Annotated in this window: 65 protein-coding genes (1 of these 65 running past the window's edge); 48 read left to right on the top strand and 17 right to left on the bottom strand. The window is 62.8% G+C overall.

Annotation, left to right across the window (positions count from 1 at the left end; genetic code table 11):
* The 24 genes from rplV to V1279_RS19675 form a co-directional block, all read left to right on the top strand.
* Positions 1-282, top strand: partial view of a 50S ribosomal protein L22 gene (gene rplV, locus V1279_RS19790; protein WP_192733864.1) — the 3' portion only. It extends 105 nt beyond the left edge of the window; only the last 282 of its 387 coding nucleotides appear in the window; the start codon falls outside the window, past its left edge; the stop codon is at positions 280-282.
* A 17-nt stretch (positions 283-299) separates the two neighbouring features.
* A complete protein-coding gene (gene rpsC, locus V1279_RS19785; protein WP_108518094.1) occupies positions 300-998 on the top strand; it encodes a 30S ribosomal protein S3 in 699 nt (232 codons plus the stop codon).
* A 32-nt stretch (positions 999-1,030) separates the two neighbouring features.
* Positions 1,031-1,444, top strand: a complete 414-nt coding sequence (gene rplP, locus V1279_RS19780) for a 50S ribosomal protein L16 (RefSeq protein WP_025588649.1) — start codon at positions 1,031-1,033, stop codon at positions 1,442-1,444.
* A 4-nt stretch (positions 1,445-1,448) separates the two neighbouring features.
* Positions 1,449-1,655: a 50S ribosomal protein L29 gene (rpmC, locus tag V1279_RS19775; protein ID WP_334439081.1), complete on the top strand. Its 207-nt coding sequence runs from the start codon at positions 1,449-1,451 to the stop codon at positions 1,653-1,655.
* Between the two features lie 11 nt (positions 1,656-1,666).
* Positions 1,667-1,915 (top strand): 30S ribosomal protein S17, encoded by a 249-nt coding sequence (rpsQ, locus tag V1279_RS19770; RefSeq protein WP_334439079.1) that lies wholly within the window; start codon positions 1,667-1,669, stop codon positions 1,913-1,915.
* An 85-nt stretch (positions 1,916-2,000) separates the two neighbouring features.
* Positions 2,001-2,369, top strand: a complete 369-nt coding sequence (rplN, locus tag V1279_RS19765; protein ID WP_011473865.1) for a 50S ribosomal protein L14 — start codon at positions 2,001-2,003, stop codon at positions 2,367-2,369.
* Positions 2,369-2,683 carry a 50S ribosomal protein L24 gene (rplX, locus tag V1279_RS19760; protein ID WP_334439076.1) on the top strand — a complete coding sequence of 105 codons (315 nt, stop codon included), beginning with the start codon at positions 2,369-2,371 and terminating at the stop codon, positions 2,681-2,683. Before rplN ends, rplX begins: the two co-directional genes overlap by 1 nt.
* Positions 2,676-3,233 (top strand): 50S ribosomal protein L5, encoded by a 558-nt coding sequence (gene rplE / locus V1279_RS19755; protein ID WP_334439074.1) that lies wholly within the window; start codon positions 2,676-2,678, stop codon positions 3,231-3,233. Before rplX ends, rplE begins: the two co-directional genes overlap by 8 nt.
* 44 nt (positions 3,234-3,277) lie before the next feature.
* On the top strand, positions 3,278-3,583 hold the full coding sequence (rpsN, locus tag V1279_RS19750; RefSeq protein WP_108518102.1) for a 30S ribosomal protein S14: 306 nt from the start codon (positions 3,278-3,280) through the stop codon (positions 3,581-3,583).
* Between the two features lie 14 nt (positions 3,584-3,597).
* Entirely contained in the window at positions 3,598-3,996 is a 399-nt protein-coding gene (gene rpsH, locus V1279_RS19745; protein ID WP_334439068.1) for a 30S ribosomal protein S8, read from the top strand.
* 15 nt (positions 3,997-4,011) lie between these two features.
* Positions 4,012-4,545, top strand: coding sequence for a 50S ribosomal protein L6 (gene rplF, locus V1279_RS19740; RefSeq protein ID WP_334439066.1), 534 nt, complete (start codon positions 4,012-4,014; stop codon positions 4,543-4,545).
* 11 nt (positions 4,546-4,556) lie between these two features.
* Positions 4,557-4,916 carry a 50S ribosomal protein L18 gene (rplR, locus tag V1279_RS19735; protein WP_334439065.1) on the top strand — a complete coding sequence of 120 codons (360 nt, stop codon included), beginning with the start codon at positions 4,557-4,559 and terminating at the stop codon, positions 4,914-4,916.
* 62 nt (positions 4,917-4,978) lie between these two features.
* The gene (rpsE, locus tag V1279_RS19730) at positions 4,979-5,554 is read left to right on the top strand and encodes a 30S ribosomal protein S5 (RefSeq protein ID WP_334439063.1); all 576 of its coding nucleotides are present in this window, start codon (positions 4,979-4,981) and stop codon (positions 5,552-5,554) included.
* 37 nt (positions 5,555-5,591) lie between these two features.
* Positions 5,592-5,786, top strand: coding sequence for a 50S ribosomal protein L30 (gene rpmD, locus V1279_RS19725; RefSeq protein ID WP_291860764.1), 195 nt, complete (start codon positions 5,592-5,594; stop codon positions 5,784-5,786).
* 75 nt (positions 5,787-5,861) lie between these two features.
* A complete protein-coding gene (rplO, locus tag V1279_RS19720) occupies positions 5,862-6,350 on the top strand; it encodes a 50S ribosomal protein L15 (protein ID WP_334439059.1) in 489 nt (162 codons plus the stop codon).
* Between the two features lie 146 nt (positions 6,351-6,496).
* Positions 6,497-7,828 (top strand): preprotein translocase subunit SecY, encoded by a 1,332-nt coding sequence (secY, locus tag V1279_RS19715; protein ID WP_057849114.1) that lies wholly within the window; start codon positions 6,497-6,499, stop codon positions 7,826-7,828.
* Between the two features lie 79 nt (positions 7,829-7,907).
* Complete coding sequence (locus tag V1279_RS19710) at positions 7,908-8,789, top strand: adenylate kinase (protein ID WP_334439057.1); 882 nt, start codon at positions 7,908-7,910, stop codon at positions 8,787-8,789.
* 183 nt (positions 8,790-8,972) lie between these two features.
* Complete coding sequence (gene rpsM / locus V1279_RS19705) at positions 8,973-9,341, top strand: 30S ribosomal protein S13 (RefSeq protein ID WP_334439056.1); 369 nt, start codon at positions 8,973-8,975, stop codon at positions 9,339-9,341.
* A gap of 126 nt (positions 9,342-9,467) precedes the next feature.
* Positions 9,468-9,857, top strand: a complete 390-nt coding sequence (rpsK, locus tag V1279_RS19700) for a 30S ribosomal protein S11 (protein WP_006021048.1) — start codon at positions 9,468-9,470, stop codon at positions 9,855-9,857.
* 118 nt (positions 9,858-9,975) lie between these two features.
* The gene (locus V1279_RS19695; RefSeq protein WP_334439054.1) at positions 9,976-11,016 is read left to right on the top strand and encodes a DNA-directed RNA polymerase subunit alpha; all 1,041 of its coding nucleotides are present in this window, start codon (positions 9,976-9,978) and stop codon (positions 11,014-11,016) included.
* A gap of 123 nt (positions 11,017-11,139) precedes the next feature.
* Positions 11,140-11,556, top strand: coding sequence for a 50S ribosomal protein L17 (gene rplQ, locus V1279_RS19690; RefSeq protein ID WP_334439052.1), 417 nt, complete (start codon positions 11,140-11,142; stop codon positions 11,554-11,556).
* A 129-nt stretch (positions 11,557-11,685) separates the two neighbouring features.
* Positions 11,686-12,144 carry a transcription elongation factor GreA gene (gene greA, locus V1279_RS19685; RefSeq protein ID WP_334439050.1) on the top strand — a complete coding sequence of 153 codons (459 nt, stop codon included), beginning with the start codon at positions 11,686-11,688 and terminating at the stop codon, positions 12,142-12,144.
* 23 nt (positions 12,145-12,167) lie between these two features.
* Positions 12,168-12,464 (top strand): DUF1330 domain-containing protein, encoded by a 297-nt coding sequence (locus V1279_RS19680; RefSeq protein WP_334439049.1) that lies wholly within the window; start codon positions 12,168-12,170, stop codon positions 12,462-12,464.
* 148 nt (positions 12,465-12,612) lie between these two features.
* The gene (locus V1279_RS19675) at positions 12,613-12,954 is read left to right on the top strand and encodes a DUF1236 domain-containing protein (RefSeq protein ID WP_334439048.1); all 342 of its coding nucleotides are present in this window, start codon (positions 12,613-12,615) and stop codon (positions 12,952-12,954) included.
* 65 nt (positions 12,955-13,019) lie between these two features.
* Here V1279_RS19675 and V1279_RS19670 read toward each other — a convergent pair whose 3' ends face one another.
* From V1279_RS19670 to V1279_RS19655, 4 genes are all read right to left on the bottom strand, one after another.
* A complete protein-coding gene (locus V1279_RS19670; protein ID WP_334439046.1) occupies positions 13,020-13,388 on the bottom strand; it encodes a hypothetical protein in 369 nt (122 codons plus the stop codon).
* Positions 13,389-13,581: 193 nt separating this feature from the next.
* Entirely contained in the window at positions 13,582-15,075 is a 1,494-nt protein-coding gene (locus V1279_RS19665) for an amidase (RefSeq protein WP_334439045.1), read from the bottom strand.
* Between the two features lie 7 nt (positions 15,076-15,082).
* Positions 15,083-16,060 carry a Bug family tripartite tricarboxylate transporter substrate binding protein gene (locus tag V1279_RS19660; RefSeq protein ID WP_334439043.1) on the bottom strand — a complete coding sequence of 326 codons (978 nt, stop codon included), beginning with the start codon at positions 16,058-16,060 and terminating at the stop codon, positions 15,083-15,085.
* A gap of 129 nt (positions 16,061-16,189) precedes the next feature.
* Positions 16,190-17,203 carry a zinc-binding alcohol dehydrogenase family protein gene (locus V1279_RS19655; RefSeq protein ID WP_334439041.1) on the bottom strand — a complete coding sequence of 338 codons (1,014 nt, stop codon included), beginning with the start codon at positions 17,201-17,203 and terminating at the stop codon, positions 16,190-16,192.
* A gap of 119 nt (positions 17,204-17,322) precedes the next feature.
* On the opposite strand from V1279_RS19655, the gene V1279_RS19650 reads away from it, so the two are divergent.
* From V1279_RS19650 to V1279_RS19635, 4 genes are all read left to right on the top strand, one after another.
* The gene (locus tag V1279_RS19650) at positions 17,323-17,700 is read left to right on the top strand and encodes a winged helix-turn-helix transcriptional regulator (protein WP_334439040.1); all 378 of its coding nucleotides are present in this window, start codon (positions 17,323-17,325) and stop codon (positions 17,698-17,700) included.
* A gap of 194 nt (positions 17,701-17,894) precedes the next feature.
* Complete coding sequence (locus tag V1279_RS19645; RefSeq protein ID WP_334439038.1) at positions 17,895-19,289, top strand: DegQ family serine endoprotease; 1,395 nt, start codon at positions 17,895-17,897, stop codon at positions 19,287-19,289.
* Positions 19,286-20,620, top strand: a complete 1,335-nt coding sequence (locus tag V1279_RS19640) for a replication-associated recombination protein A (RefSeq protein WP_334439036.1) — start codon at positions 19,286-19,288, stop codon at positions 20,618-20,620. The genes V1279_RS19645 and V1279_RS19640 overlap by 4 nt, the downstream gene beginning before the upstream one ends.
* 47 nt (positions 20,621-20,667) lie before the next feature.
* Positions 20,668-21,333: a tetratricopeptide repeat protein gene (locus tag V1279_RS19635; protein WP_334439035.1), complete on the top strand. Its 666-nt coding sequence runs from the start codon at positions 20,668-20,670 to the stop codon at positions 21,331-21,333.
* A 6-nt stretch (positions 21,334-21,339) separates the two neighbouring features.
* On the opposite strand, the gene V1279_RS19630 is transcribed toward V1279_RS19635, so the two are convergent.
* Complete coding sequence (locus tag V1279_RS19630) at positions 21,340-22,278, bottom strand: alpha/beta hydrolase (protein WP_334439034.1); 939 nt, start codon at positions 22,276-22,278, stop codon at positions 21,340-21,342.
* Between the two features lie 132 nt (positions 22,279-22,410).
* Between V1279_RS19630 and V1279_RS19625 the strand changes: the two genes are divergently transcribed.
* The 6 genes from V1279_RS19625 (at position 22,411) to blaOXA (ending at position 28,699) form a co-directional block, all read left to right on the top strand.
* The gene (locus V1279_RS19625) at positions 22,411-23,607 is read left to right on the top strand and encodes an RluA family pseudouridine synthase (protein WP_334439033.1); all 1,197 of its coding nucleotides are present in this window, start codon (positions 22,411-22,413) and stop codon (positions 23,605-23,607) included.
* 97 nt (positions 23,608-23,704) lie between these two features.
* Positions 23,705-24,931: an amidohydrolase family protein gene (locus V1279_RS19620; protein ID WP_334439031.1), complete on the top strand. Its 1,227-nt coding sequence runs from the start codon at positions 23,705-23,707 to the stop codon at positions 24,929-24,931.
* A gap of 146 nt (positions 24,932-25,077) precedes the next feature.
* Positions 25,078-25,851 (top strand): ATP12 family chaperone protein, encoded by a 774-nt coding sequence (locus V1279_RS19615; protein ID WP_334439029.1) that lies wholly within the window; start codon positions 25,078-25,080, stop codon positions 25,849-25,851.
* A 71-nt stretch (positions 25,852-25,922) separates the two neighbouring features.
* Positions 25,923-27,500 (top strand): flagellar hook-length control protein FliK, encoded by a 1,578-nt coding sequence (locus V1279_RS19610; protein WP_334439027.1) that lies wholly within the window; start codon positions 25,923-25,925, stop codon positions 27,498-27,500.
* Positions 27,497-27,763 carry an EscU/YscU/HrcU family type III secretion system export apparatus switch protein gene (locus V1279_RS19605; protein WP_334439026.1) on the top strand — a complete coding sequence of 89 codons (267 nt, stop codon included), beginning with the start codon at positions 27,497-27,499 and terminating at the stop codon, positions 27,761-27,763. The genes V1279_RS19610 and V1279_RS19605 overlap by 4 nt, the downstream gene beginning before the upstream one ends.
* A gap of 117 nt (positions 27,764-27,880) precedes the next feature.
* Positions 27,881-28,699, top strand: a complete 819-nt coding sequence (gene blaOXA / locus V1279_RS19600; RefSeq protein ID WP_334439025.1) for a class D beta-lactamase — start codon at positions 27,881-27,883, stop codon at positions 28,697-28,699.
* A gap of 102 nt (positions 28,700-28,801) precedes the next feature.
* Here the strand turns inward: blaOXA and V1279_RS19595 are convergent, their stop codons facing one another.
* The 3 genes from V1279_RS19595 to V1279_RS19585 all read right to left on the bottom strand — a co-directional run bounded on the left by V1279_RS19595 (position 28,802) and on the right by V1279_RS19585 (position 30,867).
* Positions 28,802-29,305, bottom strand: coding sequence for a hypothetical protein (locus tag V1279_RS19595; RefSeq protein WP_334439024.1), 504 nt, complete (start codon positions 29,303-29,305; stop codon positions 28,802-28,804).
* Between the two features lie 86 nt (positions 29,306-29,391).
* The gene (locus V1279_RS19590; protein WP_334439022.1) at positions 29,392-30,387 is read right to left on the bottom strand and encodes a dienelactone hydrolase family protein; all 996 of its coding nucleotides are present in this window, start codon (positions 30,385-30,387) and stop codon (positions 29,392-29,394) included.
* A gap of 72 nt (positions 30,388-30,459) precedes the next feature.
* The gene (locus V1279_RS19585) at positions 30,460-30,867 is read right to left on the bottom strand and encodes a DUF4260 domain-containing protein (RefSeq protein ID WP_334439020.1); all 408 of its coding nucleotides are present in this window, start codon (positions 30,865-30,867) and stop codon (positions 30,460-30,462) included.
* 135 nt (positions 30,868-31,002) lie between these two features.
* Between V1279_RS19585 and V1279_RS19580 the strand changes: the two genes are divergently transcribed.
* Positions 31,003-32,535, top strand: a complete 1,533-nt coding sequence (locus V1279_RS19580) for an acyl-CoA carboxylase subunit beta (RefSeq protein WP_334439018.1) — start codon at positions 31,003-31,005, stop codon at positions 32,533-32,535.
* A 112-nt stretch (positions 32,536-32,647) separates the two neighbouring features.
* Here V1279_RS19580 and V1279_RS19575 read toward each other — a convergent pair whose 3' ends face one another.
* The 3 genes from V1279_RS19575 to V1279_RS19565 all read right to left on the bottom strand — a co-directional run bounded on the left by V1279_RS19575 (position 32,648) and on the right by V1279_RS19565 (position 34,077).
* Complete coding sequence (locus V1279_RS19575) at positions 32,648-33,109, bottom strand: VOC family protein (RefSeq protein WP_334439016.1); 462 nt, start codon at positions 33,107-33,109, stop codon at positions 32,648-32,650.
* Positions 33,110-33,321: 212 nt separating this feature from the next.
* On the bottom strand, positions 33,322-33,672 hold the full coding sequence (locus V1279_RS19570) for a cupin domain-containing protein (protein ID WP_334439014.1): 351 nt from the start codon (positions 33,670-33,672) through the stop codon (positions 33,322-33,324).
* Between the two features lie 192 nt (positions 33,673-33,864).
* Positions 33,865-34,077, bottom strand: coding sequence for a hypothetical protein (locus V1279_RS19565; RefSeq protein ID WP_334439012.1), 213 nt, complete (start codon positions 34,075-34,077; stop codon positions 33,865-33,867).
* A gap of 242 nt (positions 34,078-34,319) precedes the next feature.
* Here V1279_RS19565 and V1279_RS19560 point away from each other — a divergent pair, with 242 nt between their 5' ends.
* The 5 genes from V1279_RS19560 to V1279_RS19540 all read left to right on the top strand — a co-directional run bounded on the left by V1279_RS19560 (position 34,320) and on the right by V1279_RS19540 (position 38,723).
* Positions 34,320-34,817 (top strand): hypothetical protein, encoded by a 498-nt coding sequence (locus V1279_RS19560; RefSeq protein ID WP_334439010.1) that lies wholly within the window; start codon positions 34,320-34,322, stop codon positions 34,815-34,817.
* A gap of 51 nt (positions 34,818-34,868) precedes the next feature.
* Positions 34,869-36,125 carry a cell division protein FtsZ gene (gene ftsZ, locus V1279_RS19555; protein WP_334439009.1) on the top strand — a complete coding sequence of 419 codons (1,257 nt, stop codon included), beginning with the start codon at positions 34,869-34,871 and terminating at the stop codon, positions 36,123-36,125.
* A 207-nt stretch (positions 36,126-36,332) separates the two neighbouring features.
* The gene (locus V1279_RS19550) at positions 36,333-37,187 is read left to right on the top strand and encodes a hypothetical protein (RefSeq protein ID WP_334439008.1); all 855 of its coding nucleotides are present in this window, start codon (positions 36,333-36,335) and stop codon (positions 37,185-37,187) included.
* Between the two features lie 114 nt (positions 37,188-37,301).
* Positions 37,302-38,051, top strand: a complete 750-nt coding sequence (locus V1279_RS19545) for a protein-L-isoaspartate(D-aspartate) O-methyltransferase (RefSeq protein WP_334439006.1) — start codon at positions 37,302-37,304, stop codon at positions 38,049-38,051.
* Positions 38,052-38,135: 84 nt separating this feature from the next.
* Complete coding sequence (locus tag V1279_RS19540) at positions 38,136-38,723, top strand: GNAT family N-acetyltransferase (protein ID WP_334439005.1); 588 nt, start codon at positions 38,136-38,138, stop codon at positions 38,721-38,723.
* A gap of 93 nt (positions 38,724-38,816) precedes the next feature.
* On the opposite strand, the gene V1279_RS19535 is transcribed toward V1279_RS19540, so the two are convergent.
* Complete coding sequence (locus tag V1279_RS19535) at positions 38,817-39,572, bottom strand: ThuA domain-containing protein (RefSeq protein ID WP_334439003.1); 756 nt, start codon at positions 39,570-39,572, stop codon at positions 38,817-38,819.
* A gap of 339 nt (positions 39,573-39,911) precedes the next feature.
* Here V1279_RS19535 and V1279_RS19530 point away from each other — a divergent pair, with 339 nt between their 5' ends.
* On the top strand, positions 39,912-40,901 hold the full coding sequence (locus tag V1279_RS19530; RefSeq protein ID WP_334439001.1) for a Bug family tripartite tricarboxylate transporter substrate binding protein: 990 nt from the start codon (positions 39,912-39,914) through the stop codon (positions 40,899-40,901).
* 73 nt (positions 40,902-40,974) lie between these two features.
* Positions 40,975-41,325, top strand: a complete 351-nt coding sequence (locus V1279_RS19525; protein ID WP_334446482.1) for a hypothetical protein — start codon at positions 40,975-40,977, stop codon at positions 41,323-41,325.
* Between the two features lie 40 nt (positions 41,326-41,365).
* Here V1279_RS19525 and V1279_RS19520 read toward each other — a convergent pair whose 3' ends face one another.
* Positions 41,366-42,613: a glycerophosphodiester phosphodiesterase family protein gene (locus tag V1279_RS19520; protein WP_442894900.1), complete on the bottom strand. Its 1,248-nt coding sequence runs from the start codon at positions 42,611-42,613 to the stop codon at positions 41,366-41,368.
* Between the two features lie 122 nt (positions 42,614-42,735).
* On the opposite strand from V1279_RS19520, the gene V1279_RS19515 reads away from it, so the two are divergent.
* Together V1279_RS19515 and V1279_RS19510 are read left to right on the top strand one after the other, a co-directional pair.
* On the top strand, positions 42,736-43,053 hold the full coding sequence (locus tag V1279_RS19515; protein WP_334439000.1) for a hypothetical protein: 318 nt from the start codon (positions 42,736-42,738) through the stop codon (positions 43,051-43,053).
* A 201-nt stretch (positions 43,054-43,254) separates the two neighbouring features.
* A complete protein-coding gene (locus V1279_RS19510; RefSeq protein WP_334438999.1) occupies positions 43,255-43,590 on the top strand; it encodes a twin-arginine translocation signal domain-containing protein in 336 nt (111 codons plus the stop codon).
* Between the two features lie 77 nt (positions 43,591-43,667).
* On the opposite strand, the gene V1279_RS19505 is transcribed toward V1279_RS19510, so the two are convergent.
* From V1279_RS19505 to V1279_RS19495, 3 genes are all read right to left on the bottom strand, one after another.
* Entirely contained in the window at positions 43,668-43,925 is a 258-nt protein-coding gene (locus V1279_RS19505; RefSeq protein ID WP_334438998.1) for a GCG_CRPN prefix-to-repeats domain-containing protein, read from the bottom strand.
* Positions 43,926-44,010: 85 nt separating this feature from the next.
* On the bottom strand, positions 44,011-45,021 hold the full coding sequence (locus V1279_RS19500) for an alpha/beta fold hydrolase (protein WP_334446479.1): 1,011 nt from the start codon (positions 45,019-45,021) through the stop codon (positions 44,011-44,013).
* 136 nt (positions 45,022-45,157) lie between these two features.
* Entirely contained in the window at positions 45,158-45,862 is a 705-nt protein-coding gene (locus tag V1279_RS19495) for an ArsR/SmtB family transcription factor (RefSeq protein ID WP_334438997.1), read from the bottom strand.
* Positions 45,863-45,979: 117 nt separating this feature from the next.
* Between V1279_RS19495 and V1279_RS19490 the strand changes: the two genes are divergently transcribed.
* On the top strand, positions 45,980-46,288 hold the full coding sequence (locus V1279_RS19490) for an NIPSNAP family protein (protein WP_334438995.1): 309 nt from the start codon (positions 45,980-45,982) through the stop codon (positions 46,286-46,288).
* 67 nt (positions 46,289-46,355) lie between these two features.
* On the top strand, positions 46,356-47,168 hold the full coding sequence (locus tag V1279_RS19485; RefSeq protein WP_334438994.1) for an isocitrate lyase/PEP mutase family protein: 813 nt from the start codon (positions 46,356-46,358) through the stop codon (positions 47,166-47,168).
* A 233-nt stretch (positions 47,169-47,401) separates the two neighbouring features.
* Here V1279_RS19485 and V1279_RS19480 read toward each other — a convergent pair whose 3' ends face one another.
* Complete coding sequence (locus tag V1279_RS19480; RefSeq protein WP_334438993.1) at positions 47,402-48,271, bottom strand: VOC family protein; 870 nt, start codon at positions 48,269-48,271, stop codon at positions 47,402-47,404.
* 993 nt (positions 48,272-49,264) lie between these two features.
* On the opposite strand from V1279_RS19480, the gene V1279_RS19475 reads away from it, so the two are divergent.
* Together V1279_RS19475 and V1279_RS19470 are read left to right on the top strand one after the other, a co-directional pair.
* Entirely contained in the window at positions 49,265-51,511 is a 2,247-nt protein-coding gene (locus tag V1279_RS19475) for a TOMM precursor leader peptide-binding protein (protein WP_334438991.1), read from the top strand.
* Between the two features lie 95 nt (positions 51,512-51,606).
* Positions 51,607-52,983, top strand: coding sequence for a SagB/ThcOx family dehydrogenase (locus tag V1279_RS19470; protein ID WP_334446477.1), 1,377 nt, complete (start codon positions 51,607-51,609; stop codon positions 52,981-52,983).
* Positions 52,984-53,072 lie beyond the last annotated feature (89 nt).

Below are 53,072 nucleotides of genomic sequence, written 5' to 3'. Positions count from 1 at the left end.
ATCCGCGGCCGGAAGGCGTCTGCTGCGCTCGCCGACCTGCAGTTTTCGCGCAAGCGGATCGCGGTCGACGTCAAGAAGTGCCTGGAATCGGCGATCGCGAACGCCGAGAACAACCACGACCTCGAGGTCGACGATCTCGTCGTCGCCGAGGCGCATGTCGGCAACGGCATCGTGATGAAGCGTTTTTCACCGCGCGGCCGTGGCCGTTCGGGACGTATATATAAACCGTTCTCGCACCTGACCATCGTGGTTCGTCAGGTCGAGGCCGAGGCTGGCGCTTAAGGGCGCGGGAGAAAACGATGGGTCAAAAGATCAATCCAATCGGACTGCGTCTCGGCATCAACCGGACCTGGGATTCCCGTTGGTTCGCCGGCAAGAACGAGTACGGCAAGCTGTTGCATGAAGACGTCAAGATCCGCGAGATCCTGCACAAGGAGCTCAAGCAGGCGGCCGTCGCCCGCATCGTGATCGAGCGTCCGCACAAGAAGTGCCGCGTGACGATCCATTCGGCGCGTCCCGGCGTCGTGATCGGCAAGAAGGGCGCCGACATCGACAAGCTGCGCAAGCGGGTTGCCGACATCACGGCTTCCGACGTCGTCATCAACATCGTCGAAATCCGCAAGCCCGAACTCGACGCCACCCTGGTCGCCGAATCGATCGCCCAGCAGCTTGAGCGCCGCGTCGCATTCCGCCGCGCCATGAAGCGCGCGGTGCAGTCGGCGATGCGTCTTGGCGCCGAAGGCATCCGTATCAATTGCTCGGGCCGTCTCGGCGGCGCCGAAATCGCGCGCATGGAGTGGTACCGCGAGGGCCGCGTGCCATTGCACACGCTGCGCGCCGACGTCGATTACGGCGTGGCGACCGCGTTCACCACGTTCGGCACCTGCGGCGTCAAGGTCTGGATCTTCAAGGGCGAGATCCTCGAGCACGATCCGATGGCCCAGGACAAGAAGATGGCCGAAGGCGACACCGCACGTCCGCGCCGCGACGCAGCGTGAGACATCAGAAGAAGGTTTGAGGGCTTAAAGCCATGATGCAACCAAAGAAAACGAAGTTCCGGAAGGCGCATAAGGGCCGTATCCACGGCGTTGCGACTTCGGGTGCGACGTTGTCGTTCGGTCAATTCGGCCTGAAGGCGATGGCGCCCGAGCGCATCACCGCCCGCCAGATCGAAGCCGCGCGCCGCGCGCTGACCCGTCACATGAAGCGCGCCGGCCGCGTCTGGATCCGCGTGTTTCCCGACCTGCCGGTGTCGAAGAAGCCCGCCGAAGTCCGCATGGGCTCCGGCAAGGGTACGCCGGAATTGTGGGTGGCGCGGGTCAAGCCCGGCCGCGTGATTTTCGAGATCGACGGCGTCACGGTGCAGACCGCCAAGGAAGCGCTCTCGCTTGCCGCCGCCAAGCTGCCGATCAAGACGCGCTTCGTCGCGCGCATTGCGGAGTAACGTCATGGCCCCGATGAAAGTTGAAGACATCCGCGCGATGAGCGAAGACCAGAGGGAGGACGCCGTCCTCAATCTGAAGAAGGAACGTTTCAACCTGCGTTTCCAGCGCGCCACCGGGCAGCTGGAGAACACCTCGCGGCTGCGCGAAGCCCGCCGCGATATCGCCCGCATCAAGACCATCGCCGCGCAAACGCGCGCGAAGAAGAAGTAAGAGGCCTTATTATGCCGAAACGTACCCTTCAGGGCGTGGTCGTGAGCGACAAGCAAGCCAAGACGGTGGTGGTGCGCGTCGATCGCCGCTTCACCCATCCGATCTACAAGAAGACGATTCGCCGCTCCAAGAACTACCACGCGCACGACGAGAACAACGAGTTCAAGCCGGGCGACATGGTATGGATCGAGGAGAGCAAGCCGATCTCCAAGTTGAAGCACTGGACGGTGGTCCGGGGCGAGCAGAAGAAAACCGCCTGAGATTCATTCGGCCCGGCCGGACGAGTAATCAGGATAAATTTTAGGCGCTAATTCGAGCGCATCAGAAAGAGGACGAGGTGCATCAATGATTCAGATGCAGACCAACCTCGACGTGGCCGACAATTCAGGCGCACGCCGTGTCATGTGCATCAAGGTGCTGGGGGGCTCCAAGCGCCGCTATGCCACCGTGGGCGACGTTATCGTCGTGTCGATCAAGGAAGCGATTCCGCGCGGCAAGGTGAAGAAGGGCGATGTGATGAAGGCCGTCGTGGTGCGGGTCCGCAAGGACATCCGCCGCGCCGACGGCTCGGTCATCCGCTTCGACCGCAACGCTGCCGTCTTGATCAACAACCAGTCGGAGCCCGTCGGCACCCGTATCTTCGGGCCCGTGCCGCGCGAGCTGCGCGCCAAGAACCACATGAAAATCATCTCGCTTGCGCCGGAGGTGCTGTGATGGCTGCCAAGATCCGGAAAGGTGACAAGGTCATGGTGCTGAGCGGCCGCGACAAGGGCCGCACCGGCGAAGTATTCGAGGTCCGCCCCGCCGAGAACAAGGCGCTGGTGCGCGGCGTCAACATGGTGAAGCGTCACCAGAAGCAGACCCAGAACCAGGAAGGCGGCATCATCTCCAAGGAGTCGCCGATCCACCTGTCCAACGTCGCCTATGTCGGCAAGGACGGCAAGCCGACCCGCGTGGGCTTCAAGATTCAGGCTGATGGCAAGAAGGTACGCATTGCCAAGAGCTCGGGAGCAGAGATCGATGGCTGATACCGCTTACACACCGCGCCTGCGCGCGGAGTACGACAAGAGCATTCGTGGCCAGCTGACTGAAAAGTTCGGCTATGCCAACGTCATGCAGGTGCCGCGGCTGGACAAGGTCGTGCTCAACATGGGCGTCGGCGACGCCGTCAACGACCGCAAGAAGGCCGAGACCGCGGCTGCCGAACTGACGCAGATCGCCGGCCAGAAGGCGATCGTGACCTATTCGCGAGTCGCGATCGCGACCTTCAAGTTGCGCGAGAACCAGCCGATCGGCTGCAAGGTCACGCTGCGCAAGATCAAGATGTACGAGTTCATCGATCGCCTGGTGAACGTGGCGCTGCCGCGCGTGCGCGACTTCCGCGGCCTCAATCCGAAGAGCTTCGATGGTCGCGGCAATTACTCGCTCGGCCTCAAGGAGCACATCATTTTCCCCGAAATCGATTTCGACAAGGTTTCGGAAGCCCGCGGCATGGACATCACGGTCTGCACCACGGCGAAGACCGACGACGAGGCGCGTGCCTTGTTGACCGCATTCAATTTCCCGTTCCGGCAGTGAGACGCAGTTAAAGCCTCTCAAACGCGGAAACCCAGGAGCCAAGCATGGCAAAGAAGAGTTCGATCGAGAAGAACAACCGGCGCAAGCGGATGACCAAGAACGCCGCCCCGCAGCGTGCGAAGCTGAAGGCGATCATCGCCGACAAGACCCGGCCGATGGAAGAGCGGTTCGCCGCGACGCTGAAGCTCGCCCAGATGCCGCGCAATTCGTCGGCGACCCGCATCCGCAACCGCTGCGAGCTGACCGGCCGCCCGCGCTCGATTTACCGCAAGAACAAGCTTTCCCGCATCGCGCTGCGTGAACTCGGCTCCAAGGGCCTGGTTCCCGGGCTCGTGAAGTCGAGCTGGTAAGGAGGGTCGTCAAGATGTCAACGCACGATCCGATTTCCGATCTCATCACCCGCATCCGCAACGCGCAGATGCGTGCGAAGCCCAAGGTCTCGACCCCGGGGTCGAAGATGCGCGCCAGCGTGCTCGAAGTGCTAAAGTCCGAGGGCTACATCCGCGGCTACGCCAGCGTCGAACATGCGTCGGGCCGCAGCGAGCTCGAGATCGAGCTGAAATATTTCGACGGCGAGCCCGTCATTCGCGAGATCGAGCGGGTCTCCAAGCCGGGCCGTCGGGTTTACGCCTCGGTGAAGAACCTGCCGCGGGTGAACAACGGTCTCGGCATTTCGGTATTGTCGACGCCGAAGGGAATCATGGCTGACCACGCCGCGCGTGACGCGAATGTGGGCGGCGAAATTCTCTTCACGGTGTTCTGAGGAAGGATTGAAGCCATGTCACGTGTTGGCAAACGGCCCGTTCCGATCCCGTCCGGTGTGACGGCGAGCGTCGAAGGGCAGACCGTCAAGATGAAGGGGCCGAAGGGCCAGCTTCAGTTCGTCGTACATGACGACGTCGAAGTGAAGTTCGAGAGCGGCGAGGTCAAGGTCGCGCCGAAGTTCGAAACCAACCGGGCGCAGGCGATGTATGGCACTGCGCGCGCGCAGGTCGCCAATCTGGTCGAGGGCGTCACCAAGGGTTTCGAGAAGAAGCTCGAGATCACTGGCGTCGGTTACCGTGCTGCGCTGCAGGGCAAGAACCTGCAACTCGCGCTCGGCTACAGCCACGACGTCGTCTACGCGATCCCGGAAGGCATCACCATCGTGGTGCCGAAGCCGACCGAGATCACGATCACGGGCACCGATTCCCAGCGCGTCGGCCAGGTCGCCGCGGAAATCCGCGCCTACCGTCCGCCGGAGCCCTACAAGGGCAAGGGTGTGAAGTACGCCAACGAATTCATCTTCCGCAAGGAAGGCAAGAAGAAGTAACGGAGCCGGTCATGTCACTCAAGGTCACGAATGCCCGGCGCAAGCAGCGCGTGCGCAACTCGCTGCGCCGGTCCGCCAATGGACGTCCGCGTCTGTCGGTGTTCCGTTCGTCGAAGCACATCTACGCCCAGGTCATCGACGACCTGAAGGGCGAGACGCTGGCTTCCGCCTCGTCGCTGGAAAAGACGATGCGCGAGGGCGGCAATACGGGCGCCAACATCGATGCGGCGAAGGCCGTCGGCAAGCTGCTGGCGGAACGCGCCGTGCAGAACGGCGTCAAGGAAGTGGTGTTCGATCGCGGTCAGTATCTCTATCACGGGCGCGTCAAGGCGCTTGCGGATGCGGCCCGCGAAAGCGGACTGAGCTTCTAACGAACCGGTTTTGGATAATTACGAGGACAGGGGCTTTACTCCCCTAAAGATTGGAAAACACCATGGCAGGTGAACGCGAACGCGGCGGACGCGACCGGAGCAGGGATCGCGAGGAGCGCGATAGCGAGTTCGTCGACAAGCTCGTCCACATCAATCGCGTGGCGAAGGTCGTCAAGGGCGGCAAGCGCTTCGGCTTTGCGGCGCTGGTCGTGATCGGCGACCAGAAGGGCCGGGTCGGTTTCGGCCACGGCAAGGCGCGCGAAGTTCCCGAAGCGATCCGCAAGGCGACCGAGTCGGCCAAGCGCAACCTGACGCGCGTCGCGCTGCGCGAAGGCCGCACGCTGCATCACGACATCGCCGGCCGCCACGGCGCCGGCCGCGTCTACCTGCGCGCCGCTCCGGCCGGTACCGGCATCATCGCCGGCGGCCCGATGCGCGCAGTGTTCGAAACGCTCGGCATCCAGGACGTGGTGGCGAAGTCGATCGGCTCGTCGAATCCCTACAACATGGTTCGCGCCACCTTCGACGCGCTGAAGCATCAGGATTCGCCGCGTTCGGTGGCCGCACGCCGCAACATCAAGGTGTCCACGCTGCAGTCGCGCCGCGTCGGCGGCGATGCCGAAGTGGTGGCTGAATAACCGGCGCGATTTTTAAGCGCTCTTTGGAGTTAAGACGATGGCCAAGGCCGCAAAGACGATCAAGGTCGAGCAGACCGGCAGCGCGATCCGCCGCCACCACTCGCAGCGTGCGACGCTGATCGGCCTCAAGCTCAACAAGATCGGTCGTGTCACCGAGCTGCAGGACACGCCTGCAATTCGCGGCATGATCGCCAAGGTTCAACATCTCGTCCGCGTCGTCGACGAGAAATAAGCTCGGAGCATGATCCCGAAAAGCGGGTACTGGTTTTCGGTTAAGATCATGCTCCAAGGATAAAGGAAACTAACGATGAAGCTCAGCGATATCGCCGACAACGCCGGCTCGCGCAAGAAGCGCATGCGCGTCGGCCGTGGCATCGGTTCGGGCAAGGGCAAGACTTCGGGCCGCGGCGGCAAGGGCCAGACCGCGCGTTCGGGCGTGCGCATCAAGGGCTTCGAAGGCGGCCAGATGCCGTTGCATCGCCGCCTGCCGAAGCGCGGCTTCAACAACATCTTCCGGCTCGACTTCGCCGAGATCAACCTCGATCGGCTGCAGGAGGCGATCGACGCCAAGCTGGTCGACGCCAAGGAAACCGTCACCGTCGAATCGCTTGTGAAGGCGGGCGTGATCCGTCGCGCCAAGGACGGCCTGCGGCTGCTCGGCCGCGGCGAACTCAAGGCCAAGCTCGCGATCGAGGTGCACGGCGCCTCGAAATCCGCGGTTGCGGCGGTCGAGAAGGCCGGCGGCACGGTGAAGATCCTGGCCCCGGCCAAGAAGGAAGACGGCGAGGCGGCGTAACATCTGCGTCATCGTCCGCGAATGAGCGGGCGGTCCGCACGGTAGGATGATGGACTTATCGAAGCCGAGCACCAAATAATGTCCGGCGTCTGCCGATCGCCCCGCCAGGGGCGACGGCTCGAGGGACGGCGGGAGAAAGCCTGAACATGGTCTCAGCAGCAGAACAACTTGCGGCAAACCTCAACTTCGGCGCACTGGCGAAAGCCGACGAACTGAAGAAGCGCATCTGGTTCACGCTGGGTGCGCTGCTTGTTTATCGGCTCGGCACCTATATCCCGCTGCCCGGCATCGATCCCGCGGCCTGGGAGCAGGTGTTCAAGTCGCAGGCCGGCGGCATCCTCGGCATGTTCAACATGTTCGCCGGCGGCGGCATCAACCGCATGGCGATCTTCGCGCTGAACATCATGCCGTACATCTCGGCATCGATCATCATCCAGCTCTTGACCACCGTATCGCCCAAGCTCGAAGCGCTGAAGAAGGAAGGCGAAGCTGGCCGAAAAACGCTGAACCAGTATACCCGCTATCTCACGGTGATCCTCGCCACGTTCCAGGCCTACGGCATCGCCGTCGGCCTGCAGGGCGCCGGCAACGTCGTCAGCGAACCCGGGCTGTTCTTCCTCATTTCCACCACGGTCACGCTGACCGGCGGCACCATGTTCCTGATGTGGCTCGGCGAGCAGATCACCTCGCGCGGCATTGGCAACGGTATTTCGCTGATCATTCTGGCCGGCATCGTTGCCGAGCTGCCGTCTGCTCTCGCCAACATGCTGGAACTGGGACGCCAGGGCGCGCTCTCGACCGGGCTGATCCTGCTGGTGATCGCGATGGCGATCGTCGTGATCGCCTTCATCGTATTCATGGAGCGCGCGCAGCGGCGGCTTTTGATCCAGTATCCGAAGCGACAGGTCGGCAACAAGATGTTCGAGGGCCAGTCCTCGCATCTGCCGCTCAAGCTCAACACCTCGGGCGTGATCCCGCCGATCTTCGCCTCGTCGCTGTTGCTGCTGCCGGCGACGGTTGCGAACTTCAACGCCGGCCAGGGCCCGGAATGGTTCCAGTGGCTCAACACCCAGCTCAGCCACGGCCGTCCGCTGTTCCTGATCCTCTACCTGAGCCTGATCGTGTTCTTCGCATTCTTCTATACCGCGATCGTGTTCAACCCGACCGAGACCGCCGACAATCTGAAGAAGCATGGCGGCTTCATCCCGGGCATTCGTCCGGGCGAGCGCACCGCCGAATATATCGATTACGTGCTGTCGCGCGTTACCGTGCTTGGTGCGATCTATCTGGCGATCGTCTGTCTGATTCCCGAGATCCTGATTTCCTATGCTTCGGTGCCGTTCTACTTCGGCGGTACCTCGCTTCTGATCGTCGTCAGCGTGACGATGGATACGGTGGCGCAGGTGCAGGGCTATCTCCTGGCCCATCAGTATGAGGGGCTGATCAGGAAATCCAAGTTGAGGGGCCGCCGCCGCTGAGCAGCAGCGGCCACGCGCGGTCTGAAATCCAATACAGGGTGCGCGGCATTTCGCTCACCAAGCCGGGGGGCGAATAGTCATGAGATTGATCCTTTTGGGTCCGCCGGGCGCGGGCAAGGGGACCCAGGCGCAGCGGCTGGTTCAGAAGTACGGCATCGTCCAGCTCTCGACCGGCGAGATGCTGCGCGCGGCGGTCGCAGCCCAAACGCCGGTCGGCCTGCAGGCCAAGGACATCATGGCCAGCGGTGCGCTGGTGCCGGATGAGATCGTGATCGGGATCATCTCCGACCGTCTCGACCAGCCCGACATGAAGAACGGTTTCATCCTCGACGGCTTTCCGCGCACGGTGCCTCAGGCGGTCGCGCTCGACGAACTCCTGAAGAAGAAGCACATCAAGCTCGACGCCGTGATCGAACTGCGCGTCAACGAGAGCGCGCTTCTGAACCGCGTCGAGACGCGCGTCGCCGAGATGCAGGCCCGCGGCGAAGACGTGCGAATCGACGATACCCCGGAAGTGCTGTCGAAGCGGCTGGCCAACTACCGTGCGCAGACCGAGCCACTGATTCACTATTATTCGGAGCGGCGGAAGCTTCTGACGGTCGACGGAATGATGACCATCGAGCACGTCACCCGCGAGATCAACCGGATCCTGACCGCGATCGGGGCGGTGGAACCCAGAGCTGCCAGGTCCGCGGCGCCGGCCAGGAAGGCCGCAGCGGCCACCAGGAAGACCGCCATGCCGGCGGGCAAAATGGCCGCCAAAACCGCCCGGAAGGCTGCCAAATCGGCCCCAAAGGGCAGAAAAACGGCATCGAAGGGGGTTGGTAAGGCGAGCAAGAAGGCCGCTTCGCCGGCCAAGGGGCGGGGGGCCGGCAAGGCCAGAAAGACAGCAAAACAGACCGCAAGGAAGACCACCGCCAAGGCCTCGAAAAAAGTCACGAAAAAGCGAGCTAAGCGATAGAGGCGGTTGACGAAACCGAGTTGAATCCTTAATAAGCCCCGCATCCAGTCGGATAGTTTTTGACGATGCCGGGCCCCGAAGCAGATGAGGGGAAGGGCGTCGTGTTCGCGTTTGCGGAAACCTGCCCGAGATAGCAAGAACTTAAAGCCGGCCCATGAGGGATCGGCGACAGGAGAGAAGTCCGTGGCCCGTATTGCCGGCGTGAATATCCCGACCAACAAGCGCGTGCTGATCGCGCTCCAGTACATTCATGGCATCGGCCAGAAGAACGCGGCCGAGATCGTCGAGAAGGTCAAGATCCCGGTGGATCGTCGCGTCAGCCAGCTGAGCGACCAGGAAGTCCTGCAGATCCGCGAAGTGATCGACCGTGACTACCTCGTCGAAGGCGACCTTCGTCGTGAGACCGGCATGAACATCAAGCGTCTGATGGACCTCGGCTGCTATCGCGGCCTGCGTCATCGCCGCGGCCTGCCGGTGCGCGGCCAGCGCACCCATACCAACGCGCGCACGCGCAAGGGCCCGGCCAAGTCGATCGCCGGCAAGAAGAAGTAATTTGGCGAATTGCGAATAGTGAGTGGCGAATAGTTCTATTCGCTGCTGGCTATCAGCCACTCGCGGTTTTTAGGTGTAGCCGCTGGCAATACGGCGGCGTTTGAGATCACAGGAAGGTTTTAGGTAATGGGCAAGGAAGCCACCCGCGTACGCCGTCGCGAACGCAAGAACATCGCCTCGGGCATCGCGCACGTCAATTCGTCGTTCAACAACACGACCATCACCATCACCGATGCGCAGGGCAATACCATTGCCTGGTCCTCGGCCGGCACGATGGGCTTCAAGGGCTCGCGCAAGTCGACCCCCTATGCCGCGCAGGTCGCGGCCGAAGACGTTTCCAAGAAGGCGCAGGAACACGGCATGCGCACGCTGGAAGTGGAAGTTGCCGGTCCCGGTTCGGGCCGTGAATCGGCGCTTCGTGCGCTGCAGGCGGCGGGCTTTACCGTGACGTCGATCCGCGACGTGACGACGATCCCGCACAATGGTTGCCGTCCGCGCAAGCGCCGGCGCGTCTGATATCTGGTCGCGGGCAACTCGCACCGCCTCGCGATTGTTTTTGGAATTTTGACTGCCGCGGACTGATCCGCGGATCTCCAACGCCAGTGATTTGAACGCAAATCGACTGGCCGGTCTATTGACCCGAAGGGGTGACAAAGTGACGATCCAGAAAAATTGGCAAGAACTTATTCGACCGAACAAGCTGCAGATAACGCCGGGCACCGATGCGACCCGGTTTGCCACCGTCGTCGCCGAACCGCTCGAGCGCGGCTTCGGTCAGACGCTCGGTAACGCGCTGCGCCGCATCCTGTTGTCGTCGCTGCAAGGCGCGGCGGTGCAGTCGGTGCACATCGACGGCGTGCTGCACGAGTTCTCCTCGATCGCGGGCGTTCGCGAGGACGTCACCGACATCGTGCTCAACATCAAGGACATCGCGATCAAGATGCAGGGCGAAGGCCCCAAGCGCATGGTCGTGAAGAAGTCCGGCCCGGGCGCCGTCACCGCCGGCGACATCCAGACCGTCGGCGACGTCGTGGTTCTCAATCCCGACCTGCAGATCTGCACGCTGGACGAGGGCGCGGAAATCCGCATGGAGTTCACGGTCGCTTCCGGCAAGGGGTACGTCGCCGCCGAGCGTAACCGGCCCGAGGACGCGCCGATCGGCCTGATCCCGGTCGACAGCCTGTTCTCTCCGGTGCGCAAGGTCTCCTACAAGGTCGAGAACACCCGCGAGGGCCAGATCCTCGACTACGACAAGCTGACCATGACGATCGAGACCAACGGCGCGATCTCGCCGGAAGACGCCGTGGCCTATGCCGCTCGCATCCTGCAGGATCAGCTCAACGTGTTCGTGAACTTCGAAGAGCCGCGCAAGGAAGTGGCGCAGGAGATCATCCCCGATCTCGCCTTCAACCCGGCGTTCCTCAAGAAGGTCGACGAGCTCGAACTGTCGGTGCGTTCGGCAAACTGCCTGAAGAACGACAACATCGTCTACATCGGCGACCTCGTGCAGAAGTCGGAAGCGGAAATGCTCCGCACCCCGAACTTCGGCCGCAAGTCGCTGAACGAGATCAAGGAAGTGCTGGCCCAGATGGGTCTGCATCTCGGCATGGAAGTGCCGGGCTGGCCGCCGGAGAACATCGACGAGCTCGCCAAGCGCTTCGAGGATCACTACTGATCGAACGATAAGTCAAAGCGCGATGATGTTTCATCGCGCTTTTTAACGGGCGAACGCAGGCAGCCCACCTGAGCAACATGTCCGACGAACCGTCGCGACGAAGACAAATCAAGGAATAGATCAATGCGTCACGGCAAGGTTCATCGTAAGCTCAACCGCACCGCCGAGCATCGCAAAGCGATGTTCGCCAACATGTGCGCGGCGCTGATCAAGCACGAGCAGATCGTCACCACGCTGCCGAAGGCGAAGGAATTGCGCCCGATCGTCGAGAAGCTGGTTACCCTCGGCAAGAAGGGCGGGCTCGCTATGCGCCGCCAGGCGATCTCCGAGATGCGCGACAAGGATCAGGTCCGCAAACTGTTTGACGTACTGGCGCCCCGCTACAAGGAGCGCCAGGGCGGCTACACCCGCATCATCAAGGCCGGCTTCCGCTACGGCGACAACGCGCCGATGGCCGTGATCGAGTTCGTCGACCGCGACGTCGATGCCAAGGGCCTGGATTCCGGCCCGGTGCAGGAAAAGTCCGCCGAAGCAGCGTAAGTCTTCCAGAATCGCAAGTTTCAAAAGCGGCGCTTTCAGCGCCGCTTTTTTTATTGGCCGACGCACTCGCAATCCCGTTACCGCGTGGCTTCATAGGAACCGTCGGCGCCCACAGGCGTTTGACAAGACATGAGTAGGTCGTTCGTCAAGGATACAGAGGACGTCGAAGATCTGCCTGATCGGCCGATCTCCGATCTTCCGAACGAGGTGACGCAGCAAGGTCTACGCCACATCGAGGAAGCATTGGCTGCAGCCCAGGCGGCACAAGCTGCCGCGCAATCGGCGGGGGATCGCGACGCCTTGGCCAGCGCCCGCCGCGATGTCCGCTATTGGAGTGCGCGCCGCGCCACAGCGACGGTGATCCCGGAGCCCACGGACAATTCGGTCGTGCGGCTCGGCCACACCGTCACCATCGTGCGCGAGGATGACCGGCGACAGACGTTCCGGATCGTCGGCGAAGACGAGGCCGACCCCGCGCGCGGAACGATCTCGCACGCGTCGCCGCTGGCGCGCGCGCTGTTCGGCAAGGGTGTCGGCGATGTCATTGTTGTCGCCGGAAGGGAAGCGGAGATCGTCGAGATCCGGTGATCAATTGGGGTCGGAGGTTCGCGATGTCGGCCTATGTTATTTCCGAAGTTGAGATGCGCGATGCGGCGGGTTTCGAGGCTTATCGCATCATCGCCGCGAAGACGATCGCGCAGTATGGCGGGCGCTATTTAGTCCGCCGCGGCGTCGCAAATTTGATCGAAGGCGGCCCACCACCGAAAACCATTATTGTCGTCGAATTTCCAACGATAGAACGTTTGCGTGAATGGTACGCTTCGCCGGAATACGCGGAGGCCTTGAAGGTGCGGCAGACGGCGCTGGATCGACGGCTGATCTTCGTTGAGGGCGTCGCGCCAATTTGAGCTGCAGTGCGATGTCGTGCTGAAAGCGGCGCGTCAGGCGACAGCTTTGCGCATTCAATGCGTTGCGGTGCCGCATTCTTCTCGGAACAAGAGCGTGAAGAATCTGTTTTTCCCGTAGCCGCGCTGATGCGGTTAGAGGAGGAACAAGATGAAGAAGCTATTCATGATTGCGGCCGCCGCGTCGCTGGTTGCGACGATGGCCAACGCTCAGACCACCGTCGAAACGACTACGGGAGCTGCGGGCGCGACCATCCGGATCGAGCCGGAATATCGCACCAAGATCAAGAGCTATGTGACCGAGCACAAGATCCGCCCGGTGGAAATACGGGAAAGGATAGTGGTTGGCGCCACGGTGCCGACCGAGGTCGAACTCGAGCCGGTGCCTTCGGATTGGGGTCCGTCAGTGACGAAGTATCGCTATGTCTACTCGAACAACCGCGTGATGCTGGTCGATCCCGCTACCCGCACCGTGGTGCATGAAGTCGACTGAGGTGCTCTCGCAGCGCCATGCAAAAAGGGGCCGCCAGTCGGGCGGCCCTTTTTCATTTTGCCGGATCACCAGCGACGCCAGCCGCCGTAATACCGCGGACCGTAGAATCGCGGACCGCCATAGTAGGCGAATGCCGGGCGAATCACGCGACGGTAGCGAACGACGGGATAGTAAGGCTCGTCGTAATATCCGCCGTAGTAAGCCGGCGCATAACCGCCGTAATAGCGCGGGTAGCCGCCATAATATCCGTAACCCGGACCATAGGCGTAGGCGTTCGAAGCCAGTCCGCCAATCACGGCGCCCGCGATCAGTCCGCCAGCCACGGCCGGGAAAAATCCCCCGCCGCGCCAATGGGCCTCCGCCGGCGAAGGTGCCGTTACCGCCGTCAAGCCCAGGACGGCTGCTGCGGCCAAAGCTAAAGGTGCCTTCCTCATGGATTACTCCTTTCCGTAATTCAGACGCCCAATACTTTACATTCGGGCGAAGTTCGCTCTTTCGCAAAAACAGACACTTACTAAACACATTCGAGTGAAGTTCGTTGCCCAAGTGCCGGCCTCCAGACCGCTCTGGCGTCAGATTTAACTTTGATGAACGAACGTTCAGGCGACGGCTTCGAATGGAGCCGGATCAGTCGAAATCCAGGAAACCCGGCCGGCCGGAAATCGGCGGCTGACGGCGCAGCCAGGCAAGATCGGGGACGGGACGGGCCGTCTCCGGATTGCCGCCAAGCAATGCCTCGATCTCGCGGGCAACCGAAAGCGTCGCGACATCGCCGCCGCGCGGCCCGATGATCTGGATGCCGAACGGCAATCCGGCACCATCGCGGCCGGCCGGTATCGCCACCGCCGGGTGTCCGGCATTGGTCACGGCATAGGCCAGCGCCAGCCAGTGGAAATAGCTTTTGGTCGGCGTGCCATCTATGGCGGCCGGGTACAGCTCCGACCACGGCCGCGGGCTGATCGTAACCGTCGGCGCAATGACAAAATCATGCTCGCCGAAGAATGTCTGCCAGCTCCGGTAAAGCGCGGTCTGCAGCGAGAGCGCCCGCGCCACGTCGAGAGCGGAATAGCCGAGCCCCTCGGCGACGTTGTCGCGAATATTGGGGCCTACCTTATCCGGATATTTCTCGGCGAGTTCACGGTGACGCCCCAGAAATGCGACGGCGCGCAGGATCCGGAACACCTCGTCGGTGTGGCTGCAATCCGGATGGCTCCATTCGAGGCTGCGGAAGGCCGATCCGAACGTCGCGAGCTTCTTCTTGAATGTCTCGGCGATGGCGCGCTCCGTCGGCGCAAATCCGAAATCGCATGTCGCCGCGATGCGCAAGCTGGCGAGATCGGTCCGTGGCGGATCGCGGTAGGTTTCGCGCACGGGCGATCCGCCGGCGTGAAGGATCGCCGACAGCGGATCTCGCGCGTCGCGATCCAGCATGGAGGAAAGCATCAGGCACGCGTCGGATACGGTTCTGGCCATCGGTCCAAGCTGCGAGATTTGCAGCCATGCCATGTTGCGGCTGTTGCTGGCGATCAGCCCGGGCGAGGGCCGGAAGCCGACCACGCCGCAAAACGCGGCGGGGTTTCGCACTGAACCTCCGGTATCCGAGCCGGTCGCCAGCGGCACCATGCCGGTGGCAAGCGCCACCGCCGATCCGCCGGATGAACCGGCGGCGGAGCGTTCGGGATCGAACGGATTACCGGTCGCGCCATGAAGCGCATTGCGGGTGTTGCCGCCCGCGCCCCATTCGGGGACGTTGGTCTTGCCGATGACGATCGCGCCGGCACGCTTGAGCATCGCCACAACAGCTTCATCCTCGGCCGCGATGTTGTCCGCGAACAACACGCTACCAAAGCTTGTCGGCAGCCCTTTGGCGTCGATCAGGTCCTTGACCCCGAGCGGAAGCCCGTGCAGTGGGCCGAGGTTATCGCCGCGCATCACGGCAGCCTCGCTCTCCCGCGCCGTGGCGTGCGCCGCCTCGAACGAGCGCGCAATGACCGCATTGACGGCGGGATCGATCTCCTCGATCCGCCGGATGCAACTGTCCATGAGTTCGACCGGCGAAAGCTTGCGCTCGCCGATCAGCGCCCGGGCCGTTACCGCGGGCAGATCGCACGGCTCGGTCATGCCAGGATTACTCTTCCTTGATCCCGCCCTTGCGGGCCAGTTCCTTCATCTCGGCCGTTTCCTTGGCGATGAATCCCGGCCAGTCGGAATAGCGCTTGAAACCAGCTTCGTACCCGACTTTTTTGAAGCGCTCGATCACCGAAGGGCTTGCGATCGCCTCTTCCAGCACCGAGGCCAGCCGGTCGCGAATGGCCGGGGGGATGCCCTTGGGCGCGACCACGGTACCCCAGGAGACAAGGTCGATATTGGGATAGCCGAGTTCGGCGAGGGTCGGGACGTCGGGAAGGAACGGCGAGCGTTTGGCGGAGAACACCGCAAGCGGGCGAACCGTGCCGGATTCGAGCAGCGGCCGGATCGCGATTACGGTGTCCACGTGGTACTCGATGTGCTTGCCCATCAGGTCGTTCATCGCCGGCGCGCTGCCCTTGTAGGGCAGATGCACCATCTTGATGGCGGCGGTCGATTTGAAGTGCTCGCCGGCAAAATGCGAAATGGTCGCCACGCCAAAGGAGGCCAGCGACAGCTTGTCGGGATTGGCCTTGGCCGCGGCGACCAGCGCCGCGACGTCCTTGATCGGATTGTCGCGATGGGTAACCAGCACCATGGTCAGGGTGCCGGTCTGGCCGATCGGCTCAAAATCCTTCGCGCTGTCGTAGGGCACGTTCTCCTTCACCGCATGCTGCAAGGTAAAGGTCGAATTCGAGCTGGCGAACAGGGTGTATCCATCCGGAGCCGCATTGGCAGCCTCCCTGGCGGCGATCGTGGTGCCACCACCGGGGCGATTGAGCACGATAACGGGTTTGCCCAGGCGCGTCTCGAGCTCGCCGGCAATGATGCGCCCGACGACATCGGAGGCGCCGCCGGGCGGAAAGGGCACGATCAACTGCAGCGGCTTTTCGGGGTAACTACCTTGCGCCGTTGCGATCGACGCACAGCCCACCACGCAGGCCGACGCTAGCGCGGCCGTTAGAAACATCCGTATCATGTCGAAACAGGTCTCCTGTCTTCCGTGTTCCCCGGCAATTCGCGCCGGGAGTTTTCGGCGACAGCCGTCCCGGATCGATGGAACATGGTCCCTTGAATCGATCTCCCGATCAACCCCGTTGTGGGGTTGCTACCAGCCCTCCAGCACGATCTTGCCGCGCGACTTGCCGCTTTCCAACAGCGCATGGGCGCGCTTCAGATTCGCCGCGTTGATGGTGCCGAAAGTTTGGTCGAGCGTGGTGCGCAGTACGCCCTTGTCAATCAGATCTGCCACATCGTTGAGCAGGTGGTGCTGGGCGATCATGTCAGCCGTCTGAAACGACGATCGCGTGAACATCGATTCCCAGTGGATCGAGACCGCCTTGCCCTTGAAGGCAGAGACGGTGAATTCCGGGGGATCGTCGATCAGCCCGAACTTGCCTTGCGGCGCGATGAAATCCGCGATCGCCTTGTAGTGCTGGTCGGTGAAGGTGAGGCTTGCGACCAGCGCGACCGGCGGCACCTTCAGCTTCTCGATCTGCTCCTTCATCGGTTTGGAATGATCGATCACGGCATGCGCCCCGAGGTCGAGGCACCATTTTTGCGACTCCGGGCGTGTGGCGGTAGCGACCACCGTCAGCCCGGTGAGGCGGCGCGCGAGCTGGATCAGGATCGAGCCGACCCCGCCGGCGCCGCCGGTGATCAAGAGCGTGCGCGGATCGATGCTCTTGCCCGGCACGGCGCCGAGCCGGTCGTACAGCAATTCCCAGGCGGTAATCGAGGTCAGCGGCAGCGCGGCGGCCTGCGCTGATGACAGCGACTTTGGCTTGCGGCCGACGATCCGCTCGTCGACCAGATGAAATTCCGCGTTTGTGCCCTGGCGCAGGATCGAGCCGGCGTAGAACACTTCGTCGCCGGCCTTGAACAGGGTCACGTCGGGGCCGACGGCATCGACGATGCCGGCCGCGTCATAGCCCAGGATTTTGGTCTCGCCCTCGGGCGGGGCGGCGCGCTTGCGGACCTTGTAGTCGACCGGGTTGGCCGAGATCGCCTTGACGGCGACTCTGACGTCGCGGCCCTTCGGTTCCGGCTTGGCGGTCTCGAAATCGATCAGCGAATCCGCGTCCTCGATGGGGAGCGATTTTCTGTAGCCGACGGCCTTCATGCTCGTGTCTCCTGCCTCGTTTGGAAAGATGGCTGGCTAACTGTCGCGCTGGCATCCAATTGGCAAGTACTGTAAATGTGGGGAACTAGTCCCTGTTTGGATACTATTGGGAAAGCTCCATGAAAAGGCGGAATTTTGCCCATCGGCCCGGCTGCGCGGTTGAAGCGACGCTCGATCTGATCGACGGCAAGTGGAAAGGCGTCATCCTGTTCCACCTGCAGGCTGGCACCCAGCGATTCGGGGAGTTGCGGCGGCGGATGCCCGGGATTACCCAGCGCATGCTGACCAAGCAGCTTCGCGCGCTCGAGGACGACAAGCTCGTGATCCGCAAGGTCTATGCCGAGGTGCCGCCGCGGGTCGAATACACGCTGTCGGAGATCGGCGAGAGCCTGCGGCCGGTGATCGATACGCTGCGGGCGTGGGGCGAGGGCCATCAGGAACGGCTATCCTGTGGGCCGGCGCCAGACGCCGTCAAAACGCCCGATCGCGCGGCCTAGAGCCCTTTCCGTTCCGATGGAATCGGAACGGGGCTCTAGATTCTTGTTTTGACGCGTTTTCTTGAACGCGAACCGGTCCCCACTTCGCTGGAAAACGCTCTAGCTGCCGGTATTGTGTCCACTTTATCTTCTCTCGTTGCCGCCTCGCATCTACTCGCATCTATATGTGTGGCGCTGAATTCCAGGATTTTCGCATGAATTTGATCCGCTTCTTCGCCCCGCTGCTGGCCTCTGTGGTCGTTGCAACGCCTGCGCTGGCGCAGGACCGCCGCGTGCCGTCCTCGGGCGCCGAACTGCGGCTGTCCTACGCGCCGATCGTGCAGCGCGCGCAGCCCGCGGTGGTGAACGTCTACGCCGGCAAGACCGTGCAAACCCGCAACCCGCTGCTGGACGATCCGATCTTTCGCCGCTTCTTCGGCGTACCCGGCCAGCAGCCGGAGCAGATGCAGCGTTCGCTCGGATCAGGCGTGATGGTCGATTCTTCCGGCCTCGTCGTCACCAATAACCACGTCATCGAGGGCGCCGATCAGGTCAAGATTTCGCTGGCCGACAAGCGCGAGTTCGAGGCCGAGATCGTGCTCAAGGACAGCCGCACCGATCTGGCCGTGCTGCGCGTGAAGGACGGAAAAGAAAAATTCGCAACGCTGGAATTCGCCAATTCCGATGAACTGCTGGTCGGCGACGTCGTGCTCGCGATCGGTAATCCCTTCGGCGTCGGCCAGACCGTGACCCATGGCATCGTCTCGGCGCTGGCCCGCACCAAGGTCGGCATCACCGACTACCAGTTCTTCATCCAGACCGACGCGGCGATCAATCCCGGCAATTCGGGTGGCGCGCTGGTCGACATGACCGGCAAGCTCGTCGGCATCAACACCGCGATCTTCTCGCGCTCCGGCGGCTCGCAGGGCATCGGCTTTGCCATCCCGGCCAACATGGTGCGCGTGGTGGTGGCGTCGGCCAAGAGCGGCGGCAAGGCCGTCAAGCGGCCGTGGCTCGGTGCCAAGCTGCAGGCGGTGACGCCCGAAATCGCCGAGACGCTCGGGCTGAAACTGCCGAACGGCGCCCTGGTCGCCAATGTCGCGCCGAACAGTCCGGCGGCGCGAGCCGGGCTGAAGCCGTCGGACCTGATCGTCGCGATTGAAGGGCAGACGATCGACGAGCCCAACGCGTTCGACTACCGCTTCGCCACGCGGCAGCTCGGCGGTGCGGCGCAGATCGACGTGCAGCGTGCCGGAAAGACCGTCAAGCTGACGGTGCCGCTGGAGACGGCACCCGACACCAACCGCGATGAAATCGTGCTCACCGCGCGCTCGCCGTTCCAGGGCGCCAAGGTCGCCAATATTTCGCCGGCGATTGCCGACGAGCTGCACCTGGATTCCCAGACCGAGGGCGTCGTGGTGATCGACCTCGCCAATGACGGCACCGCGGCCAGCGTCGGATTCCAGAAGGGCGACATCATCCTTGCGGTCAACAGCCAGAAGATCAGCAAAACCAGCGACCTCGACAAGGCTTCGAAAGTATCGTCGAGGCTCTGGCGCATCGTCGTGGTGCGTGGCGGCCAGCAGATCAACGTGACGCTCGGCGGATGAGCCCGAAGCGACCCCGCGAGGCCACCAATCTCTTTGCTGCGGCAGGGATGGAGCAGGACGCGCCGCATCCGCTTCCCGACCGGCTGCGCCCGCGCACGCTTTCCGACGTCGTCGGCCAGGATCACATCCTCGGGCCCGACGGCGCGCTGACGCGGATGCTGGACACGCGCACGCTGGGCTCGCTGGTGTTCTGGGGACCGCCCGGCACCGGCAAGACCACCGTGGCGCGGCTGTTGGCAGACGCCACTGAACTGCATTTCGAGCAGATTTCGGCGGTGTTTTCGGGCGTTGCCGACCTGAAAAAAGTGTTCGACGCTGCGCGCGCCCGGCGCGAAATGGGCAAGGGCACGCTGCTGTTCGTCGACGAGGTGCATCGTTTCAACCGCGCGCAGCAGGATTCGTTTCTGCCCGTGATGGAAGACGGCACGGTGGTGCTGGTCGGCGCCACCACGGAAAACCCGTCGTTCGAGCTCAACGCCGCGCTGCTGTCGCGGGCGCGGGTACTGGTGTTTCATTCGCTCGATGCCGCTGCGATCGAAAAACTGTTTGCGCATGCCGAAAAGGTCGAGGGCCGGAAATTGCCGCTCGATGCGGAGGCGCGCGCCGTGCTGGTGCGCATGGCCGATGGCGACGGCCGCGCCGCGCTGACGCTCGCCGAAGAGGTCTGGCGCGCCGCGCGCAAGGACGAAATCTTCAACGCCGCGCAATTGCAGGAGATCCTGCAGCGGCGTGCGCCGATCTATGACAAGTCCGCCGACGGCCATTACAATTTGATCTCGGCGCTGCATAAATCGGTGCGCGGCTCCGATCCCGATGCGGCGCTGTATTACCTCGCGCGCATGCTGGATGCCGGCGAGGACCCGCTGTTCCTGGCGCGGCGCGTGGTGCGCATGGCGATTGAGGACATCGGTCTCGCCGATCCGCAGGCGCTTGTGATCTGCAACGCCGCCAAGGATGCCTTCGATTTTCTTGGGTCTCCCGAGGGCGAACTCGCGATCGCGCAGGCGGTGATCTATCTCGCCACCGCGCCGAAATCGAACGCCGCCTACAAGGCGTTCGGGGCTGCGATGCGCACAGCGAAGGAGGGCGGTTCGCTGCTGCCGCCAAAGCATATTCTCAATTCGCCGACCAAGCTGATGAAGTCGGAAGGTTATGGTTCGGGTTACGAGTACGACCACGACGCGCCGGACGCCTTCTCTGGGCAGGACTACTTTCCGGAAGCGTTGGGGCGACAAACCTTCTACGATCCGCCGGATCGCGGGTTCGAGCGCGAGATCCGCAAGCGGCTGGATTACTGGGCGAAGTTGCGAAGGGAACGTGAACGCGAATGAACAGTTTCGGGGACTATCTTGCACTGACCATTCGGGCCGTCGCCGTTGTGGCGACGCTGGCGTCCACGCTTGCGGCTGCTGCCGAAACCGTCGAGGTGGTGCCGGGCGTTCAAGTGACGAAGCGGACGTATTCCGTGCCGACCAACGAGCAGCCATTTTTTGGATTTGCGGTCAAGAGTCCGGAGGAGAAAGCCGCTGATGAAAAATTTGTAGACGCCATCGTGGGAGCCACCGGCTCGCGTGAAAAGGCTTTCGATGAAACAACCATGCGTGGCTGGAGAGCGATAAATACCGGCAAGATAAAGGAAGCCGCGGTGCGATTTAATCAGGCGTTTCTCATTTTGCCTGAACAGAGCCGCGTCTATCATGGCTTCGCGGTGGTTGCGCAAGCTCGATTCAATGACCTGGATGCTGCGGACGAACTCTTCAGGATCGCGCTGGAGCGGCCCAACCCGGTAAAGGCCCTCAAGGCCGATTATGGTCGCTTCCTGCTGGTCGCCAAACGGCCGCGCGATGCGCAGTCCGTGCTGGAACAGGCGGTCAAGGATGCTCCCGATTTCGGCGACGCCTGGACCAATCTCGCCTGGGCGCGCTTTCACAATGGCGACCCGGCCGCGGCCTGCGCGGCGGCGGAGGAGGCTGCCAAGCGCCGTCCGTCCAACAATTCCATGGGCGATCTGACGGCGGTCAGAAACGTCGCCCAGTGCAAATAGCTTCGGCTATTTCCCTGTCTTCACGAAATCCAGGATCTGATCGGTCAGCCGGGTGTCGGCGGTGTTGATCGAATACACCTCCGACATGTGGCTGTGCTGCGGCAGCAGGAACGTGCGCGCGCATCCGGCGGCGCGTTTGCAGCTTGCATCTTTCGCGAGATCGAATTGCAGCACGAAGCCTTCCGGGTCCAGTTCGGCGGCGGCCAGCATCAGCGGGATATCCGTTGTTGCCAAACCGGACAGCGAGGATCGTTCGGCGTAGCGCGCGGGATCGGCGCCGAAATAGGCGCGCTGGGTATCGGCGAGCGGTGTCGCGGTCAGGTCGTAAATGCCCGAGAGCATGATCGCGCCGGCCAGGCCGCCACCCTTCACCTTGTGGAATTCGGGATGCGAGACATAGTTTGCGACGTGAACCGCGCCGGCGGAATGTCCCATCAGGTAGATGCGCGCGGGATTGCCGCCACGCTCGCCGATCTTGTCGGTGATCCACTTCACCGCGGTGGCGATATCCTCGGCGCCCGCCGGCCAGGGTGCGAGTGGCGCCAGCCGATAGGCGACGTTGACGCCGATGAAGCCGTTCCTTGCCGCCCACAGCATGATGTTGTCGTAGAACGGGCTGGTCGGTGTTGTCCGCTTGTTGCCGCCGACGAAGGCGCCGCCGTGGACAAAGATCAGCACCGGCCGGGCCGATGTCACATTATCCGGTGCGAAGATATCGAGCAGGTTGCGATCGGCGGGGCCGTATTTAACGTCCCGGTCGACCTTGATGCCCTGATACGGCTCTTTTTCCTGCAGCGGCGCGTAGAGCTCCACCGTCTTGGGTGGGTCGATGACGCGGCCGAGTTCCAGGAGCTTCCAGGCCAGATCCTCCGGCATCTGCTGTGCCCACGCCGTGCTCGCGACCATTGCCGCCAGAACGGTCAAAGCCGACCTTGATAGTTTCATCCGGAATGCCCCACGTTTCTTGGTTGTTTGGCCTAACATGGCCGATCCGGCGCCTGATTTGTACTGAATTCACCGTGACGATTCGCTGCTTTTGCGCTACCCAACCGCTTAACTTTCGGAGCCGCAGCCATCATGAGCCGACGCGTCAAGAGACCTCTCCGCCCCGCGGGCGATCGCCCGAAGGGCGCGCGTCCGTATCGGGGCTCGCAGGCCGAGCGGGCGCCGGCATATCGTCCGGGCGGCAAGCCACCGACGCGCTTTGCAGCTTCGCCGCCCCGTGCGCCAAAGCCCTTTGTCGCAGAGCCGGAGAAGGTCGCGCCCGAGCCGCCGCCGCTGCCGACCAAAGTCCAGACCGTCGTCGTCACCGCCGACGAAAACAACATGCGCGTCGATCGATTCCTCGAGGCGCGCTTTCCCGGCCTGTCGTTCTCCCACATCCAGCGCATCGTCCGGAAGGGCGAGCTGCGCGTCAACGGCAAGCGCGCCGACAGCAAGGACCGGCTGGAGGAAGGCCAGAGCGTGCGCATTCCGCCGCTCAAGCTCGATACGCCGAAGGGCGTGGGAAAGCTCTCGGAAGCTGCCACCAAGACGCTGCAGGCCATCAGGGACATGATCCTCTATGAGGACGCCGACGTCATGGTGCTGAACAAGCCGGCGGGGCTCGCGGTGCAGGGCGGCTCCGGCATCACGCGAAATGTCGACGACATGCTGGAGGTGATGCGCGACGCCAAGGGCCAGAAGCCGCGGCTGGTGCACCGGCTGGATAGGGAAACCTCGGGCTGTCTGCTGATCGCAAAAACCCGCTTTGCCGCGACCGCCCTGACCGGCTCGTTCCGCCACCGTTCCGCGCGAAAGATCTATTGGGCGCTGGTGGCCGGCGTGCCAAAGCCGAAGCAGGGCCGCATCTCGACCTACCTCGCCAAGGAAGAGAGCGAGGACGACAGCATCATGCGGGTTGCAAAACACGGCGACGAGGGCGCGAGCCACGCGGTGACCTACTATGCCGTGGTCGAGACCTCGGCGCAGAAGCTCGCCTGGGTATCGTTGAAGCCGGTCACCGGGCGAACCCATCAATTGCGCGCCCATATGGCGCATATCGACCACGCCATCGTCGGCGATCCCAAATATTTCAACAAGGAGAACTGGGATCTACCGGGCGGCCTGCAGAACCGCCTGCATCTGTTGGCGCGGCGGATCGCGATCCCGCACCCACGTGGCGGCGTGATCGACGTGAGCGCACCGCTGCCGCCGCACATGCTGCAGTCCTGGAATCTGCTCGGGCTGGAGCACGACCGGTTCGATCCGATCGAGAATGCGCCGGAGGAATAGCGCGGCCATCCAGTGCCGCCGGTTGCGCAACAACTGTCAAACCGGAAGCGCACGCATCGCGTATGGTTCGGCCGTGTTATCCAGTTGAGGGCTCCGCATGATTGGAAATCTGCTTCGCACCGCGCTTTTCCATTTCATTCTTGCGGCGACTGCCGGCATCGGCGCTGCGGCCAACGCGCAGACCCTCGCTCTCGTGGGCGGCAAGGTCTACGCGTCGCCTGACGCCGCGCCGCTCGACGATGCCGTCGTCGTCACGGCCGCCGGCGTCATCGCCGCGATCGGCAGCCGCAGCGACGTGCAAATTCCCTCCGATGCGCGGGTCATTGATTGCGCCGGAAAGACGGTGGTGGCCGGCTTCTGGAACAGCCACGTCCATTTCACGCAAGCGGTCTGGAAGAACACCGGCTCTGCTCCCGCCGCGCCGCTGCAAGAGCATATGCGGGAGATGCTGACGCGCTGGGGTTTTACGACGGTCTGGGATATTGGTTCGGACGGGAGAGATACCCTGGCATTGCGCCGCCGGGTCAACGCCGGCGAAGTAGCGGGCCCGGATATTCATTCCGTGGGCAGCATCTTCCCAAAGGACGGCCATCCCGCCTATCTCCCGCCTGAAATCAAGTTGCCCGAGGCTTCCGCGCCGGACGAGGCGGCGCAATTGGTGCGCACCTACATAGGCTTCGGCCTCGACGGCGTGAAGCTGTTCACCGGCTCCTTCAAGGGTTCCGGCAAGCCGGTCGTGAACATGGATCCGGCCATCGCCAAGGCTGCTGTCGACGTGGCACATGCCGCGGGCAAGCCGGTGTTCGCCCATCCGCAAAACATGGCGGGCGTGGAGGCCGTGATCGCGGCCGGCGTCGACATCATGGCTCACACGGTACCCGGCGAATCGGTCTATTCGCCCGAGCAGCTCGCGCGGTTCAAGCAGCAGGGCATTGCCCTGGTTCCGACGCTGTCGCTGTTCGCAAAGCTCCCGGTCGCGCCGGATATCGCTGCGCGTCTCGTTGCTACGACCGTCAATCAGGTCAAGGTGTTCTCCGACAATGGCGGTCCGGTTCTGTTCGGCACCGATGTCGGCTTCACCACGATCTATGACACTACCCTCGAATACGAGCTGATGCATCGCGTGCTGTCCGCGCGCCAGATCCTGGCGTCGCTGACGACCAACCCCGCACAGTATTTCAAGGCCGCGAAGAAGGGGCGGGTCGAGAAGGGGTTCGACGCCGACCTTGCGGTGCTGGACGGCGATCCGGTCGCCGACGTTCGCAACCTCGCCAAGGTCGCCTACACGATCCGCGCCGGCCAGGTGATCTATCAAAAACCCTGACGTCGGCGGAACCCGGCATCCGTGGTTGCCGCCAGAACCAGCATCGCAAGATGTCGCCGCAACTTCCTCATCGGCTTTATTTGCATCCACCATTATCGTATTGTCAGACCTGCATTTATCACCGCCCGCGGGAAGCCGAACACGAGATGCGTGAACTCTTTGATGAAGTCGCCGGACATTCTCCGCTCGATCCGGAGGAGGCGGTGCGCCGCGCCACGCGCACGCCCCGGCGCAAGCGGTTCTACAAGGAAGCCGGCATCGCCAAGGCGGATGACGGGTTTGCCGTCACGCTCGATGGCAAGCCGATCCGCACGCCTTCCGGCCGCCAGGTCGTGGCGCCAACGGGCGGGATCGCCGAGGCCATTGCGGCGGAATGGAATGCGCAGGTCGATACGATCAACCCGCTGACCATGCCGCTGACGCGCTTTGCCAACAGCGTCGCCGAGGTCACCGAGCGCGTCGATGCCGTGGCCGACGATGCCGCAAAATATCTCGGCACGGATTTGCTGTTCTATCGCGCCGGCCATCCCGAGGCGCTGGTCGCGCGCGAAGCCGCGCATTGGGACCCGGTCCTGTCCTGGGCCGCGAACGAACTCGGGGCCCATTTCATTCTGTCCGAGGGGATCGTGCATGTCGCCCAGCCGGCGCAGGCGATCAGCGCGGCCCGCGGCGTGTTTCCGGCCGACCCATGGTCGGTGGCCGCCTTGCATGTGGTGACAACGCTCACGGGCTCGGCGCTGCTGGCGCTGGCCCTGCTGCACGGCGTCCGCGACCCCGACCAGGTCTGGACTGCCGCCCATGTCGATGAGGACTGGAACGCCGAAAAATGGGGTGTGGACGAGGAGGTGGCGTCCCGCCGGGCCGCCCGGCTGGTCGATTTCCGGGCCGCGGTGACTATTTTGAGCGCCCTGAAGGCCTGAGCGCGCCCGTCGGTTAACGAGAGGTTTAGGACGATGGGCTTAGCCTGCAGGCTTGGCCGAGACCTCAAGACATGGCGATATCCATCAATCCCGTTCTCCCGGTGCTTGCCGCCCAAGAGGCTGGCGGCATAGCGGCCGAACTCGTGCTGCAGCCGGGCAGCGTGGTCAACGCGCAGGTCCTGAAAATTCTCTCCGCCGATCTGGTGCGGATTGCGATCGCCAGCCTCTCGATCGACGTGGCCACGGAGATTCCGTTGCAGCAGGGCCAATCCTTGCAACTCGCGGTATCGCAGACCAAGGACGGCATCCGCCTCGCGGTAGTCGGGCAGGGCGGCGATGCCGGGGCCGACGCCGTCACCCTTTCGCCCGGTGCGCTGGCCGATACCGCAGCCAACGACCGTCCGACCATCGTCGCCCCGAAGAACGTATTGACCCCGCTGGAGCGTGCGGCGGTCTCTGTGGCGGCGCAGGCCGCGGCCGCCGAGCAGGACAGCCTGGCGCCGCTGTTTGCCAATCTCGGCGCAGCGGCATCAACCAGCAACCTGCCGCCGAAGCTGCGAGAGGCAATTGCGCAGGTGCTGGCACAACAGACCAGCCTCGATCAAAGCCTCGACGGCGGCGATATCAAGACCGCATTCCAGAAGTCCGGCATCTTCCTTGAAGCGTCGCTGGCATCGGGGGCGGTGTCCTCGACCGGCGTTCCCGATCTCAAGGCCGCGCTGATCGTGCTGCGCCAGACGCTGCAGTCGGCGCTTGGCGCAAATGCGACGGGCGGAGCCACCGCTGCGCCAGCGGCTACCACGCTCAACGCTGCGGCGGCAACCCTTGCTCCGTCGCCGGAGTTCGACGTCCAGGAAATCCTGCTGCCGCAGGCGCGGTTGCTGGTCGCCAAGGATGTCGCCTTGCCAGCCGGCGCTGCTCGCAGCGCGCTTTCGGCCGCACTGAATGGCGGACCTTCGGCCGGCGCGACCCTGAACCTGCTGCAGGAAGCGCTGCAGGAACTCGGCAACCCCGCGCGAACAGCGGCCACGCCGAAAGCCGTTCATCCTGACGAGATGACCTTCCACACCAACACGCCGCCGCCGCCATTCCGTGGCGCGCTTCCGGCCGCACAGCCCATTGCCGCACCCACGATCGCCCCTGATGCGCCGCTCTCGACCACCGCGCACCATCTGCTCGATGACACCGATGCCGCCATTGCGCGGCAAACCCTGCTGCAGGTGGCCTCCCTGCCGGATCGCATCGACGCTTCCGCGCCGAAGCTCGACACCACGGCACCGCGCTGGAATTTCGAGATTCCCTTTGTAACGCCGCAGGGCACGGCGATGGCGCAGTTCGAGATTTCCCGCGATGGCGGCGAGCAGGAAGTCGAGGCCGCCAAGCGGGTGTGGCGGGCGCGATTTTCGCTCGACGTCGAGCCGGCCGGTCCGGTTCACGCGCTGATATCGCTTACCGGCGACAAGACCTCGGTGCGGATCTGGGCGGAACGGCCGGCGACGGCGGAGCAATTGCGCGCCGGCGCATCCGACCTGAGTCAGGCGCTGAGCCGGGCCGAATTGCAGCCCGGCGATATCGTGATCCGCGACGGCGCGCCGCCGCAGACTGCACCGGCCGCGCGCGCCGGCCATTTCCTGGACCGCGCGCTATGAGCGTCGAGACCAGAAACAAGCTTGCGGTCGCGCTGCACTACGACAAGACCGGCGCCCCGCGGGTCGTGGCGAAGGGCAAGGGCGTCATCGGCGCGAAGATCATCGAACTCGCCCGGGAACATGACATCCCGATCGAGGAGAACGAGGTGCTGGCGGGCGCCTTGTCCCATGTCGAAATCGGCGACGAAATTCCGCCGGATCTCTACAAGGCGGTCGCCGAAGTGCTGGTCTTCGTGCTGCGGCTGTCGGGCCGGATCCGCTGATCCCGGCGGTTTCGTGCGAAGAAACCCGTCAAACAAACAGCCCGCTTGTCATAGTTTTTCCACGATGCCATCCGCATCGTTTCGCAGAAAATCCCTCAACCAGGTTCGGATACTCTCGTGATCAATCGTCGTCATGCGCTCGGCCTTCTTGCCGCTACCACTCTCTTGCCCGCGCGCGGCCTTGCCAATGTCTCCTACCAGCGCAGCGAGTTTCGCGACGATCTGGCCAAGCGCTTCTTCGACCTCGGCACGACAGGCACCTTCGTCGGCTACAAGGTGGACGACTATCTCATCATCGCCAGCGACAAGGTGCGCTCAGGCGAGGGCAGGCTGCCGGCCTCGACCTTCAAGATTCCGAATTCGCTGATCGCGCTGGAGACCGGCGTGGTCGAGGACCCCGACAAGGACGTCTTCAAGTGGGACGGCGTGACGCGCAACATCGAGCCCTGGAACAAGGACCACACGCTGCGTTCGGCGATCGCGGCCTCCGCAGTGCCGGTCTATCAGGAAATCGCCCGGCGCATCGGGGCCGAGCGCATGCGGAAATATCTCGACCTGTTCGACTATGGCAACCGCGACATCGGCGGCGGCATCGACCAGTTCTGGCTGACCGGAAACCTGCGCATCGATCCTGTGCAGCAGATCGATTTCCTCGACCGGCTGCGCCGTGGCGTGCTGCCGGTGTCCAAGCGCAGCCAGGAACTGACGCGCGATATCCTCACCGTGACGAAGATCGGCGACGCCACCATCCGCGCCAAGAGCGGTCTTCTGGGCGCCGAGCAGGGCAAGCCGTCACTGGGATGGATGGTCGGCTGGGCCGAGAAGGGCAGCCAGCAGACCGTGTTCGCGATGAACATGGACTGCAAGGAGCAAAGCCACATCGCCGCCCGCATGACGGTGGTGCAGCAATGCCTTGCCGACATCGTCGCGATCTAGCGTAGCGTTTTCGAGCGAAGTGGATTCCGGTTCGCGTAAAGAAAACGCGTCAAAACAAGAATCCAGAGCTTCGGTTCTGATTCAATCAGAACCGATAATGTTCTAACGCCGGTTCAGCGCGAGCGAGACGGACGTGACGTTGGTGCCCTGAGGTTGGATGGACACCGTCTGGCGGCCGCCACGCGTCGTCAACGACAGGTTGGCCGAGAAGCTGTCGCCTCGTGCTGCAGCCTCGACGTGATCGCCGGCTGCCCGTCCGGAAAGTGTCCCGGATGCGTTGCGGCTTGCTTCGGTCCATGAACCCCTGATCGCGCCGCCACTGTATTCGACCTCGCTTGCGAGATCGAATTTATAGCTCTCGCTCGCGCATGTCAGATTGAGCCGAAGCTGCTCGCCGGCTCCGGCGACGTTATACGACGCGCGACAACGCAATTGCTCCCGTTGCCCGTCGCTGGTGCTGAGCACGCCGCCGCCTGACCATGTGCCGGCCATGGCGACGAAAGGCGAGACAGGTGCGGCAAGCGCCGCGCTGCCGGCCAGCGACAGCGATGCGAGCAGCAGCGCCGTCCGTGTGAGATTGGATCCAGACATCTTGATGACCTCCATTCGGTATGGCCATCAACGCCAGACTCGCAAACGGGTTCAACGGTTCCGCCGCCGCCCGACTTGTGCGGCCGGGTTCCACGGCGCCGTTATCCCAGCTTGAGCAGCGCTTGCAGGAATTCGCTCACCGCTTTGCGCGCCTCCTGAGCGGTCGCCGGATTGCCGCCGACATGCGGATTGAGCGCGATGCAGGCATCCTTGTAGGTAAAGGGCGCTTGCGTGTCGGCGTTCATCAACACGCCGCCGTCGCCCTCCTTGAGGCGGCAATTCCGCGCCGACTGGGCATTGGCCGATACGACGACCGTGTTCAGGCCGAGCAGGCCGGCATCGAAGCCATGTGCGGAATCCGGATATTCCGTCAGCACCGCATCGCGCCTGGCTTCCTGCAGGCGGGCGAGATAGGCCTTGCAGGTTGCGACCGGGTTATAGTCGTCAGGCGTGCCATGGAAGATCCGGATCGGACGCGCCACGGTCTCGGCGTCGGTGGCATAGGTGGTCGAGCAATCCGGATAGAACGGAATGTAGGCGGCGAACTGCGCGCCGGACTTGTTCCACAGCTTGTGGAAGCGTTCGAGGCTGGCGTAGAGCGCGGCCTGTCCGCCGCGGGAAAATCCCATCAGCACGATGCGTTCAGGATCGACGCGCGGATGTTTGGCAAGGATCTCCAGCGAGCGGTAGATATCGACGATGAAATTGAGCCGGCCGAGCAGGGCCTGATTGGGGCCGACCGTCGTCAGTCCACGGCCGCTGAAGCCGTCGATGACGAAGGTAGAAATCCCCATAGCATTGAAGTGGCGCACCCACGGATCCATGCCGGCGCCGACGCCGCTTGACCCGTGCATCAGCACCACGACCGGAAGCTTGCCGCTGCCTTGCGCAATGCGGAATTGGCCGGCGACGGTGACCTGTTTGCCGTTGGCGTCGCCGGTGAGGAATTGCTGGTCGGAAATCGTCAGCGACGGGATCGCGTAGATTTCGGTGCGTGCCGCGACGTCCTTCGGCATCGATTGCGCTGATGTTTCGATGCAGGTGATGAGAGTGCCAAAAATCGTAGCCGTCACGGCCACGCGCCAATCGCTCAGCATCGATCCCCCCAATTGATTATCGCTGTCCTACGGCAGCTTTGGGTGGGACTACATCAAGCGGTCAATCGGCTGTCAATTCGGAAGCTTCCCGATCCGGCCCAGATGGGTGAAGCCAAAACCACTGGCATATTTCAGGCCGTAGCCGAGCGCGCGGTCGAAGCCGATATGGGCCAGCCAGATCATGGCGATCGAGAGCACGAGCGGCGAGGCGGTGGCGAATCCGCCGGTCATGATCGCGACAGGCGCGAGATAGCTGTGCACGGTGTTGTAGACCAGGGCGCCGAAACGCGGTCCCGACAGGTAAGCCGCAAAGCTGAGATCGGGGACAAAGAACAGGATGGCATAGATCCACCAGTCGCCGTCCCAGATATAATAAAGCAGCGTCATACCGATAAAGAGCGCTAATCCCTCGAGCCGAAGCACCGTTCGCAGGCCCCCGGTAACGGCGCCTGACGTCTCGGCGCTTGCGGTATCGGTCATTCCATTCCCCTGATCAGGATGGGCATATAGGGCGTGCCGGATGGCGGTGCCAGAGGCCGGAAGGGGTGTTTCCGCTTCGGAAAATGCCGTGTTAGAAGGCCTCTGAAATCGGCACTAAAGGCGGGCGGAAGCAGCATGAAGGACATCCTGGACACCCTCGAAGAACGGCGCGCCGGCGCCAAGCTCGGCGGCGGCGAGAAGCGCATCGAGGCGCAACACGCCCGCGGAAAATTGACCGCGCGGGAACGCATCGAGCTGCTGCTCGACAAGGGCTCGTTCGAGGAATTCGACATGTTCGTCGAGCACCGCTCGACCGAATTCGGCATGGAGAAGTCAAAAGTGCCGGGCGACGGCGTCGTCACCGGCTGGGGCACGGTGAACGGCCGCAAGACGTTTGTGTTCGCCAAGGATTTTACCGTGTTCGGCGGCTCGCTGTCCGAGACCCACGCGCTGAAAATCACCAAACTGCAGGACATGGCGATGAAGGCGAGGGCGCCGATCATCGGCCTCTATGACGCCGGTGGCGCGCGCATCCAGGAAGGCGTGGCGGCGCTGGCGGGCTATTCCTATGTGTTCCGCCGCAACGTCATCGCGTCAGGCGTGATCCCGCAGATCTCCGTCATCATGGGCCCGTGCGCCGGCGGCGACGTCTATTCGCCTGCCATGACCGACTTCATCTTCATGGTGAAGAACACCAGCTACATGTTCGTCACCGGCCCCGACGTGGTGAAAACCGTCACCAACGAGGTGGTGACGGCGGAAGAACTCGGCGGCGCCTCGGTGCACGCCACGCGATCCTCGATCGCGGATGGCGCGTTCGAGAATGACGTCGAGACGCTGCTGCAGATGCGCCGGCTGATCGACTTCCTGCCGTCCAACAACACCGACGGCGTGCCAGAGTGGCCGAGCTTCGACGACATCGGCCGCATGGACATGTCGCTGGATACGCTGATCCCCGACAATCCGAACAAGCCCTACGACATGAAGGAGCTGATCCACAAGGTGGTGGACGAGGGCGACTTCTTTGAGATTTCGGAGGCGTTCGCGAAGAACATCGTCACCGGCTTCGGCCGCATCGCCGGCCGCACCGTCGGCTTCGTCGCCAACCAGCCGATGGTGCTGGCGGGCGTGCTCGACAGCGATGCCTCACGCAAGGCCGCGCGCTTCGTTCGTTTTTGCGACGCCTTCAACATCCCGATCGTGACCTTCGTCGACGTGCCAGGCTTCCTGCCGGGCACCGCCCAGGAATATGGCGGCCTGATCAAGCACGGCGCGAAATTGTTGTTCGCCTATTCGCAGTGCACGGTGCCGCTCGTCACCGTCATCACCCGAAAAGCTTATGGCGGCGCGTTCGACGTGATGGCGTCCAAGGAAATCGGCGCCGACATGAACTACGCCTGGCCGACCGCCCAGATCGCCGTGATGGGCGCCAAGGGCGCGGTGGAAATCATTTTCCGCAGCGACATCGGCGACGCCGAAAAAATCACCGCCCGCACCAAGGAATACGAAGACCGCTTCCTGTCGCCGTTCATCGCCGCCGAGCGCGGCTACATCGACGACGTCATCATGCCGCATTCGACACGAAAGCGGATCGCGCGGTCGCTGGCGATGCTGAAAGACAAGAAGGTCGAGATGCCGGCGAAGAAGCACGACAATTTGCCGTTGTAACAGGTGCCGTAGGGTGGGTTAGCGCAGCGTAACCCACCGGCCGCACCAACCGCGTGTCGAGACTTTGGTGGGTTACGCTGCGCTAACCCACCCTACGAAGCTCACAAGTTCGCTACGCCGCCTTGTTTTGCTGCTTCATGAATTCCGTCGCGCGCTTCTTGAGCTCGGCAGGCGAAACGTCCTCGACGTGGGTGCCGATGTGCCAGTGATTGCCGGCCGGGTCCATCACGCCGCCGCTGCGGTCGCCGTAGAACATGTCCGAAGGCTCCATCACCGACGTGCCGCCGGCCTTCAGCGCCATCTGGTAAACCGCATCCACATTGGGCACGTAGAGGTGCAGCATGGCCGAAGTGGCCTTTGCGCGCTCGGAAGCATCGGAAATCATCACGACGGAATCGCCGATCTTGAGCTCCGCGTGCATGATCTTGCCATCGGGCCGCATCATCGGCTCGAACACGAATTGTGCGCCGAATGCTTTCTTCATGAACTGGACGATCTTTTCCGCGCCGTCGACGACGAGATAAGGCGTGAGGGTGTGATATCCTTCAGGAATGGGTTTTACTTGAGTTGCCATCGCTGTCTCCTCTGGTTTGGATGACGCCTGCAGAACGACCCAACATCCCCTTGTCTTTTGGATTTTCACGCGGTTGTTTGTAGAAAGTGTGACAACCTCATTGCCGCGACGGCGGGTCCGCGGCCGCTCGCGCTACCGGGTTCCGCGTTATATTCATGCTCGGAGCAATAGGAACTCGCGCCGAGCATTCCTCAACATCATGGAAGCTCGGCCTAACGCGACACCAGCGGAACAAAATCGTATTCGCCGACCCCTTGCAGAACCAGGAAGGTGAGCGACTTCGTGCCGCCGTTAGTGACCAGATGCGGTCGCGTGGGTCTGACGACATAGACTTCGCCGGGCTTCAAATTCACTTCCTCTTTCGGATCCTGCAGGAACAGCCTCATGTGGCCTTCCAGAACGTAAAACGTATCTGACACATTGGTGTGGGTGTGCCACGGCACCTTCTGGGTTGCGGAGAGCTGCAACTCAGTAATGCGAAAGCCGGGACGCGCGGCGTGCTCGGCACGACGCTCGACTTCGTAAAGCTGACTGGTGTCCTTGACTGGCTGCGGCTGGTTCATGACGGCCTCCTTCGGATCATCCGCCCCATCGCGTGGGTGATGCCGCGCGATGATAGCCTTGCTCTGCCATTCACGAAACGGTCAGGGGAGCATGTAGGAAGGGTGGAGCCAACGGGGCGCGCGTTCGCGCGACCCGTTGGCTCCACCCTTCCTACGAGGCTAACGGCTTTCGCCTGCGGCCGCCGCTACCGCTCACTCTTCATCGTCTTTTTTTAATCGCTGCTCGCCTTCGCGAAGGCGCTGGGCGATCGCCGTTCGCCTGGGTATCAGCGCGGCCTCATCCGCGAGCCGCTGCGCAAGATCGGAGTGATACTGTTGCACGACGTCGAGGATCGATTCCTTGGCGAGCCGGCGATGATATTCGGCAAGGAATCTGTGCAGGTCAGCCAGCTGTTCGTCGTCCATGGGTATCGCGCCTCAGCCGCGATCTCGGAATATACAGCAACCTGTTGATCCCGCGCCAGCTTTCGACGCGCCAAATCGTCGTCCGGGAGCGACGTCAGATCGTCATCGCCGCCGGCGGACGCTCACATCGGCGGCCCGCCGCTCGCCTCGTTAACCATCTGTTAACCATGCCAGCCTAGCCTATCGTCATTGCCTGTGATCACTAGCGGATTTACCGCCGGTTCGTTCGAGGAGAACAGCCGATGTCCGTCGAAATTCTGACCTATGGCGCCCTCGGCGCCCGCCTGAACATCTCGCCAATGGCGGCCCGTTCGCTTGCCAGGCGGCTTCGGCTGCCGCGTTCGCTGTCGGACGATGGCAAGGCCCTGGTGAGCGTCGATCTCGCCGAAATCAAGCATACGCCCCATCCGCCGGCGCGTCGCCAGGCAGACGACGTCGCTCAGTGGACGACAATGGTTGCGGCACTGCACGTGGAGATCGCGCAGCTTGAAGCGAGCGCAGCCGGTCACCGCGCCGATTTCGAGCATGAACGCGAGCGCGCCGATCGCCTGATGGCCGAGCTGCTGCAGGCGACTGCCGAGGCCACGGCCGCCAGGGAGGCGGCGGCGCGGCTCGAGGGGGAGGTCGCAGTTCTGCGGACCCGTGCCCGCACTGATAGCTCGATCGACAAGACGGAACGCCGGTTGGGGCAGCTCGCCGCGACCCTGGTGGATGCAGACCGCAAGGCTGCGCGTGGGTAACTATCGCTGTCTTCTCTTTCCGCCGCCTGGCGGAGCAATCGTGGGGCAACAATGAGTGACATCACCGGTATCCGCGAGCTGAAGGCGCGCATCGTCGTGTGCGGGGTCGGCGGTGCCGGCGGCAATGCCGTCAACAACATGATCGAGGCCGGGCTCGAAGGCGTCGACTTCATCGTCGCCAATACCGATGCCCAGGCGCTCACCAGTTCGAAGGCCAAGCGCGTCATCCAGATGGGCGCGCAGGTGACCGGAGGCCTTGGTGCCGGCGCGCAGCCCGACATAGGGCGCGCGGCGGCGGAAGAGGCCGTCGATGCGGTCCGCGATCAATTGGCCGGCGCGCACATGGTGTTCGTTACCGCCGGCATGGGCGGCGGCACCGGCACTGGCGCTGCGCCCATTATCGCCAGGACCGCGCGTGAGCTCGGCATCCTCACCATCGGTGTCGTCACCAAGCCGTTCCAGTTCGAAGGCCAGCGCCGGATGCGTTATGCCGAGGCCGGCATCGCGGAACTGCTGAAGGAGGTGGACACCCTGCTGATCATCCCGAACCAGAACCTGTTCCGGGTAGCCAACGAGAAGACCACATTCGCCGATGCCTTCGCCATGGCCGATCAGGTGCTCTATTCGGGCGTGGCCTGCATCAGCGACCTCATCGTCAAGGAAGGTCTGATCAATCTCGATTTTGCCGACGTTCTCTCGGTCATGCGCGAGAAGGGCAAGGCCATGATGGGCAGGGGCGAGGCTTCCGGCGACAAGCGCGTGCTCAACGCGGCGGTGGCTGCAATTTCCAACCCATTGATCGAGGATCCCTCGATCAAGCGCGCCAGCGGCCTGATCGTCTCCATCACCGGCGGCCGGGACCTGACGCTGTTCGAGGTTGACGAAGCGGCGACCCGGATCCGCGACGAGGCCGATCCGGACGCCAACATCATCGTCGGCGCCACCTTCGATGCAAGCCTCGATGGTGTCGTCCGCGTCTCCGTGGTGGCGACCGGCATCGATAATCTCGGTTCTGCGCGCGAGAGGCAGCCGGCAGAAGGCTCGCTCACGGACCTCGCCTCCAGGCTGAGCAATGATCGGCGTCGCATTGCCGACCGTAGCGTACCGCCGACGCAATACGCGAGCCCGCCGTCGCTCATCCCGACGGCCCGCCACCCTGAAGCGCGACCGGCAAGGCCGATCGCGGAGCAGGCGCGGCCGACGGCTCCGCAGCGCCTCGATCCGTTCGGCCGCGCTACGCCTGTGCGCAATCCGGTCGAGGAAAAGGTCCTCGACATCCCGGTCTTCCTGAACCGCAAGGCCAACTGAACCTTCATTGGAACCAGGTAGCTCGCTTCCAGGCGCCGGAAGCAGACGCTGCGAGTCTTGTCCTAGGCGATGCCTGAGCGGCTATTGCCCAAAATCGGCCCTATACTTTCCATCCTCCAGCCTTGCTTTGGTCAAAACGGCGGTAGGGAGTGTCCACAATCCGACGACCGCCCGTTCAGTTGACGGCTAAACTGGGAGGAGGCGCCCATGGATTCCCAGGCGAACACCAAGCAAACCGATTCAGGCGATGCTAGTCCGGGACTGTCCACGCAAGAGATCGATCTGGTCGCGCGCGCCGATGAACGGCTCGTACATGCTTATGAACAGATCGCCCGCGCGGATGAACAGCTCGCGCGCGTCAATGAACAGATTTCCAGGATGGAGGGCGATGCCGCGCGCCATTCTTCGGATCCGAAGAGGGCCGTGAAAGAGCTTCGTCAGCCATCGCGTGGCAGGCCGGCGCTACGCGGCTTGATCGGCCTGCTGTTGACGGCGGGCATCTGTGCCGCGGCTTTCGCCTGGCAGTCCTATGGCGAGACGGTCAGGCCGATGATCTCCCGGTGGGCACCGCAACTGGCTTCGTCGTTGCCGTCGGAAGCACCAAAGCTCGCCGTCGAGCAGAGCCCGCCTGCCGTTCAGGTGGCTGCGGCGGATGCAGCACTTTCGCAATTGCCGCCTCCGGCTCAGACCGTGCCGCAGGCCGCGGCAGCCGCCCCGATCCCGCCCGAGGTGACACAGTCGCTCGAAACGATGGCGCGTGATCTCGCAAACGTGCAACAGGAGATCGAGCAGCTCAAGGCCAGTCAGGAAGAATTGGCCCGCGAGAATGCCAGGACCGCCGAACAGCTCAAGGCGAGCCAGGAACAAATAGCGCGCGCGATCTCCAGCGCCTCCGAGCAGAACCTGCGGCCCAGGACACCAGCAGCGACATCAGCGGCGACATCAGCTACTCCGCCACGGCCGGTTGCTACCCCTGCGCGTAAGCCGGTGTCGGCGCTTCAGCCGACGCAAGCCGGAGCGCAAGCGCGGGCGCCAGTGCAGTTGCAGCCCCGACAACAGTAGTTTCATAGGCGCCGCCGCCCGTATGTCCACTCTGCCCAACTTATCTAGACAACTTGAGGTGCGATAGCATCGTTCACTTCGATCCGGCATGGCGGACGATGCCCTCGATTTTGTATGGCCGACCGCATGATCATGAAGATCTTGCTGCTGCTCTTGTCGTCCATGCTCGCCGTTGCGCGGGAAGCCACCGCACAGGACGCGCAATGCACCGGCGAACGCGCCGCTATGGTCGAAACCATCAAGACCTACGCCCGGTCCCACGCCAGTGTTGTGGGACAGCAGGGTTTTTCGGAGCGGGTCCTTGAGGCGATGGGGCAAACGAAACGCCATCTGTTCATTCCCGAGCGATCTTGTTCGATCGCATATGCGGACAGGCCTCTACCGATAGGTCTCGGCCAGACCATGTCACAGCCGTTCATCGTGGCCTTGATGACAGAGTTGGCCGAGGTCGCGCCCGATCATGTCGTGCTCGAAATCGGTACCGGGTCGGGCTATCAGGCCGCCATTCTTGCGCGCCTGACGCGAAAGGTCTGCACCATCGAGATTGTCCCACAATTGGCTGAGACCGCCACGAAAACACTCAAAGACCTCGCGTATGACAATGTGAGCGTCAGGCTGGGCGACGGCTATGTCGGCTGGCCCGAATGCGGTCCTTTTGACGCCATCGTGGTGACCGCCGCGCTTGGGCAGGTACCGCCGCCGCTAATCGAGCAGCTCAAAGTGGGTGGCCGGCTCGTCATGCCGGTGGGAGCCGATTACAGCACTCAGCACCTTACGGTCGTCGAGAAAATCGCCCCTGACAAGACGACAACTCGCGCCGTCGTTCCCGTGCGCTTTGTGCCCTTCACGCGTCCACAAAATTAAGAGCCAGTCTGGTTCTTGAAGAAGGCGTCGGCCCGTTTACATTAACGATGCGTAAGATCGAATGATGACCGAGGGAACGACACGATGGCGGCGGCGCCGGAAGTCAAATCCGCGGGCCCGGACATCCGGGCAAACGCCATCAGCACCATCGTGCTCGGCTTTGCGGCCGACCCGATGGCACGTTGGGCTTGGCCCGATCCGTCCGTGTACCTTGGAACAATGCCTCGGTTCGTCAATGCTTTGGGCGGCCGGGCTTTCGAGCATGGCACAGCCTACATCACGGAAGGGGCTCGCGCCGTTGCCCTGTGGCTGCCGCCAGGCGTCGAGCCAGACGAAGCAGAAATGGGCGCAATCATGGAGCAGACCAAGCGCCCGGAGATCGCCGAAGATATCGGGGCCGTCATGAAAGGAATGGCCGAACATCATCCGCTTGAGCCGCATTGGTATCTGCCTTTTATCGCCGCCGATCCGACCTGGTTCGGGCAAGGGCTCGGCACGTTGCTAATGAAACACGCCCTTCGACGATGCGACGAGGAGGGTATCGCGGCCTACCTCGAAAGCTCGAACCCGCGTAACATTTCGCTCTATGAACGTCATGGCTTCAAGATCACCGGCAGAATCCAAAGTGGCTCTTCTCCAGTGCTGACGCCGATGCTGCGGCCCGCATCCTGAACGCTCGAGTTGCCCCAAGCCCATTGAAGTGGCAACGCGACACAAGCGGGTATGATGCGCTGCCAACAGGTGCAGCGCCACGCCGTCTGCCAGCTAGTGCGACCTTCGCATCGACCAGAGGATCCCGTTGGTGAGGATTCGCTGGTAACGGGCGTCCTGCCAAACTGACGCCTCGTGGCCTAGTGCCGTATAGAATACGCGTCCCTTGCCGTACAATCTTGTCCATGCGAGAGGCCAGCCATAGAATCGTTGATGCACGCCTGTCTTGCCAAGGTCCACTGAGCTTGGGTCGAGGCGCAGGAGCACGCGTGATCGACGATAGTCGAAGTCGCATATCTGGTAGATCTCGTCCGCGACTTGCAACGAATTCCCGAGAAAAGCCACCAGAGGATCGCTGGGATCGACCACCTCGATTGTCACGGTCTGATGCCAGGGATGACCATTAAAGTAGCCGCCGACGAGGTCGAGATAGTCCGGCCAAGTGTAAAATGTGTCCGTCGCCGAATGAACGCCGAGGAACCCGCGGCCCGAGCGCACGAAGTTGAGAAGAGCTGTCTTTTGCGCTTCGCTCATCGGAAGTTCTCCTGACGTGTAGAACATCACTGCGGCGTAGCGCTCGAGGTTATCGGGAGAGAATTCAGACGTATCTTCCGTTGCCGTGACTTCAAAGGCACCCGAGTTGCTTCCAAGCTGGGTCAGGATTGCCTTGGAAAGCGGTATGACATCATGCCGGTAGCCGGCCGAGTACGTGAAATAGAGGACGCGCTCGCGCGGGCGCTCCGCATGCGCGCCGAGTGGTCGGCTGGCCGCCGCGCCGCCGAGGAGCGCGATGAAATCACGTCGTCTCACAATCCCCTCCGCTAAACCAACCAGCAAATGTGTTGACAGAAGCTTAGCACGGATCAGCCCGGCCCCTGGCCCTGTGGCATCGCCACTCTCTGCCGTCCTATGCAACGCCCACGTTCGGTTCATGCCTTCGGCTCTTTGGGGATCCGATAGGCGATCGAGAGATTTGGCGGGCTGTCGCCGTCGGTATTTTCGCGTCTCGGAAAATGCCGGTTGCGAATGCCATGATTCGGTTGGCCACCCGCGGAAAGCCCGAACCTGATGTGCGCCAATCTGTCCCGCCTTTCGCCTATGGCGGAGGCGAGACGATGCGGTACGCTCGTCGAAAATCAGGGAGCGAACATGCCAGTGAGAATCAGCCGCCGTCACTTGATTGCCGCCGGCACGGCAGCCGCCGCGATGCCTTTCCTGTTGCGCAGTGCCTCGGCGCAAGCCGCGTGGCCGTCGCGGAATATCCGTATGGTCTGCAGCTACCCGGCGGGCGGGCAGACCGACCTGTTGGCGCGCGCCTTCGGCGATTTCATCTCCAGGCAGGTCGGGCAGAACGTCGTCATCGAAAACAAGGCGGGCGCCTCCGGGTCGATCGGCGCGGCGGAAGTCGCGCGCGCGGCGCCGGACGGCCATACGATCCTGTGCTCGATTTCGACCACCTATGTGATGAACAGGGTCATGATGAAGAACCCCGGCTACGACATGGACAGAGACCTGACGCTCGTCAGTATCATCCCGGGCGCCGGGCTGCTGCTGGTCGCGAGCCTGGCGTCCGGCGTCAAGACGCTGGACGACTTCGTCGCGTTCGCGCGCAAGAAGGGCCAGGTGAACTTCGGCACCTACAGCGCAGGCTCGGCCCCGCACATGACCATCAACGAACTCAACAAGCAGTATGGTCTCAAGATCGAGCCGATCCACTACCGGGGCGAGGCTCCGATGTGGACGGGGATAATGGACGGCACGCTCGACGTCGCGATGGGCAGCTACACGGCCGCGCAACCCGTCCTGCAAGGCAACCACGGCGTGGTGTTCGCGGTGCACTCGAAGAAGGTCGCCGCGATTCCGAACGTCAAGACGCTGCCTGAACAGGGCGCCACATCGAAGTTCTTTACCATCAGCGGCTTCACGGGCTGGGCTGTGCCAAAGGCTGTGTCGCAGCCGATCGTCGACCGGCTGTCGGAACTCTGCGTGGCCGCCAACAACGATCCGAAAGTGAAGGAAGTTCTTAGCACGTTCGTGCTGGAGCCGGCGCTCGGTTTCAAGGAAAGCAATGCGCTGTATCAGCGCGAATTGCCAACCTGGATCGAGAGCGCGCAGGCGCTGGGCCTGGAGCCGGTCTAGCGCGAAAGCCGGTCGGCGGGTAGGGTGGGTTACTAACCCAACCAACGAAACTCATTGGTGCTCGATCTTGAATCTGACGGCAGAGGACGACCCGACCGACGAGATTTCACTCATCGAGGAGCGGCTCGAGGAGCTTGCCGGAGTCGCCGAGCGATGCCGAAAGATCATTCTGGTTTCCAAGGCGGTAATCGCCGGCGGCGTCGCATTGCTGCTCGTGATGGTGCTCGGCCTGTTCGGGTCCAGTCAGGTCGCCGCCCTCGGATCGATCGCCGCGGTGCTCGGCGGAATCGTGTCGCTCGGATCGAATGTCAGCACGTTGCGGCAGACGACGGACGCCATCAGCGCCGCCGAGACGCTCCGTTCGGATCTGATCGGCAGGATCGATCTCCGGGTGGTTGGTGATAGCCCCATGAAACTGAGTTGACGTGCCTGCGGGCAAGGTTTCGCGAAGGTCGTCCAGCCCCTCACTTCATCCCCGTGCAACTCGCATAGAACGTCGTCGTCGCCGGCCAGTCCGAGAACATGCCGCGCACGCCGACTTGCCTGGCGAGCACGTCCAGCACCGTCAGCGTATCGCCATCGCGGTCGATCGCCGCCTTGACCGAACGGTGATAGAAGCCGCCACCCTTGTGCAGCGGGCCGTCGCGCTCCAGCGACCAGCCGATCAGATCGAGGCCGGCAGCCTTCGCCGCCTTGGCGTATTCGGACGGGACAATCTCGCGCTTGTCGTTCAGCGTCAGCATGGTCCAGATCGGCGGGCCGAGGATCGCGACGCCTTGCGTTTTCAACTCTGCCATCGAGGGCTTCCAGGTGTCGGGCTTGGCGGGATCGAGACCCTTCTTCTCGTAGCGGTCCTCGAGATACACCGCCTGCGCCCCGAACGCCGGCTCGGTCTTCACCCAATAGAGCACGTCGGCGAGATTGAAACTCTGCGCAAATACGTCGCCCGGGGGAATGCCGGCCTTCTTGTAGGCGTCCAGCATCTGGCTCGCGTATTTCTCCTGCGTGTAGTCGCCGTCGAACGGCATCGCCACTTCGGCCGCCTTCAATTCCGGCGTGAACTTGGCCCCTAAGCTTTTGATCAGCGCGATGCTCTCGTCATGCGTCATCAGCGTGCCGGAATTGGCGTAAAGATCAGTGCGCCAGCGCGGCGTGCCGTTCTGGTATTCTTCCGGCGTCTTCGCATCGGCGTTGAAGCCGTCCATCTTCGCGGTCAACGTGCGGAATTCGGCGAGCGTGATGTCGCTGGTGCAGCATTTTGCCGACGCCTTCTTGCCGGTTGCCGGATCGGCTGGGCTGAAGGCTTGCGAGCATTTTGCAGCAAGCTCCGGCACCGTCAAAATGTTGGTCGTGGTGTGCAGGTCGCATTGCGAATGCCGGCAGACCAGTTCGCGGTCTTTGGTAAAGGTCACATCGCATTCGATGATGCCGGCGCCCATCCGGGCAGCCGCTACATAAGACTCTTTTGTGTGCTCGGGGAATTCCAGCGCCGCGCCGCGGTGGCCGATGGAAAAGTCGGTCTTTCGGAACGGCCCGGTGCATTGGCTGAGCTGTTGCTTCAGCGGCCCGTCCTTCATCTTGTCGACCAGATAAAACGGCCGCGGCCCGATCTGCGGCTCGCGCGGCAGCATGATCTCGTCGGCAAGGGCGGAAGCGGTAGCCGCCAACAGGCAGAGGGCTGCGGGAAGGGCGGAGCGATGGCGGGCAGGCATGGGTGGCACCTCGGAAAACGCGTTGCGCGCGGCCTTGATATCACGGAGCATGTGACAGTTGCGTGTGGCCGGCAACCGGTGTCCCATGCGCCGAACAAAAACAATGCCCGGGAGGAAATCCAATGCCCGCAGCCTTCTTCGTCGTCCGCGCCACCGTGGCCGATCCGGCCAAGCGCCAAGCGTTCGACACTTGGTATTCGCACGAGCATCTGCCGGATGCGATGAAATCGTTCGGCGCCGTGAAGGCTTGGCGCTACTGGAGCGATACCGATCCGTCGGTGCATCAGGCGATGTACCAATTTCCAGACAAGGCCGCGCTCGATCGCGCGATCGAGGGGCCCGAGCTCAAGCGCCTGGTGGCTGATTTCAACCGCGACTGGCCGGACGTGACGCGGACGCGGGATGTGCTGGTGCTTGCCGAGGAGTTGGTCCCGGCTTGAGATGCCGCGCCAACCGGCACACACGCGCGCGATGCAGAAATAGCGCAGCAGCGATAAATGTTCCGCTGCGAACGGCCGTGCGCGAAAATAATTCTGGATCGGCTTCGTTCGCAGCAAAGCTGAACGCACAATTCACCGCGCATTCATCTCGGCACCTCGAAACTCTCTTTCTCGCAAACAGCAGACGGAGGAGGAGATGTGATGGAACGCCGCCACTTTCTAAAACTCGCCTTTGGATTTGCCGCGGGCGGCATCGCGCTTGCAGCAAGCGCGCAGGCCGCGCCGCTGATGCCGGCGCCGCTCGACGACAAGCTGCCCACCAATCCTGATGCCCAACCTGCCGTCACGTCAGGTGATGAGGTCGATCGCCTCACGCCCGAAGAAGTGCGTTGGGGCCGCGGCCGTGGCCGTCATCGCGGCTGGGGCCGAAGGCACTGGGGCTGGCGCCGCCGCCGTTGGCGTCGCAGGCATTGGGGCTGGCATCGCCGCCGCCGCTGGCGCCGCCGCTACTGGCGTCGTCGTCGTTACTACTGGTAAGGCGCCGCTAGAGACTATTTAGACAAGGAATAAAAAAAGCCCCGCGCGAGCGGGGCTTTTGTCCTGCTTTGGAAATGTCAGTAAGCGCGGCAGCGTCCGTAGCGCCACACGGTGCCGTAAGGACACCCGCGGCCGGGCCGTACCACGACGACCGGAGCCGGACGCCGCACCACGACGACCGGGGCTGCAGGACGGACCACAACGGCCCGGCGATTGGGCTGGCAGCCGCCATAGGGACCGCGATGCCAGCCGGGGCCGCATCCGCCCGCGGCTTCCGCCGCGCTGAAGCTGGCAACGGTGCCCAGAGCCAAAATTGCTGCGAAGAGGTACTTCATGTTTTCTCCCGTTTCTTGGCCGCAAGGGCGGCACCGTTCGGAACCTAGTCACGAGACCTGAATGGAACATGAATGTTCCCTGATGCTACGGCGCGGCGAGGAATCCGAGCACCAGTTCATCATATTTGGCCGGCGCTTCCAGGAAGACCAGATGCCCGGTGTTGGGGATCACCTCGGCCCGGCCGTTCGCCATCTTTGCGGCGAGCGCCTTGGCCAGCTCGGCATTCTGTCCCATCTTTGCGCGCAGCGCCTCCGGCGCATTGGCTCTTCCCGGCGCGTTGTGATCGTCGGCGCCCATCACGAACAGCGTCGGCTGCGTGATCAGCGGGATCTCGTGCACCACAGGCTCGCGGTAGATCATCTGCGCCGAGCTGACGAAGGCGCGCAGCCAGCGCGGATATTCGGCGCTGCCCTTGATGTTGAAACGCGCATCGATGAACGGCGTGACCTGTTCGGGCGGCAGCTTCAGCGCGTAATTGGTCTCTAACTGCTTGCGATAGCCGTCGGCGGTGAGCTTGTCCTCATTCTCCAGAATCTTATCGGTCGGCGTCGGCGGCACGTAGAGCCGATAATCCTCCAGGCCAATCGGGGCGGTCAGCACCAGATGCGCGATCCGGTCGGGATAGGCGCGCGCGATCCGCACCCCGAGCATGCCGCCGAGCGAATGCGCCACGATGTCGGCCTTTGCGATTTGCAGATGATCGAGCAGTGCGATCGTGTTGCGCGCCAGCGTGTCGAAATGCAGGTCGCCTTGCGGCTTGGAGGATTTGCCGAAGCCGATCTGGTCCGGCACCACCACGCGATAGCCGGCATTGCTTAGCGTCTGGATGACCGGCGCCCAGTAGCTCGATGGAAAATTGCGGCCGTGCAGCAGCACCACGGTGCGCCCGTTCGGCTGCGCAGGAGCTACGTCCATATAGGCCATCCGCACCTGCTCACCGTCATTCACCAGCGGCAGCAGACGGACGGGGTAGGGATACGCAAAACCTTCGAGCGCGATGCCATACGGTTCGCGCACAGAGGGTTCGCGCGCCGCCGGTTCAGCTGCCAGCGCGCAGGAGGAGAGGCCGCCCACGATAATCGAAAAGCAGATCATGATCGCGCGTCGCATCGCAGGCTCCATCTTTGGGATGCGACCTTATTGATGCGATGAACGCGCGCGGTAAAGCCGGCGCGGCTTCACTTTTTGCGGAGATCAGGCCCACCTCATTCGGCACTCACGCCCGAAAACGTCAGGGTCGTTCCGTGCCGTTTCCGAACAGCGCGGCAAACCGCTTTTCGCCGGTCCGGGTGAAATTGACGACGCGGCTGCCCGGCGCGGGATCGCGCGCCGCCCAGTTCAATTCGGTGAAGCGATTCATGACGGCGGCGCCGAGTGTGCCGGCGAGATGATGCCGCCGTTCGCTCCAGTCGAGGCAGGCCTTGCAGACCGGCCTTCGCGGATGCGCCAGCGCCTCGGTGTCGATCTGCAGCGCCTCGGCCATGAAGCGCTTGCCCTCGCCGGTGAGTTCGATCGACTGTTTGGTTTGCCGGACCAGCCGTTGCGTGCGCATGCTGTCGAGCATCTGCACGCCGAGATCGCCGGCAAGATGATCGTAGCAGATCCGCGCGCGGCGCAGCGCCGGCTCTTTCGGTCCCGTCCGAACGCGGGTGTGGCCGGCGCGCTCGGCCAAGCCCGCAAGCCCTTCGAGCACATGGGCGACATCGGGGCCGGTGAGGCGGTAATAGCGATGACGGCCCTGTTTCTCAGGCTCGATCAGGCCGCCGGCTTCCAGCTTGGCCAGATGCGAACTCGCGGTCTGCGGCGTGATGCCGGCCTGGTTCGCCAGTTCGCTCGCGGTCAGCGCGCGGCCGGTCATCAGCGCGGTCAGCATGTTGGAGCGCGCGGGATCGCCGACCAATGAGGCGACCATGGCGATGTCAGGACCTGCTTTCATAGTTCGATGATAGCCGAAGCATTGCTGTCGATCAAGCGGGTATTCTCCGGTCTGAGAAACAGGTTCCGTCATTGCTTCGCTCCTCGCAATGACGGTAGCAATCATCGGAGATACGCAATGACCATCACCGTTTTCATCCGCTACCAGCTCGATCCGTTCAAGCGCGCGCTGTTCGAGCAATATTCGAAAAACTGGCTCACCATCATCCCGAAATGCGGAGGCGACCTGATCGGCTACTGGATGCCGTACGAGGGCACCAACAACATCGCCTTTGCGCTGATCTCGTTCGAGAGTCTCGCCGCCTATGAAAGCTACCGGGCGCGGCTGCGCGCCGACAGCGAAGGCATGGCCAATTTCAATTTCGCCGAGGAGAACAAGTTCATCCTCGTCGAAGAGCGGACGTTCCTGCGCAAGGTCGTGGCGTGAGGCGTCTGGCAGAACGGGCGTTGCGCACCTATCTACGCGGCGCAAACAAACACAGGGGAGAGCGACCATGCTGACATCTGCTGACAAGCGCGCCGCGTTCAGGAAATTGCACGAGAGCGGATGCTTCATCATCCCCAATCCCTTTGATGTCGGCAGCGCGAAGGCCTTGCAGCATCTCGGCTTCAAGGCGCTGGCCTCCACCAGCGCAGGCTTTGCCTGGACTTTGGCGAAGGCCGACAACCGCGTCACGGTCGATGATGTCTGCACGCATCTCGCCGCGATCTGCGCGGCGGTCGATATCCCCGTCAATGCCGATTTCGAGGACGGCTTTGCGCACGAACCGGACAAGGTCGGCGCCAATGTCGCCCGCGCTGTGAAGACCGGCGTATCAGGCCTTTCGATCGAGGATTTTACCGGAGATAACGCAAAACCGCTGTTCGATTCGGCGCTTGCCGTCGATCGCATCAGGGCGGCGCGGAAGGCCATCGATGCCGACAGCAGCGGCGTCCTGCTTACCGGCCGTTGCGAGGCGTTCCTGCGCGGGCAGAAGGATCTGAAGCTGGTGATCGACCGGCTCACCGCCTATGCCGAAGCCGGCGCCGATTGCCTCTATGCGCCCGGCATCGCGACGCCGGAAGAGATTTCGGCTGTGGTGAAGGCGGTGCATCCAAAGCCCGTCAATCTCCTGGTCGGCGCGGCCGGCCCGTCGCTGAAGGCGGCCTCCGATCTCGGCGTGCGCCGGATCAGCGTCGGCGCCTCGCTGGCGCGGATGGCATGGGCCGGCTTCATGAAGGCATCAAAGGAGATGGCGGAGCAGGGGACGTTCACCGAATTCGCCAACGGCTATTCCGGCGGCGAACTCAACAAGATGTTCAGCTAAAGCATGAACCCATAAATCAGAGTGGCCGGCCGACGTCCGCTTTGGTGCCACAAGCGGCCTTATGCACTGTAGGGAACAGCATGGTTGTTAGCCGGACGGCCTAGTTGTGGCTGCAACGCTTGGGAGTGCGGAGATTGCTCAGCCGCAAGCTGGAGTGCGCGTCGGGCCATTATCTCCGCGCTTCTCGCGGTCGCGCGTGGCGAACTGATCACGGTTGGTACCTGCGAGCACTCTTAACGCTTCGGCTTTGGCAGCACCATCCTGCCCTGTGAAGCAATGCCACCCCACTTGGCGGACCAAGCGACTTCCGAGGCGGAGGGTTGCTCGGTGTCTCTCTGACCTCGAACACCCTGCAGCGCAAACAGGGCGCCTTGGGGATCGGCACATCGCGCGATCCAGCAACCGTCTGGCAATTCGATTGGCCCCTGGAGGATGCGGCCTCCACCAGCATTGACGCGCTTGGCTGCCGCGCCGATGTCGTCGACATTGAAGTAATATAGCCAACACGGCTGCGGCACGTTCGGAAGCTTGGTGAGCATGCCACCGATCGTCTGCCCGGCCGCCGAAAACGATTGATACAGGTCTGCCGGATCGGTTTCACCGTAGGCCTTCTGCCAGCCAAAAAGCTCGCCGTAAAAATCAAAGACCTTGTTCCGGTCTTCAGCCAGCAACTCGTGCCAGCCCACGCGGCCCAGCTCGTCCAGCCCGCCGGGTTGCCGTTGGCCATACGTCAGTCCGCTGACAAGCGCAAAAGTCGCCTTTTGCGGATCGGCGACCACTGAAACCCGGCCGATATTGCTGTCCGTTGGCGGCAGCAAGACAGCGCCTCCACGACGCCTGATCTGTGTGGCCGTCGCATCCATGTCATCGACAGCGACGTAGCCGACCCATCTCGGAGTTGCCCCCAATCGCCGCCCCTCTTCCGGGAGATCCATAAGCCCACCCAGCGGAACTTCGCCAGCAGTAAGCACCGTGTAGGCCAGTTCCGGAGTCGACGCATCCTTCGCACCCCAGCCGACGACTTTGCCATAAAAGGCGCTTGCTGCCGCGACGTCCGTGGTCAGGAGCTCATACCAGGCGAAGCGTCCGAGTTGATTGACCACGCCAATTTCTCCGTTCAAGCTTGGAGACGATTGCGCACTGCACCAAGTCGCACTCGTTGCACTCTGCGCAGGCCGTCGTTGCAATCGACGAAAATGCGGCGACATTGTTCATGAACATGAATGCTACCTGAACGAGCGTCATTACGTTTTCGTGTGTGCATGAATCTTGCCTGCCTTATTTGGTCAGCGTAGGATCGCTCCCGCGGAGATCCTTCTTGCAACGTTGGAGGATGCGACCATGCCGCGGGTGAAGCAAGCTTCGAAAAAGAAGCGAGTAGCCAGAACCGCAGTACCGGCGTTGGGTGCCGCCGGATTAACTTTTTCGCTAGCAGGAGGCGCATCAGCCTCGGCCGTACCGACCGGTGACGTTCAACAGGGGCGGAATTTCGCTCCTGGCATGATGATCGCGCTCGGTGAAGAGGAACTTTCCGACGTCAGCCTCGCCACCTTCCATCTCTTCGACGACGAACTCTTCGACAACGACCTAAGCGGTGTGCAGCTGGCCCAGCGCGGCTGCGGCAGATGCGGTGGTTGCCGCGGATGTGGCGGCTTCCGGGGATGCGGTGGCTTCCACGGATGCGGTGGTTGTCGCGGTTGCAGAGGCTGTGGATGCAGAGCCTGCCGATGCGGCGTCGGCTGCGGTGGCTGTGGTGGCTGCGGCGTTGGTTGGATAGGGGTGGGCGTGCCAGGCATAGGCATAGGCATAGGATGTGCAGGTTGCTGTGCATCTTGGGGCCGGTGCCGCTGGTGCTAGGCAACGACGCTTGCTGATTGCGTATCGACAAGCCACAATTTCATTGGCCGGGCTAGCGATCGACCCGGCCAATTTCTTGTTTTCGTTGCACCGTTCGCCTGCCAGCCTGGGCAGCTTGCCGATGACAAGCGAGTGTGTTCCAACTCAGTCGACCTCGGTACACGAGTCCGACGGGACGAACGGTTCGTGGTGCGCTGGCGATCTGAAATGACAGGTAACAAAATCCGCGTGCTGCCTCCATGACAGCCAATCGCAAGAGCCGCGTTGCGAGGCAGACCCGCAAGGACATCTTGCGATTTGCGCCGAACTTCACCGCCTACGTACTTCCTCCCGATGTGGTCTGCCTCTATTCCGAGGATCGCAAGTTCTTCCTGCATGGCGATCTGTATTGTGCGGTGGCCGCGGCGATCGGAAAAAATGGAAAGTCTGCGCCAGAGATCGTTCGCCAGCTTTCGAAGAGCTATCCGACCGACAAGATAGAGGAAGCGATCAAGCGGCTGTTCGACCGCCGATACGTCGTTACAGGAACATCGCACGCATTCGATGGCGCCGTCGCTGGATATTGGGCGAGCCTCGGCCTGCCTCCCGAGGTCGCGGAGCAGAATCTCCGCAATTGCCCCGTGCAGGTGGAGTCGATCGATGTCAAAGGCGCCAGGGAACTGAGCGCGGCTTTGAGCAAACTCGGCGTTCAAATCGCCAAGCGGTCGCCAAGGCTCATCATCACGCTGGTGAACGACTATCTGGACCGGCGGCTGGCCGAGATGAACCGGGAACGCGTGGCCGACAAGACGCCCTGGCTACTGGTGCAGCCGTCTGGCGTGTTTCCACTGGTGGGGCCCGTGTTCAAACCGGGCGACAGCGCCTGCTGGAATTGTCTGTTCGATCGCATGATCCGCAACCGCGAGATCAAGGGGTTCCTCGACCGCGGGCCGGCGCAGGCGGTCGCCGTATCGCCCCTGGTCCAAGACTCCGTTGGACAGATCGCGGTCCACTTCGCTGCCGTCGAAATCACGAAAGCGATTGCTTCAGGCTTTCGCACCGATCTGCGCGATCATATTGCGAGCCTCGATCTGACTGGTGCGGTCATCGCCAAGCACTTTGTCGCGCGGCGCCCGCAATGTCTCACCTGCGGCAGCAAGAAACTGCAGAGTCCACGCCGGGCGGCGGCGTCAATCGAGATCGCCGAAGGCAGCAAGCTCATCATGACCAGCGGTGGATATCGCACGGTGACGTCTCGGGCCACCGTGGCCCGCTTCCACAAGCATGTAAGCCCGCTGACCGGAGTGGTTACGCGGCTCGAGCGGATCGAGGTCGATCTGCCAATGAACACCAATTTTTTTGCCTATCACAATTTCTCTGGGCCAGCCCAAAGCGTCGATCAGCTCAGGTCCGGACTGAGCGGCGGCAGCTTCGGCAAGGGCTCCACGGCTGAGCAGGGCGAGGCCAGCGCGCTGATGGAGGCGATCGAGCGCTATTCGGGAATTTTCCAGGGTGACGAGATCAGGACGGCGCGCCGCTTTACCGATTTCGCTCCCGGCGACGCCCTTCACCCCAATGACGTCCAGCTTTTCAGCGAAACGCAGTTTCAAAACAGGCATGCCGAGCAGCCGGACGATTCACATCCGGTTCCTGAGCCGCTCGATCCTTCGATGAGGACCGAGTGGTCGCCGGTCTGGTCGTTGCGCGACAAGCGTTTCAAATATCTTCCGACCGGTCTGCTCTACTTCTTCTATGGCGGCTTCCATACGGACTCAAACGGTTGCGCGGCCGGCAACACTCGCGAGGAAGCCATCGTTCAGGGCTTCCTCGAACTGATCGAGCGCGATGCCTACGCCATCTGGTGGTACAACCGGCTGCAGCGTGCCGAGGTTGACCTTAAGCAATTCGGCGATTCGTATGTCCGGGATCTGCAAGCCCAGTTTGCTGATGCCGGGCGCCGGCTGTGGGTGCTCGACGTCACCAGCGATCTCGGCATTCCCTCTTACGTGGCGATCATGCACTGGATGCAGAACGGCCACGAGAATATCGAGTTCGGTTCCGGCGCGCATTTCGATCGCCGCATAGCCCTGCTGCGTTCGCTCACCGAGCTGACCCAGTTCATGTCGATTGGCATGATGGGCGGCGCCAGCGGTGAGAAGCCGACGCTTGACGGTGTCAAGCCGCTGCGACTGGAAGATTATCCATTCCTGGTCCCGAGCGACAATCCGATCGTTCCGCCGGCTCCCGACCTAAAGGTTCACGACAATACGCGCGATCAGGTGAATGCCTGTGTCGAGATCGCGACCCAGGCAGGTTACGATTTCCTCGTGCTCGACCAGACGCGGCCCGACGTTGAGGTCCCTGTCGTTCGCGTGCTTGTTCCGGGCCTGCGGCACTTCTATCGCCGCTTCGCACCGGGCCGGCTTTACGATGTTCCGGTGAGGCTTGGATTATTGGATCACCCGCGGCCGGAAAGCGAACTCACTCCCTTCCTGCCGCACACGTGAAAGGCCGATCTTTCGTGCGCGCTGCCCGGAAAATGCCGACCAGGAAGATCGCGCCAGTCATCGCCGCCCGATTGAACGGTCATTTCTCCTTTCAGATGGAGGCGGACGGAAGCATCGCCGCCTCCGTGGACGGCTATCTTGTCAATCTGGGACACCTCAGCCCGGCCGCGATGGACCGCGCGCGAAATCTGACCGACGGCCTGCCGCTCGCGTCCTTTGCCGGCAAGAGCGCCATCGCGAGGGAGGTCGATGTCCTGGCGCATCGACTGGCGCGGCACGGGCTTCTCGAATATCGCCTGTCCTTTCCGCGTGACGAGCAGGACATCGTGGTCATCGAACCCCAGGTCCCCGAATACTGGCCGCAACGCGCAAAGCTCGGCGAGAGTGACACCATCGTGCTGTCGCGCTTTGCCTATCTGCGCCGGCGTGGCAACGAAATGGTGCTGGAATCGCCGCGCGCCGGGGCGCTGTTTCGAATTCGCGATCCCGCCATTGCCGCCACCCTCGCTGCGCTCTCGCGGCCTCACAAGATCAGCAGGCTTCGCCGCCACGCGGCCTCTTTCAACCTCGATCTGCTCGAACTGCTGCTGGATAGCCAGTTCCTGCTCAAGCTCAATGCGAAAAGCGGCGACGGCCTTCGGGTGAATGAAGGCGACGGCAATCTCGTTCTCTGGGATTTCCACGATTTCGTGTTTCACACGCGGAGCACCGAGGGCCGACAGGCCAATCCGGTTGGCAGCACCTTCGCCTATGCAAGCGTCGTTTCACCGCTGCCCGCGGTGCGTCCGCCTTGGCCCGGCAAGAAGATCGACCTGCGCAAATTCTTCACCTCGAATCCAATCTCGCCCTTCGCAAAGCTGTTGCGCGAACGCCATTCAGTCCGAGATTTCGATGACGAGCATCCGGTCACGCTCGCCGAACTGGCGCAGTTTCTAGATGGCGCTGCCAGAGTCCTATCGGAATGGAATAGCGGCGCGAATTTCGAAGGCAATCCTGAGATCACCTACAGCACAAGGCCCTATCCATCGGCCGGCAGCGCGTACGAACTGGAATTGTATCTGGCGGTCTCGAATTGCGAAGGGCTTGAACGCGGATTTTACCACTACGACGCGGGCGGCCACGCGTTGGTAGTGATCGGGGTCTCCGCACAGCAACTCCAGGCGCTTTCGGCGGCAGCCGAGTTTGCCATGGACGCACCCGGTCCGCCGCAGGTCCTGATCACGATCGCCGCGCGTTTTGGGCGGATCTCCTGGAAATACAGCTCAATCGCGTACTCGCTGATCCTGAAGGATGTCGGCAGCATGATCCAGACGTTCTACCTGGCGGCGACCGATATGGGCCTTGGTGGCTGTGCGATCGGCACCAGCAACATCGATCTGTTTGCAAAAATGACGGGGCTCGAATTCCATGTAGAGGGTCCGGTCGGTCAATTCGCGCTCGGACGCGGCAAGAAGCCGGAGGCCCCACGCTAGAGCGCGATATTTCTCGAAAGGCGGCAGAAGCCGGAGCCTCGATGCGAATTTTGCTGCGTACTAATGAGTCCACGCCTAGAGCATAAAAA

Origin of the sequence: Bradyrhizobium sp. AZCC 1610 (genome assembly GCF_036924515.1) — a bacterium.
Classification (GTDB): domain Bacteria; phylum Pseudomonadota; class Alphaproteobacteria; order Rhizobiales; family Xanthobacteraceae; genus Bradyrhizobium.
Note: the sequence above shows the minus strand (reverse complement) of the source record. Positions and strands in the feature narration are given on the sequence as shown.

Bases quoted from the DNA above. Each gene is read 5' to 3' on its own strand.
- V1279_RS19470 (WP_334446477.1), top strand. From the start codon at position 51,607: ATGGAGGCGGACGGAAGCATCGCCGCCTCCGTGGACGGCTATCTTGTC.
- V1279_RS19565 (WP_334439012.1), bottom strand. From the start codon at position 34,077: ATGGACGACGAACAGCTGGCTGACCTGCACAGATTCCTTGCCGAATAT.
- V1279_RS19625 (WP_334439033.1), top strand. From the start codon at position 22,411: ATGAGCCGACGCGTCAAGAGACCTCTCCGCCCCGCGGGCGATCGCCCG.
- V1279_RS19640 (WP_334439036.1), top strand. From the start codon at position 19,286: ATGAGCCCGAAGCGACCCCGCGAGGCCACCAATCTCTTTGCTGCGGCA.
- rpsE (WP_334439063.1), top strand. From the start codon at position 4,979: ATGGCAGGTGAACGCGAACGCGGCGGACGCGACCGGAGCAGGGATCGC.
- V1279_RS19610 (WP_334439027.1), top strand. From the start codon at position 25,923: ATGGCGATATCCATCAATCCCGTTCTCCCGGTGCTTGCCGCCCAAGAG.
- V1279_RS19605 (WP_334439026.1), top strand. From the start codon at position 27,497: ATGAGCGTCGAGACCAGAAACAAGCTTGCGGTCGCGCTGCACTACGAC.
- secY (WP_057849114.1), top strand. From the start codon at position 6,497: ATGGTCTCAGCAGCAGAACAACTTGCGGCAAACCTCAACTTCGGCGCA.
- V1279_RS19675 (WP_334439048.1), top strand. From the start codon at position 12,613: ATGAAGAAGCTATTCATGATTGCGGCCGCCGCGTCGCTGGTTGCGACG.
- V1279_RS19710 (WP_334439057.1), top strand. From the start codon at position 7,908: ATGAGATTGATCCTTTTGGGTCCGCCGGGCGCGGGCAAGGGGACCCAG.
- V1279_RS19575 (WP_334439016.1), bottom strand. From the start codon at position 33,109: ATGGCAACTCAAGTAAAACCCATTCCTGAAGGATATCACACCCTCACG.
- rpsC (WP_108518094.1), top strand. From the start codon at position 300: ATGGGTCAAAAGATCAATCCAATCGGACTGCGTCTCGGCATCAACCGG.
- V1279_RS19490 (WP_334438995.1), top strand. From the start codon at position 45,980: ATGACCATCACCGTTTTCATCCGCTACCAGCTCGATCCGTTCAAGCGC.
- V1279_RS19510 (WP_334438999.1), top strand. From the start codon at position 43,255: ATGGAACGCCGCCACTTTCTAAAACTCGCCTTTGGATTTGCCGCGGGC.
- rpmD (WP_291860764.1), top strand. From the start codon at position 5,592: ATGGCCAAGGCCGCAAAGACGATCAAGGTCGAGCAGACCGGCAGCGCG.
- V1279_RS19495 (WP_334438997.1), bottom strand. From the start codon at position 45,862: ATGAAAGCAGGTCCTGACATCGCCATGGTCGCCTCATTGGTCGGCGAT.
- V1279_RS19550 (WP_334439008.1), top strand. From the start codon at position 36,333: ATGGATTCCCAGGCGAACACCAAGCAAACCGATTCAGGCGATGCTAGT.
- V1279_RS19590 (WP_334439022.1), bottom strand. From the start codon at position 30,387: ATGCTGAGCGATTGGCGCGTGGCCGTGACGGCTACGATTTTTGGCACT.
- V1279_RS19540 (WP_334439005.1), top strand. From the start codon at position 38,136: ATGGCGGCGGCGCCGGAAGTCAAATCCGCGGGCCCGGACATCCGGGCA.
- V1279_RS19545 (WP_334439006.1), top strand. From the start codon at position 37,302: ATGGCCGACCGCATGATCATGAAGATCTTGCTGCTGCTCTTGTCGTCC.
- V1279_RS19570 (WP_334439014.1), bottom strand. From the start codon at position 33,672: ATGAACCAGCCGCAGCCAGTCAAGGACACCAGTCAGCTTTACGAAGTC.
- V1279_RS19670 (WP_334439046.1), bottom strand. From the start codon at position 13,388: ATGAGGAAGGCACCTTTAGCTTTGGCCGCAGCAGCCGTCCTGGGCTTG.
- V1279_RS19680 (WP_334439049.1), top strand. From the start codon at position 12,168: ATGTCGGCCTATGTTATTTCCGAAGTTGAGATGCGCGATGCGGCGGGT.
- V1279_RS19560 (WP_334439010.1), top strand. From the start codon at position 34,320: ATGTCCGTCGAAATTCTGACCTATGGCGCCCTCGGCGCCCGCCTGAAC.
- rplE (WP_334439074.1), top strand. From the start codon at position 2,676: ATGGCTGATACCGCTTACACACCGCGCCTGCGCGCGGAGTACGACAAG.
- rplR (WP_334439065.1), top strand. From the start codon at position 4,557: ATGTCACTCAAGGTCACGAATGCCCGGCGCAAGCAGCGCGTGCGCAAC.
- rplQ (WP_334439052.1), top strand. From the start codon at position 11,140: ATGCGTCACGGCAAGGTTCATCGTAAGCTCAACCGCACCGCCGAGCAT.
- greA (WP_334439050.1), top strand. From the start codon at position 11,686: ATGAGTAGGTCGTTCGTCAAGGATACAGAGGACGTCGAAGATCTGCCT.
- V1279_RS19650 (WP_334439040.1), top strand. From the start codon at position 17,323: ATGAAAAGGCGGAATTTTGCCCATCGGCCCGGCTGCGCGGTTGAAGCG.
- rplO (WP_334439059.1), top strand. From the start codon at position 5,862: ATGAAGCTCAGCGATATCGCCGACAACGCCGGCTCGCGCAAGAAGCGC.
- V1279_RS19505 (WP_334438998.1), bottom strand. From the start codon at position 43,925: ATGAAGTACCTCTTCGCAGCAATTTTGGCTCTGGGCACCGTTGCCAGC.
- rpmC (WP_334439081.1), top strand. From the start codon at position 1,449: ATGGCCCCGATGAAAGTTGAAGACATCCGCGCGATGAGCGAAGACCAG.
- V1279_RS19655 (WP_334439041.1), bottom strand. From the start codon at position 17,203: ATGAAGGCCGTCGGCTACAGAAAATCGCTCCCCATCGAGGACGCGGAT.
- rplN (WP_011473865.1), top strand. From the start codon at position 2,001: ATGATTCAGATGCAGACCAACCTCGACGTGGCCGACAATTCAGGCGCA.
- V1279_RS19475 (WP_334438991.1), top strand. From the start codon at position 49,265: ATGACAGCCAATCGCAAGAGCCGCGTTGCGAGGCAGACCCGCAAGGAC.
- rpsN (WP_108518102.1), top strand. From the start codon at position 3,278: ATGGCAAAGAAGAGTTCGATCGAGAAGAACAACCGGCGCAAGCGGATG.
- V1279_RS19615 (WP_334439029.1), top strand. From the start codon at position 25,078: ATGCGTGAACTCTTTGATGAAGTCGCCGGACATTCTCCGCTCGATCCG.
- V1279_RS19595 (WP_334439024.1), bottom strand. From the start codon at position 29,305: ATGGAGGTCATCAAGATGTCTGGATCCAATCTCACACGGACGGCGCTG.
- rpsH (WP_334439068.1), top strand. From the start codon at position 3,598: ATGTCAACGCACGATCCGATTTCCGATCTCATCACCCGCATCCGCAAC.
- V1279_RS19530 (WP_334439001.1), top strand. From the start codon at position 39,912: ATGCCAGTGAGAATCAGCCGCCGTCACTTGATTGCCGCCGGCACGGCA.
- rpsK (WP_006021048.1), top strand. From the start codon at position 9,468: ATGGGCAAGGAAGCCACCCGCGTACGCCGTCGCGAACGCAAGAACATC.
- V1279_RS19665 (WP_334439045.1), bottom strand. From the start codon at position 15,075: ATGACCGAGCCGTGCGATCTGCCCGCGGTAACGGCCCGGGCGCTGATC.
- V1279_RS19630 (WP_334439034.1), bottom strand. From the start codon at position 22,278: ATGAAACTATCAAGGTCGGCTTTGACCGTTCTGGCGGCAATGGTCGCG.
- V1279_RS19585 (WP_334439020.1), bottom strand. From the start codon at position 30,867: ATGACCGATACCGCAAGCGCCGAGACGTCAGGCGCCGTTACCGGGGGC.
- V1279_RS19485 (WP_334438994.1), top strand. From the start codon at position 46,356: ATGCTGACATCTGCTGACAAGCGCGCCGCGTTCAGGAAATTGCACGAG.
- rplF (WP_334439066.1), top strand. From the start codon at position 4,012: ATGTCACGTGTTGGCAAACGGCCCGTTCCGATCCCGTCCGGTGTGACG.
- V1279_RS19620 (WP_334439031.1), top strand. From the start codon at position 23,705: ATGATTGGAAATCTGCTTCGCACCGCGCTTTTCCATTTCATTCTTGCG.
- V1279_RS19515 (WP_334439000.1), top strand. From the start codon at position 42,736: ATGCCCGCAGCCTTCTTCGTCGTCCGCGCCACCGTGGCCGATCCGGCC.
- V1279_RS19520 (WP_442894900.1), bottom strand. From the start codon at position 42,613: ATGCCTGCCCGCCATCGCTCCGCCCTTCCCGCAGCCCTCTGCCTGTTG.
- V1279_RS19580 (WP_334439018.1), top strand. From the start codon at position 31,003: ATGAAGGACATCCTGGACACCCTCGAAGAACGGCGCGCCGGCGCCAAG.
- rpsQ (WP_334439079.1), top strand. From the start codon at position 1,667: ATGCCGAAACGTACCCTTCAGGGCGTGGTCGTGAGCGACAAGCAAGCC.
- rplP (WP_025588649.1), top strand. From the start codon at position 1,031: ATGATGCAACCAAAGAAAACGAAGTTCCGGAAGGCGCATAAGGGCCGT.
- V1279_RS19660 (WP_334439043.1), bottom strand. From the start codon at position 16,060: ATGATACGGATGTTTCTAACGGCCGCGCTAGCGTCGGCCTGCGTGGTG.
- ftsZ (WP_334439009.1), top strand. From the start codon at position 34,869: ATGAGTGACATCACCGGTATCCGCGAGCTGAAGGCGCGCATCGTCGTG.
- rplX (WP_334439076.1), top strand. From the start codon at position 2,369: ATGGCTGCCAAGATCCGGAAAGGTGACAAGGTCATGGTGCTGAGCGGC.
- V1279_RS19500 (WP_334446479.1), bottom strand. From the start codon at position 45,021: ATGATCTGCTTTTCGATTATCGTGGGCGGCCTCTCCTCCTGCGCGCTG.
- V1279_RS19645 (WP_334439038.1), top strand. From the start codon at position 17,895: ATGAATTTGATCCGCTTCTTCGCCCCGCTGCTGGCCTCTGTGGTCGTT.